The organism is Anabaena sp. FACHB-1391, assembly GCF_014696755.1.
Lineage (GTDB): Bacteria > Cyanobacteriota > Cyanobacteriia > Cyanobacteriales > Nostocaceae > Dolichospermum > Dolichospermum planctonicum.
In genome coordinates this window covers 1-49,137 of the sequence record NZ_JACJQS010000037.1, presented here as the reverse complement: position 1 = coordinate 49,137, position 49,137 = coordinate 1, and the positions used below count along the sequence as shown (strand labels likewise).

At 36.7% G+C, this 49,137-nt stretch carries 37 protein-coding genes and 3 pseudogenes; 13 read left to right on the top strand and 27 right to left on the bottom strand.

Going from position 1 to position 49,137, the window contains the following annotated elements:
• Nucleotides 1-526: 526 nt before the first annotated feature.
• Together H6F62_RS16325 and H6F62_RS16320 are read right to left on the bottom strand one after the other, a co-directional pair.
• A complete protein-coding gene (locus H6F62_RS16325) occupies nucleotides 527-4,315 on the bottom strand; it encodes a TaqI-like C-terminal specificity domain-containing protein (RefSeq protein ID WP_190372492.1) in 3,789 nt (1,262 codons plus the stop codon).
• Between the two features lie 173 nt (nucleotides 4,316-4,488).
• The gene (locus tag H6F62_RS16320; RefSeq protein WP_190372495.1) at nucleotides 4,489-4,725 is read right to left on the bottom strand and encodes a hypothetical protein; all 237 of its coding nucleotides are present in this window, start codon (nucleotides 4,723-4,725) and stop codon (nucleotides 4,489-4,491) included.
• A 711-nt stretch (nucleotides 4,726-5,436) separates the two neighbouring features.
• On the opposite strand from H6F62_RS16320, the gene H6F62_RS16315 reads away from it, so the two are divergent.
• Nucleotides 5,437-5,736, top strand: coding sequence for a 30S ribosomal protein PSRP-3 (locus H6F62_RS16315; protein WP_015079494.1), 300 nt, complete (start codon nucleotides 5,437-5,439; stop codon nucleotides 5,734-5,736).
• Nucleotides 5,737-5,787: 51 nt separating this feature from the next.
• Here H6F62_RS16315 and H6F62_RS16310 read toward each other — a convergent pair whose 3' ends face one another.
• Entirely contained in the window at nucleotides 5,788-7,506 is a 1,719-nt protein-coding gene (locus H6F62_RS16310; RefSeq protein WP_347238721.1) for a serine/threonine-protein kinase, read from the bottom strand.
• Nucleotides 7,507-7,847: 341 nt separating this feature from the next.
• A complete protein-coding gene (locus H6F62_RS16305) occupies nucleotides 7,848-10,538 on the bottom strand; it encodes a DUF3536 domain-containing protein (protein ID WP_137907301.1) in 2,691 nt (896 codons plus the stop codon).
• Nucleotides 10,539-10,692: 154 nt separating this feature from the next.
• Between H6F62_RS16305 and H6F62_RS21260 the strand changes: the two genes are divergently transcribed.
• The 3 genes from H6F62_RS21260 (at nucleotide 10,693) to H6F62_RS16295 (ending at nucleotide 12,977) form a co-directional block, all read left to right on the top strand.
• Nucleotides 10,693-10,818: a hypothetical protein gene (locus H6F62_RS21260; protein ID WP_277878603.1), complete on the top strand. Its 126-nt coding sequence runs from the start codon at nucleotides 10,693-10,695 to the stop codon at nucleotides 10,816-10,818.
• Nucleotides 10,819-10,866: 48 nt separating this feature from the next.
• Nucleotides 10,867-11,970 (top strand): calcium/proton exchanger, encoded by a 1,104-nt coding sequence (gene cax, locus H6F62_RS16300; RefSeq protein ID WP_190372491.1) that lies wholly within the window; start codon nucleotides 10,867-10,869, stop codon nucleotides 11,968-11,970.
• Between the two features lie 434 nt (nucleotides 11,971-12,404).
• Entirely contained in the window at nucleotides 12,405-12,977 is a 573-nt protein-coding gene (locus H6F62_RS16295) for a peptidoglycan-binding protein (protein ID WP_228036594.1), read from the top strand.
• 76 nt (nucleotides 12,978-13,053) lie between these two features.
• Here H6F62_RS16295 and map read toward each other — a convergent pair whose 3' ends face one another.
• The 5 genes from map to H6F62_RS16270 form a co-directional block, all read right to left on the bottom strand.
• Nucleotides 13,054-13,881 (bottom strand): type I methionyl aminopeptidase, encoded by an 828-nt coding sequence (map, locus tag H6F62_RS16290; protein ID WP_137907365.1) that lies wholly within the window; start codon nucleotides 13,879-13,881, stop codon nucleotides 13,054-13,056.
• A gap of 115 nt (nucleotides 13,882-13,996) precedes the next feature.
• Nucleotides 13,997-14,446, bottom strand: a complete 450-nt coding sequence (locus H6F62_RS16285) for a plastocyanin/azurin family copper-binding protein (protein WP_190372490.1) — start codon at nucleotides 14,444-14,446, stop codon at nucleotides 13,997-13,999.
• 52 nt (nucleotides 14,447-14,498) lie between these two features.
• Nucleotides 14,499-17,324: a pitrilysin family protein gene (locus H6F62_RS16280; protein ID WP_190372489.1), complete on the bottom strand. Its 2,826-nt coding sequence runs from the start codon at nucleotides 17,322-17,324 to the stop codon at nucleotides 14,499-14,501.
• A 143-nt stretch (nucleotides 17,325-17,467) separates the two neighbouring features.
• Nucleotides 17,468-17,902 (bottom strand): VOC family protein, encoded by a 435-nt coding sequence (locus H6F62_RS16275; protein WP_137907305.1) that lies wholly within the window; start codon nucleotides 17,900-17,902, stop codon nucleotides 17,468-17,470.
• A gap of 153 nt (nucleotides 17,903-18,055) precedes the next feature.
• The gene (locus tag H6F62_RS16270) at nucleotides 18,056-18,571 is read right to left on the bottom strand and encodes a TIGR02652 family protein (protein WP_137907306.1); all 516 of its coding nucleotides are present in this window, start codon (nucleotides 18,569-18,571) and stop codon (nucleotides 18,056-18,058) included.
• Between the two features lie 239 nt (nucleotides 18,572-18,810).
• Between H6F62_RS16270 and H6F62_RS16265 the strand changes: the two genes are divergently transcribed.
• The 3 genes from H6F62_RS16265 (at nucleotide 18,811) to H6F62_RS16255 (ending at nucleotide 21,204) form a co-directional block, all read left to right on the top strand.
• Nucleotides 18,811-19,317 carry a gamma carbonic anhydrase family protein gene (locus tag H6F62_RS16265; protein WP_137907307.1) on the top strand — a complete coding sequence of 169 codons (507 nt, stop codon included), beginning with the start codon at nucleotides 18,811-18,813 and terminating at the stop codon, nucleotides 19,315-19,317.
• Nucleotides 19,318-19,683: 366 nt separating this feature from the next.
• Nucleotides 19,684-19,809, top strand: coding sequence for a photosystem II protein Y (locus H6F62_RS16260; protein ID WP_028082918.1), 126 nt, complete (start codon nucleotides 19,684-19,686; stop codon nucleotides 19,807-19,809).
• Nucleotides 19,810-19,944: 135 nt separating this feature from the next.
• Nucleotides 19,945-21,204, top strand: a complete 1,260-nt coding sequence (locus H6F62_RS16255) for a folylpolyglutamate synthase/dihydrofolate synthase family protein (RefSeq protein ID WP_190372488.1) — start codon at nucleotides 19,945-19,947, stop codon at nucleotides 21,202-21,204.
• Nucleotides 21,205-21,248: 44 nt separating this feature from the next.
• Here H6F62_RS16255 and H6F62_RS16250 read toward each other — a convergent pair whose 3' ends face one another.
• The 4 genes from H6F62_RS16250 to H6F62_RS16235 all read right to left on the bottom strand — a co-directional run bounded on the left by H6F62_RS16250 (nucleotide 21,249) and on the right by H6F62_RS16235 (nucleotide 24,647).
• Nucleotides 21,249-22,547, bottom strand: coding sequence for a sugar ABC transporter substrate-binding protein (locus H6F62_RS16250; RefSeq protein ID WP_137907309.1), 1,299 nt, complete (start codon nucleotides 22,545-22,547; stop codon nucleotides 21,249-21,251).
• A 13-nt stretch (nucleotides 22,548-22,560) separates the two neighbouring features.
• Nucleotides 22,561-23,097: a bifunctional pyr operon transcriptional regulator/uracil phosphoribosyltransferase PyrR gene (gene pyrR / locus H6F62_RS16245; RefSeq protein ID WP_137907310.1), complete on the bottom strand. Its 537-nt coding sequence runs from the start codon at nucleotides 23,095-23,097 to the stop codon at nucleotides 22,561-22,563.
• A gap of 97 nt (nucleotides 23,098-23,194) precedes the next feature.
• On the bottom strand, nucleotides 23,195-24,157 hold the full coding sequence (cbiB, locus tag H6F62_RS16240) for an adenosylcobinamide-phosphate synthase CbiB (RefSeq protein WP_190372487.1): 963 nt from the start codon (nucleotides 24,155-24,157) through the stop codon (nucleotides 23,195-23,197).
• Nucleotides 24,158-24,203: 46 nt separating this feature from the next.
• Nucleotides 24,204-24,647 (bottom strand): RrF2 family transcriptional regulator, encoded by a 444-nt coding sequence (locus H6F62_RS16235; protein WP_137907312.1) that lies wholly within the window; start codon nucleotides 24,645-24,647, stop codon nucleotides 24,204-24,206.
• A 364-nt stretch (nucleotides 24,648-25,011) separates the two neighbouring features.
• Between H6F62_RS16235 and H6F62_RS16230 the strand changes: the two genes are divergently transcribed.
• A complete protein-coding gene (locus H6F62_RS16230) occupies nucleotides 25,012-25,422 on the top strand; it encodes an AbrB family transcriptional regulator (protein ID WP_137907313.1) in 411 nt (136 codons plus the stop codon).
• Nucleotides 25,423-25,502: 80 nt separating this feature from the next.
• On the opposite strand, the gene H6F62_RS16225 is transcribed toward H6F62_RS16230, so the two are convergent.
• Nucleotides 25,503-27,401, bottom strand: coding sequence for a chloride channel protein (locus H6F62_RS16225; protein WP_168359403.1), 1,899 nt, complete (start codon nucleotides 27,399-27,401; stop codon nucleotides 25,503-25,505).
• Between the two features lie 325 nt (nucleotides 27,402-27,726).
• Between H6F62_RS16225 and H6F62_RS16220 the strand changes: the two genes are divergently transcribed.
• Nucleotides 27,727-28,104 (top strand): hypothetical protein, encoded by a 378-nt coding sequence (locus H6F62_RS16220; RefSeq protein ID WP_190372486.1) that lies wholly within the window; start codon nucleotides 27,727-27,729, stop codon nucleotides 28,102-28,104.
• Nucleotides 28,105-28,351: 247 nt separating this feature from the next.
• Here the strand turns inward: H6F62_RS16220 and H6F62_RS16215 are convergent.
• A pseudogene (locus tag H6F62_RS16215) lies at nucleotides 28,352-29,704 on the bottom strand (glycosyltransferase family 39 protein); the annotation flags it as partial.
• Nucleotides 29,705-29,957: 253 nt separating this feature from the next.
• On the opposite strand from H6F62_RS16215, the gene H6F62_RS16210 reads away from it, so the two are divergent.
• A complete protein-coding gene (locus H6F62_RS16210) occupies nucleotides 29,958-31,562 on the top strand; it encodes a hypothetical protein (RefSeq protein ID WP_190372485.1) in 1,605 nt (534 codons plus the stop codon).
• 51 nt (nucleotides 31,563-31,613) lie between these two features.
• Here H6F62_RS16210 and H6F62_RS16205 read toward each other — a convergent pair whose 3' ends face one another.
• The 7 genes and pseudogenes from H6F62_RS16205 to leuB all read right to left on the bottom strand — a co-directional run bounded on the left by H6F62_RS16205 (nucleotide 31,614) and on the right by leuB (nucleotide 38,065).
• The gene (locus H6F62_RS16205) at nucleotides 31,614-32,933 is read right to left on the bottom strand and encodes a recombinase family protein (protein WP_190372493.1); all 1,320 of its coding nucleotides are present in this window, start codon (nucleotides 32,931-32,933) and stop codon (nucleotides 31,614-31,616) included.
• A gap of 184 nt (nucleotides 32,934-33,117) precedes the next feature.
• Nucleotides 33,118-34,203 (bottom strand): RNA-guided endonuclease TnpB family protein, encoded by a 1,086-nt coding sequence (locus tag H6F62_RS16200; RefSeq protein WP_137907317.1) that lies wholly within the window; start codon nucleotides 34,201-34,203, stop codon nucleotides 33,118-33,120.
• Nucleotides 34,204-34,259: 56 nt separating this feature from the next.
• A complete protein-coding gene (locus tag H6F62_RS16195) occupies nucleotides 34,260-34,391 on the bottom strand; it encodes a helix-turn-helix domain-containing protein (protein ID WP_236097082.1) in 132 nt (43 codons plus the stop codon).
• 184 nt (nucleotides 34,392-34,575) lie between these two features.
• Nucleotides 34,576-35,529: an acetyl-CoA carboxylase, carboxyltransferase subunit beta gene (accD, locus tag H6F62_RS16190; RefSeq protein ID WP_137907318.1), complete on the bottom strand. Its 954-nt coding sequence runs from the start codon at nucleotides 35,527-35,529 to the stop codon at nucleotides 34,576-34,578.
• A 607-nt stretch (nucleotides 35,530-36,136) separates the two neighbouring features.
• Nucleotides 36,137-36,421: pseudogene (locus H6F62_RS16185) on the bottom strand (A24 family peptidase); the annotation flags it as partial.
• A 191-nt stretch (nucleotides 36,422-36,612) separates the two neighbouring features.
• Nucleotides 36,613-36,870, bottom strand: a complete 258-nt coding sequence (locus H6F62_RS16180; protein ID WP_137907319.1) for a hypothetical protein — start codon at nucleotides 36,868-36,870, stop codon at nucleotides 36,613-36,615.
• A 100-nt stretch (nucleotides 36,871-36,970) separates the two neighbouring features.
• Entirely contained in the window at nucleotides 36,971-38,065 is a 1,095-nt protein-coding gene (leuB, locus tag H6F62_RS16175) for a 3-isopropylmalate dehydrogenase (RefSeq protein ID WP_137907320.1), read from the bottom strand.
• Nucleotides 38,066-38,761: 696 nt separating this feature from the next.
• Between leuB and H6F62_RS16170 the strand changes: the two genes are divergently transcribed.
• Both H6F62_RS16170 and H6F62_RS16165 read left to right on the top strand, forming a co-directional pair.
• Nucleotides 38,762-42,193 carry a helicase-related protein gene (locus H6F62_RS16170; protein WP_190372484.1) on the top strand — a complete coding sequence of 1,144 codons (3,432 nt, stop codon included), beginning with the start codon at nucleotides 38,762-38,764 and terminating at the stop codon, nucleotides 42,191-42,193.
• A gap of 4 nt (nucleotides 42,194-42,197) precedes the next feature.
• Nucleotides 42,198-45,953: a TaqI-like C-terminal specificity domain-containing protein gene (locus H6F62_RS16165; RefSeq protein WP_190372483.1), complete on the top strand. Its 3,756-nt coding sequence runs from the start codon at nucleotides 42,198-42,200 to the stop codon at nucleotides 45,951-45,953.
• A 105-nt stretch (nucleotides 45,954-46,058) separates the two neighbouring features.
• Here the strand turns inward: H6F62_RS16165 and H6F62_RS16160 are convergent, their stop codons facing one another.
• From H6F62_RS16160 to H6F62_RS16140, 5 genes are all read right to left on the bottom strand, one after another.
• Entirely contained in the window at nucleotides 46,059-46,460 is a 402-nt protein-coding gene (locus H6F62_RS16160; protein ID WP_137907323.1) for a hypothetical protein, read from the bottom strand.
• A gap of 9 nt (nucleotides 46,461-46,469) precedes the next feature.
• Nucleotides 46,470-46,613, bottom strand: coding sequence for a hypothetical protein (locus tag H6F62_RS16155; protein WP_168359252.1), 144 nt, complete (start codon nucleotides 46,611-46,613; stop codon nucleotides 46,470-46,472).
• Between the two features lie 6 nt (nucleotides 46,614-46,619).
• The gene (locus H6F62_RS16150; protein ID WP_137907324.1) at nucleotides 46,620-46,844 is read right to left on the bottom strand and encodes a DUF167 domain-containing protein; all 225 of its coding nucleotides are present in this window, start codon (nucleotides 46,842-46,844) and stop codon (nucleotides 46,620-46,622) included.
• 223 nt (nucleotides 46,845-47,067) lie between these two features.
• Nucleotides 47,068-47,382 (bottom strand): chromosome segregation ATPase, encoded by a 315-nt coding sequence (locus H6F62_RS16145; protein WP_137907325.1) that lies wholly within the window; start codon nucleotides 47,380-47,382, stop codon nucleotides 47,068-47,070.
• 94 nt (nucleotides 47,383-47,476) lie between these two features.
• Entirely contained in the window at nucleotides 47,477-48,667 is a 1,191-nt protein-coding gene (locus H6F62_RS16140; protein WP_137907326.1) for a M20 family metallopeptidase, read from the bottom strand.
• A gap of 57 nt (nucleotides 48,668-48,724) precedes the next feature.
• Between H6F62_RS16140 and H6F62_RS16135 the strand changes: the two are divergent.
• Nucleotides 48,725-49,030 (top strand): annotated as a pseudogene (locus H6F62_RS16135) (hypothetical protein); the annotation flags it as partial.
• Between the last annotated feature and the right edge of the window lie 107 nt (nucleotides 49,031-49,137).

The window sequence follows — 49,137 nt, the reverse complement described above, 5'->3', positions numbered from 1 at the left end:
TGTCAGAATCAGGATATCCAGGATTTAAGGATTTACAGGATGTAAACTAATACAAATAGTTTTGAGAAGGATAATATCCCGAATTTCTTTTTTATTCTGTCAATAAATTATAATTGTCTGAATCAGATATTGGGTGGGTTGACGTTAAGAAAACCAAGATTTTTAAGCATTTGTTGGGTTGCGCTGTCGCTTAACCCAACCTAGGAAAACTATTATGGATGATCTTGTTGATTTAACCAAGTTATTAAATCAGTATCTGCAATTTTAGCAAGATTATTGTCAGAATCAGGATATCCAGGATTTAAGGATTTACAGGATGTAAACTAATACAAATAGTTTTGAGAAGGATAATATCCCGAATTTCTTTTTTATTCTGTCAATAAATTATAATTGTCTGAATCAGATATTGGGTGGGTTGACGTTAAGAAAACCAAGATTTTTAAGCATTTGTTGGGTTGCGCTGTCGCTTAACCCAACCTACGAAAACTAATTAATATCAGAAGTTGGGGACATGGATAAAGTGATATTATTGAGAACTTTCGATAATTTGAATTTCCTCTGCTGTTAAATTATATAGTTGATAAACCATTTGATCAATTTCTGTTTCTAATGCGGTTGTATCTGCATTGGGATCTGATTTTTTAGCGTTGAGAATTTTAGTAACGATGTTCATTAATATATGTCTTTGATGTAAATCAGTAACTATAATGGGCAACTTTCTAATATTGATTGGTTTAACTTCAGCAAAAGTTCTACTCTCTTCTTGAGTTAACTGCTTATAGATATAATTAATCAACTTTGAATTGAGAATAGCAAGAATATATTTGTAATCGAAATCTATTTGAAATTCTTTCTGTATTTTTAAAATAATTACATTATTCATAGCATAGTATGAATCATTATCAATAGTAGCAATTATGCGATCTGCGGTTTGTCTAATTATAATCTTATCTTCTTCAAATAATTCCTTGTATCGTGGCCAATGAAGACACCACCAAGGCAAAATCCCTTTCTTTGTTTCACGTTTAGTTTCTAGTTTCTCTCTATATTTTTCTAAATACAATAAAATATTAGGATAGTCATTAATATTAATTGATTTTGTAGTATATATGACCTTAAATTCACTTCTATAAACTATATATTTATTAAAATCTCCTCCTACTAATACATTTTTTAATATAGATTCTTCTAGTTTAAGTTCATTTGCTTCAGAAGAATGAATCCTAAAAATCTTATCTCCTGTAGGTTGAATACCATTTGCAACTTCAAGAGAAATATCATTAATTAATTTTATATTAATCGAATTTCTAGCATTAATAAATGCTAGTAGTTTACTAACTCCAAATACTGAAGATGGTGTATTTAATATATCCATCTTTGAATATTTAGAAAATTTAGTTGTATGAAACAAAAAGTGTGATTTATCCAATGACCTTAAATCTGCATATTCAACAAAATAATTAGCATTGACTTCTTTTTTAAACAACAAAATAGCAGTAGGCACTTCTGCATCATCAAAAACATTATCACCTAAATTTATTGTTAAATCAATTGATGATATTTCTAATAATTTTCTTCGAGATTTTTCATACTCATTCTGGAATAAAAAATTATTTGGTATAATTAAACAATTATATGACTTATCTTTTGCAATTAGTAAATTCTTACCTATAAAATAATTAAAGGTATCAGTCCATCTGGTGTGGTAATCTGAATATTCAGCCTTCATAAATTCTTTATCTACATCAGAAAGAGTTGCACCATAAGGAGGATTACCAATAACCACATCAAAACCAAGAAAAATACCGTCATCATTTAATACTTCAGGAAACTCAAAACGCCATTCCAAAGCATTTTCATAGATTTTACCATTTTCTATATCCTCAATCTCAACCCGTAACTTATCAATCTCATTATTTAACTTAGCAATTTTTTTCTCCCGCTTAGTTTTCTCAGCTTTAGTTTCTGGAATCAGAAAAATTTGATCCTCCAAATTCTCAACCTCACCCTCTAACTTTCTTAACTTAGTTTTATTAGGATCAATTCCCTGTAAAGTAGTCTTAAAATTACCCTTAATTTCCTGAATTAATCTCTCCATTTTCCGCTTTTGCTCCTTATTTTCAGCATTGCGGTAAGTTTTGACAGCATTTTTATAATCTTCTATAGTGTATTTCTGCTTACTTAAAGCAACTTGCAAATTACCATCTAAGGAAAACCGACTAATTAAAGAATTACCACATTTGATATTAATATCAATATTGGGTAAAGTTTCCAATTCTCTCATATTCCCCTCTCCTCCCAGGAGAGGGGTTAGGGGAGAGGTCTTATAATAAGCATTTTTCAAAAGTTCAATCCATAAACGCAACCGACAGATTTTTACAGAATTGGGGTTAATATCCACACCAAATAAACAATTTTCAATAATCGTTTGTTTCTCATGAAATAGAGTTTCTTGTACTCGTTGACTTTCCTGATTTTTCGGGTTATACTCAAATAATAAACCATCCTCGTCAATCACAATTAACTCATCATTAGCAACCTCAAAACTATATTCCTTTAATCTCTTACCTTGTCTATCCAGTAAAATTTTTAACTCACTTTTAATCGCAATAATTTCATTTAAAGCAGAAACTAAAAAATGTCCTGAACCCACAGCAGGATCACATATTTTCAAACTGTTAATAAGATCATTAGCTGCTTTTTTATCCTCGATTTGATCATATAAATCATCAATAGTTTTACAATTCCAACCTTTAACATCATTAAACTTTTGGATAACCGCTCTTCTAATGGTTTCCCGACACATATACATAGTAATAAAACCGGGGGTAAAGAAAGAACCATCTTTATAACCATTAATTTTCTCAAAAATTAACCCCAATACAGAAGCATTAATTAACCTTTTATTTTCTTCCTGAATTTCTTCCCCAATGTCACTACTAAAATTGTAAGCATTGAGAAAAGCAAACAGATATTCTAAGGTATTAATTTCTCCAGTCAGTTTTTTACCATTATTGTCTTTTAAGATCGTACCAGGGAAAATGGGCAATTTTTCATTTCTCAAATTGCTAATACAAATAGTTTCCTGTTCAATGTCTGTCGGTTCAAACAAAGAACTATTCAAATAAGGAACATGAGCAAATCTTTCTTGTAATTTTTGTTGTAAATTCTGACTTCTTTCCTGTGGTTTACGCGCTAAAACACTAAAAAATAGACTATTGAGATCATCATAATTTGCAACTTTTTGTAAATTCAAAAATCCCCAAGACAGATCATTTTTATGATATCTAATTAATTGAGCTTCTAATAATTTTAAAAACAGGATTCTATTCATCCAAGTAATTGCTAATTCTAAACCTAGATTAAAAAGTTGTTGTTGATATGTTTCTCCAAATAGTTCGGGTTTTTCTAAACGAGAAATTTTATCTAAACTATCAATTTGAGAAATAGCATTTTCTATTAATGAACCGATATTTCTATCATGTTCTTTTTTGCGTTGAATCAGTTTTTTACCACCTTCCTTAGTTTCTACCAAACCGATAATATGTAATAATTCACTGTAAAAACCTTTATCAAGAGTATTACTATCATTGGTAAAAGGTAATTTTAATAAATGTTCTGGAGAAAATAGCTTAAATAGGGAAATTAACTTATGTTCATCTGGATGTTTACCAGGGTTTAAATATTCCTGATATTCTCGAATATCAAAATGGGTAAAGGTAATTTTATCGGTAATTTCAGTAATCGCAGGTTGAGCAATTTCTTTATAGAAAAATTCAGTTTTTTTGCTGGTTAATCTCCCTGCTTCAAAATCAGTAAATTGTTTAACTAGAGATTTATTACCAATAAATAAGTTTTCAAAGGTCTGAGCATCGAAAATAAACCATTCGTAAATATTAGTAGCGATTAAATATTTAATTTCTAAATTTTTCCCTGTTAAACGTTCTCGCAAGAAATACAAAACTAATTCCTGAAATGCTTTAGTATTGAGATGATCAACCTTCAACATTTCACTTTTATTATTTGGCTTTTTAAATTCTAAAATCACCCCTACACTAGTTTTAGCATCTTTACCATTATAAATAACTAGATCATTGCGTCCCTTAGTATTAATGAAATGATTTGCACGATAAAAAGTATTCTTGAAAAAATCCACAATCAGATTTTTATGAAATTCTTCAGATTCCGATTCATTAATTTTATCCAGTAGATTTTGCAGATGATTTTTAAAATTTTCAACATCATTTCTAAAGGGGTTAATTTTCAGAAATGCTTTATTTAATGCTGCTCTAGGTTGTAATTTTTGTAAGTTCATTTTTTCACACTTTGATATTTATTACGGTTGGTTAATTTCTATTATCTCATAAAACATTCTGTAAATCCCTAAGTCCTGTACTTCGACTAGCTCAGTACAAGTCGCTCAGTAACCGGACACCCTGGGCTTGTGTCATGCTACGCTATCAGATAAATTATTATATAATTATTATATTAAGTAGGTGAACGGAAAAAAACCGAAATATGTAACGAAAAGTAAAGTTGCCGAAAACCTCTTCCCTGTTCCCTGTTCCCTGTTCCCTGTTCCCTTGTCATAACGACAATTTTTAACGCCAACTGTAATAAATGAAATTGATCAGGCAAACCTTTCTCCTCTGGATCTTCACTTTTGAGATCATACATCGTTGGTAACACTTCTTGGGGTGAAGGAGGTGGATCTGTTTGATACATAGTAGTATTCCTGGAAAATATACTTTATTGTGTGTTCACAGTGTCTTAAAACCCACGCAGATGGATTTTCTCTGTGTGCAAGATGAGTCACTTATGCTAATAAATCATAACTTATCTTTTCCCAATCGCAGACCAGGACATTTTTGTAAAAAACTGGCCGCTTTTTGATCAATATCTGCATTATTAATTTGTAGCTGTGTATTATTATTTGTGTATTATTATTTATGATGTACAATTTAGAGGAGTATGAATAGTATGACCATAGATAACAATACTTTAGATTTAGTCACCGGAGGATTAGCAATCATGATTTTAGTAGGAGGAATGTTGATGATGTTTACTACCATTTTCACTACCAAGAAATAATTAATTACTTCACTGACAAAAACTGAGTGATAAATAGTATCAGCAAACCTAATTTTTTGAAGAGAATGGGGAATTTGGATGATAAGCTTTAAAAAACTCAGTTAAGCAAATTAATTATAAATTAAATCTAATAAAGTGTAAATACAATAATTAAAATACTTTTGAACACGCAACTATATATACATTTATAGTAGAGGTCAGAAACATCTGTTATGGAGGGAAAACAAGAAAATAACTAAAAAAATCAGATTTTACCAATATTTATTGGTCAATTAGTCAAAGATTGAGTTAGAATAAGGGGTCGCAAACCCAAGCAAAAAACCCGGATATTCCCCGGAGGTGTAATTGACCAAGTTCATTTTAAAAATTCTCTGGTTAGACGAAAACGTCGCCCTTGCAGTTGACCAAGTGGTTGGTAAAGGTTCTAGTCCCCTAACCAAATACTTTTTCTGGCCCAGAAATGATGCCTGGGAAGAACTAAAAAAAGAGTTAGAATCCAAACATTGGATTACAGATGTTGACCGCGTGGAGTTGCTCAATAAAGCCACAGAAGTAATTAACTACTGGCAAGAAGAAGGCAGAAAACGCCCAATGGCAGAAGCGCAATTAAAATTTCCAGAAGTTGCCTTCACTGGTAGCGCCTGATTATTTTCAACTGATAATTGATAATTGACGATAATTAATTATTGTCAATTATCATCTACGCCATAATTTGATTGTATTGTCTTTACTACCACTGACAATTAATTCTGTATCATCGCTAATAGCAAGGCTAGATACTGAGTCTGTATGACCTACAAGGCTGGTAATTTCTGATTTTGTGCTGATTTGCCAAATTTTCACTGTTTTATCCCAACTGCCACTAATTAGCTTTTCCCCATCTGTACTAAAGGCTACAGCTACTACTGACCAGGAATGACCGGAAAGTGTGTTAATTACTTCACCAGTGTTAACATCCCATAATTTAATTGTATTATCACCGCTACCAGTTGCCAATAAATTCTGATTGGTGGGACTAAATGCAACTGTCAAAACTGCCCAAGTATGACCTAAAAGAGTTGTTAATAAGTTATATTTTCCGTTTTGTAGTTGCCAAATACGAACTGTTTTGTCATGACTAGCACTAGCTAAAAGTTCCCTTTGAGGACTAAAAGCAACAGCATTTACTTGTAATTTATGTCCAGTTAAAGTGTGAAGTTCTAAACCTGTATTTATATCCCATATTTTAATGGTTTTATCCCAACTTCCACTGGCTAAAAGCCCATGGGGATGAAATGCTAGAGACTTGACAGCGTGGGAATGTCCACTTAAGGTCTGAATTGTTGTTAATGTTTTTATGTCCCATAATTTGATAGTTTTATCATCACTAGCAGTGGCTAAAATTGTCCCATTGGGATTAAATTTAACTGTTGTTATGGCTTGGGTATGTCCTTTGGAGTTAGCTATTAATTGTTGAGTTTTTAAATCCCATAATTTAATACTTTTATCATCCTCACCACTTGCTAAAATTTGACTATCAGGGTTTAATGCTATGGTATTAATAGGACTATGAATTTGATTTGTGATTGTATGATAAAGTTGCCAATCATCCTGGGAAATATGAGATGATAAACGTAAATAATTAGCTTTAATTCCCAAATTGTAAATAAGTTCATTTGCTGATTTCCAGCGTTCTTGTAAATTGTGTTTTACCAGTTTATCAAGGGTTTGCGCTAAATGTTCACTAATTTGATTAGTTAAATAATCCCGCCATATCCAGCTATGATGAGTTATATTAAATAATTCAAATGGTGGTATGTGAGTTAGTAAATAAATACAAGTTACACCTAAACTATATAAGTCACTTGCGAAAACGGCTTTACCTTGTATTTGTTCTGGAGAAATATATTCTGGACTCCCAACTATATCATCTTTTGATTGATTTCTATGGACAAATTTAACGACTGTAAAATCCGTTAAAAATAGATTTTCTAATAAATTTTGATTTTGGTTAACAGTCGGCCAAATAATATTGTCTGGGTTAATATTGCGGTGAATAATTTGATGAGTATGAATAAAACTGAGAACGGGTAATAAACTTTTTAAAACTTGCCAAATCTGATTTTCATCAAAAATACCTTGCTTTTCTAACACAGTAGCTAAATTATCACCTTCAATAAATTCCTGAATTAAATAATCATATTTATCTTCTGTAAAATGGGTGATTAATTTGGGAATTTGAGGATGTTTACTTAATTCTGTTAATTGCTGTACTTGATATTCAAAATCTTCAACTGTTTGCCCTGGAGACGACAATTTTTGAAGAATACAAGCAAGGGGAGGAAATTGATTTTCATCTACTGCAAGAAATGTTTGATAAAATTCCCCTTTAGCAATCTGTTTGAGCAAACGATAACGGTTTTTAATTAACATCATAAATCGCAGAATTATAGCAAAGCAAAAAGCAAGAGGCAACAGAAAGCACATTGGTAGGGAGCGTCAGATATCAACAATCTGTTTATTTGCAAGATTTATGCAGTAGTAAAGCACCCTAAAACTTACAAAATTTCTAGAAGGGTTCATCGTTCCCTGTTAAGAGTCCCCTGTCCCCTGTTAAGAGTCCCCTGTTAAGAGTCCCCTGTTCCCTGTTAAGAGTCCCCTGTTAAGAGTCCCCTGTCCCCTGTCCCCTGTTCCCTGTTAAGAGTCCCCTGTTAAGAGTCCCCTGTTCCCTCTTCCCTAAAACTAAAAAACTTTGTACCTTACGAGCATGGGAAATGCTATAATTTATCCAAAAATGGACTAACATCAACCGCTAGTTTTTGTCCTAATTTCAGCAATTGACGACATTGTATGGTTTCTGCTTCACTGTTAATATTCGCAATTCGTGGCAATATTTGGCTATGTAAACAACTCCAATATAGTTCTTGGGAATGGTTTAAATTAATGCCAATATGCAGCTTATAACCAATATCAATCAACCGTTCTAACCGTTGGATATCTGTATCCAAATTGCTATTGGCATCATACAATAATTGCCACAATAACTTAACTATTAATTGTTCTAGGATTTGATTGCCTTCGGGAATATTTAATTGACAACGAAGATGTTCCGCTTCATGAGAAATCGCCTCCAATTCTACCATGAGATTCCAGCTTAATTGTGCTTCATTAATATCTTGTTCTAGCGATAGCTGCGCTTGCTGTAGCGATAGCTGCGCTTGCTGTAGCGATCGCAATGTTATCAAACAACGATGTCCTAAAGCAATTTCCGCTGCTACTTGTAATTCCCGTGGTACTTCTAATCCATCTCGATGAAAAGCCATGATGACACCGTAATTATCACGATAAGCCTGAGTATATAATTGGTCTAATCGCGCCAATGTTTCCTGACTTAACAACCGCATAATCCGATGACGTTCTTCAGCAAATAGAGTCTGTAAACTAAAAGCTTCACCCCCAAATACTTGAGTCATTACCAAAATAACATGAGCTACACTAGCTTGCTGTAAGGCTGTAAGCAGCTTTTCTTTAATTTCACCATAGTTACGTCTGCCAGTAAACTGTTGAATGCAGCAGTGAAAATCCCAACCCCCCAAATGCAGTACAGCAAATATTAAATTTTCACTTTCCCAAGTAATATCTGACACTAGCTGCAAATGTCCTACTACCATAGTTAACGGACCAATACGCTGCTTATAGTAATCTAACTCATGGGCAGTATAGCAATAGACTCGCTGATAATTACCATGGGATTGTTTATCTGTGTCCTGTCCAGAAACAGTATTTTTGCGATGATTAAATAAGGAAGTAATAGCATAATGGGCGGCGACTTGTTTAAATCCAATTTGAGCAGTTAATACCAATTTATGATATATATCTGCTCCATGTTTAAACTCTTCCACATTACTAGGAGCTAACATCAGGCGTTTGAGAAAACCCTTTTCCAATTGTACACCTGATACATCTCCTGCTAATTCTAAAGCACGGGCGGCATAACGCAAAATCTGTGTTCCCTCTGGGCGGGAAATTTCTTCAAAAAACCAGCCGCAACTAGTGAACATTAGTAAAGAATGACGCTGCATTTCTAACAAGCGTAAAGCCTCTACCTGTTCACCAGCGTCTAGTTTATGAGTTTGATGACGAGATAAAAAATGGCTAACATTAGTATGAGAACGATCAGACATGACGTGAATATATTCGTCCCTTGCTTGCCAAGGATTACGGAATAACATACCACCATGTTTTTCATAAACATCAGTTAACTGATCCCGTAACCAATTTAACGCATTTCGTAGTGGCCGCCGCCATTTTTGATGCCACACACCCCCTTCCCCACCACAACCACAATCATCTTGCCATCTATCCACACCATGAGCGCAACTCCAGGCTGTAACGGGCTTTAATTGCACTTCCCAACTAGGAGGATTTAAACTCAAATAATGGGCGTAGTTGGTGACAGTCCAACCATGATCAGGAAACTCACCAATAAAGGCATAGGCCAGAGTCTTCTCCGTGCCTTTTTTGTGGTGTCCAAAAGTTTCCCCGTCCGTGGCTACAGAAATTAACTGGGACCGACGATGATCCCCACGAATAGCCGCCCCCACCCGGCCAGCAAAATGATGGGAATTATAGACAACATCACTAAAACCCATATCCCGGGAAATCGGACCATCATAGAAAAAGATATCAATATAGGCCTGTGATTTTTTTCCAGTTTCCCGACTATCCAAATAACAACGATAGGGACGAGTGGGATCAATCTGATTACCCCCTACCTCATGCCATTGACTATGGGGATCATCCTCTGTCGGGAAAGGACGACAACGCTGGGCTTGAGAAGGTGCTAAAATGATAAATTTAATCTTTTCCGCTACCAATGCCTGTAGGGTGGCATAATCTACGGCTGTTTCTGCTAACCACATCCCTTCGGGATCACGGCCAAAGCGCGAACGGAAATCTTCTTTACCCCAGCGAATTTGTGTGTATTTATCTCTTTCGTTGGCTAAGGGTAGGATAATATGATTATATACTTGAGCGATCGCATTGCCATGACCATTTAACCGTTGGCAACTTTTAGCATCAGCCTCCAAAATCCGCTGATAAACCTCCACATCATAGCGTTCTAACCAAGACATCAGCGTTGGACCAATATTAAAGCTCATGTACTCATAATTATTCACAATCCCCACAACTTCTCCACGGTCATTTAATACCCTTGCAAAGGCATTAGGACGATAGCATTCCCAATGAATGCGCTCATTCCAGTCATGAAAAGGCGTAGCGCTGGGTTGACGTTCAATCGCATCCAGATAAGGATTTTCTCTAGGGGGTTGATAAAAATGACCATGAACCGTAACATAAACACCTTGAGCAATTTTCAGGGGATCATGTTCAGGACTGTATTTAGCCCGTTTATCTAATGGTAAGATCGAGACAGAACTACTTGGTATTTCCGCTGCTGAAGTCATATATTGTTACCCAAATAAATGTGCAATTTTGAAGAAGATTCTTGCTATGTCTACCTTTCTACAATTGTTGTCTCACAAAATCAGTTATAAATAAAACATAAGAAACAAAACTAAATCTTATCACAATCTTTTCTAAACAAGAATACAACTATAGATGAAGCCAATTACCCATTACCAATTACCCATTACCAATTACCAATTACCAATTACCAATTACCAATTACCAATTACCAATTACCAATTACCAGTTCTGGCAGATATGATAGGTGTGCAAATGTAGATGATATTTCAGGGGATCTGGCACAGATACCCTGAAATTAAGGTAAAAATGTCAATCAAGAACATTATTTTCACCGTACTGCTGCTGTTTATACCCGTATCTCTAGCAGCCCACTTTTTAGAATGGGGAGACTTAATAATCTTCATCACTGCTGCATTAGCTATACTACCACTAGCCGCTTGGATGGGTACAGCGACCGAAGAAATAGCTGTGGTAGTCGGTCCAATTCTGGGCGGATTTTTAAACGCGACTTTTGGTAATGCTACAGAATTAATTATTGCCTTGGTGGCTCTGAATGCAGGACTAATTGATGTTGTCAAGGCCAGTATTACTGGATCAATTATCGGTAATTTACTCCTCGTCATGGGTTTATCCATGTTATTAGGCGGTATTCGTTACAAAGAACAAACATTTGAGTCAGTTGTAGCGCGGGTAAATGCTTCCTCCATGAACTTGGCGGTAATTGCCATTTTACTACCAACAGCAATGAACTATACCTCCGCAGGTATTAGCGAAAAAACGGTACAGAATCTCTCTCTAGCGGTGGCTATAGTCTTAATTCTAGTTTACGGCTTAACACTACTATTTTCTATGAAAACTCATGCGTATTTGTATGAAGTTGGTGTAGTGGACGTAGAAGGAATAGAAGGAGAAGAAGAGGTTGCCCATGAAAAACCAAATATTTGGTTGTGGACTGGTGTACTTTTAGCCTGTACCTTGTTAGTTGCCTTTGAGTCAGAATTATTAGTGAGTTCCCTAGAAGTTGCTACATCTAAACTAGGTTTAAGCGCACTATTTACTGGGGTGATTTTAGTCCCCATTATCGGTAACGCTGCTGAACACGCTACCGCTGTCACCGTAGCCATGAAAAATAAAATGGATCTTTCTATGTCTGTCGCTGTGGGTTCAAGTATGCAAATTGCCCTATTTGTGGCCCCAGTTTTAGTCATTGCTGGTTGGATAATTGGTCAACCCATGGATTTAGATTTTAACCCATTTGAATTAGTAGCCGTTGCTGTCTCAGTGTTAATTGCTAATAGTATTAGTTCTGATGGTAAATCTAATTGGTTAGAAGGGACTTTACTTCTAGCAGCTTATACTGTATTAGGTTTTGCCTTTTACTTTCATCCAGTTGCCAATAGTATTGGTTAAACTATTACCCTAGTCAAATCTTGACAATCTGAGATTCCCAATCTAATCTAAATAGATTGGGAATTTTTTTATACTCAAACACATTGCAATCTGCCATAAATATTTTTTTAATAATTTGAACTCCCTTAAGATAGATGACTAAAATTAATAATTCTTATAGTCTTCTTATAGTCTCAAATCAGATCGTCCTTTTGATATCAACTTCTTGAGGATATTTACTTGTAATTTAAATCTTCATGCTTGTGATACATCAATTCTCCTCAATGGCTAGAAAAACTCCATACACAACATTATTTTTGACTATTTCATAGTAGTAATTTTCTTTAACTTTAAATTACGTATAAATATTAGTAGTTTTATATTAGTAATTTTATACAGTAATTATATTTTGTTTTTCCCTTTTCCCTGGCGAGTAAGTATATCTATAAAATACAATGACTGAAATCGGACTGCTGATGATGGGTGTATTTAATCCAAGAGAACTAAATATTCCCCATTTTCCATTCAACCAAACCCTGTTTCACTTAGAAAATGGTGTGCCATTAACAAATAGTCAATCAACCCAGTTAATTTCCCCGACTCAAATTATACCACCAGAATTTATACAAATAAGTGAACCTTCCCCAACTCATCCCTTAGCCATCTCTTTTCGACGGAACAAAATCTTTGAGCAAATTACACAAAAACAAATGTCTGTCAATTCTTTTGAAGCACAACTTCTTTTGGCTGATGCTGGTGACATAGACATTATAGCAACAACAGATATTAAATTACCAACACGATATCCCACAACCCAGAATAATCCTATGCCCGTGATTAGTTTTGGTAACTCAGGTATATCTGTGAGAGTTTTACAAAAACTTTTAGTTTCTAATGGTTATGGAATACCTGTTGATGGCGTTTTTGGACCAATCACCGAAGCCGCTGTTAAAGCCTTTCAAAATCGTCGAACTTTATCAGCAGATGGTATGGTTGGTCAAAAAACTTGGTGGGAATTAACAATGTAATTAAGTAGGTTGTCTTTTATCCGTTGTCCATTAATCATCTACATCACCAAAATCACCAAAATCACCAAAATCACCTTTAAAGTTGTTCTCTATCAGTGAGAATTTCATAACCAGTATCTGTCACTAACACCGTATGCTCAAACTGAGCCGATAAAGCATTATCAACCGTTACCGCTGTCCATCTATCAGCTAAAATTCTGGTATTTTTAGAACCAGCATTTAAAATTGGTTCAATTGCTAAGGTCATCCCTGAGCGTAATTTCACATTCGGTATTTCATGAGTCCGATAGTTGAAAACCGCTGGCTCTTCGTGCAAATTTCTACCTACACCATGACCAGTAAATTGTTCTACTACTGTAAAACCATGACCTTTCGCATGATCTTCAATCGCACCCGCAATCTCCGTGAGATGTACACCAGCTTTTACCTGTTCAATTCCCTTGTATAAGGATTCTTCAGCTATTTTAATCAGTTTCGCAGCTTCATTTGTGACATTCCCGACAGCGATAGTAATACAGGAATCACCGTGAAAACCTTGATAATAAGCTCCTGTATCAACTTTTAAAACATCTCCAGACCGAATTACCTTTTTAGGGCTAGGAATCCCATGGACAACCTCATTATTAATACTGGAACAGATGGAAGCAGGAAAGCCATGGTATCCTTTAAAACTAGGAGTTGCATCCATTTCCCGGATACGTTTTTCAGCATAAGCATCTAAATCAGCAGTTGTCATTCCCGGCTGCACTAGCTCAGAAATTTCTTTGAGGACGGTTGCTACAATCTTAGCTGATTGCCGCATAATTTCGATTTCACGGGGTGATTTAATTTCAATCCCTCGACGTTGTTGTTTTTCGGGTTTTGGCTCGACTGGTTGCGAAAGCAGGCTGGTGAAAATGTTCATCATTAAATTGAGAAATTACTGGTGCTTTACTAATTGAGTGTGAAGTTGTTGAGATTTATTGCCAAAAATATCTATATTGACGTTAACTTATTTTCGCGCCTCTAGAAAGAGATGATCACTTAATCACAATTTCTCCTTTCATTCCCGCTTCTGTGTGTCCAGCTATAGTACATCGTAAAGCATATTTTCCTGATTTTATGGGGACAAACATCCATTCTGCTTCTGCACCAGGTTTAAGTTCTAGTTCGTGAATATTACCTTTAATTTCTACCTTACCCGCTTCGACTTTTTGTGTCCAAATTCCATCAGCAAAGTCTTTAGCAGTAAAATAATGTTTTTGGGAGCTAGGATTATTTAATTTCAGGTTGTAACGTTTACCAGGGGTAAATTCTAAGTAATTTGGTTCAAATTTTAATTCATTAGCAGTATTACCCAAGCTGACCGTAATTTCTAACTGAGGTTGTTTTAAGAGATTATTCCATAGATTCTCTGCTGTTGCTGGAGATGTACCCATGATTACTATACTCATGAGCAGGGAGAAAATAACAGTCAAAAATTTACTCATAGCTAAATAGATAGTTGTAGATTACACCTTTGACAATGACTCATAACTATACTCAATTGATGTTTTTATGGGCAAGAATTGGCGGACCTGCTGTCACAACAACAATTTTATCAGAGTGAAGTAACTCACGAGCAGCTTGATTGACTTGACTCAATTTAACCTGCTCTATTTTACTAATAAATGAGCGCAATTCTACCTGATTTAAGCCATAAACCTGATTCATGACCATTCTTTCACTGAGTTGTTCTGGACTGGCTAAGGAAATATTATAATTACTGATTAAATTAGCTTTGGCTGTTTCTACTTCCTCTAGGGTAACACCTTGTTGGTGAACTTGTTTGAGCAGGTCACGGGTACTGGAAATCGCTTTGTGTGCGTCTTCTGGACTGGTTTGCATTTCAATTAAAAATGTGCCGACATTCTTACCTGTGATGAAATTACTATAAATTCCGTAGGTTAAGCCTTGACGATCGCGCACTTCTGCCCCTAGTCTACTTGATAATGTATCACCTCCGAGAATTTGATTCAAGACCATCGCCGCATAAAATCGTTTATCTTGACGATTAATCCCTGTATAACCCATATAAGTAATCGCTTGGGGTTTACCAGGAACAACGGGATTAACATTAATTACATTTTTCGGCATCTCCACCTTGGGGTATTTTACCACTGGTGGTTGGCCTTTTACTTGCCAATTTCCTAATTGTGCTTGAATGAGCGATCGCACTTTGTTAATATCAAAATCGCCTACAATTGCTAACACTGTAGTATCTGGACGATAATGTTGGGCTTTAAAAGCTATCGCGTCTTGACGTTTAATGCTCTGAATAGTCTCCGCTGTCGGAAAACTATGTAATGGGTGTTTTTTTGGATAAATAGATTGAATAAAGATACGAGTTGCAATCTTTTCAGGATCATCTAAATCTGAATCTAGGGAGGTTAAAGCCTGTTGACGCGAGAGTTTAAACTCTTTTTCTGGAAATGTGCTATTTTTAATTACGTCTGTCAATGTTAAGAGTAAAATCGGTAAATCTGCTGCTAAACTGCTACCTTTGATCCTCACACCTTCACGATAGGCTTGAAAGTCCAAATTTGCGCCTTTTGCTGCTAATTCTTGAGCAATAGTCCGCATATCTTTATTTTTCGTCCCATTCATCAGATTTGCTGCTACTAAGGAGGCTAGTCCTCCCTTATTACTTCCATCAAATTCTGTTCCTGCTTTAATATGTCCGCTTAAAGTGACTGTAGGTGTAGTTTTATCTGGTAATAGTAGTATGCGTAACCCATTAGCAAATTTTAACTCCTGGGGTATTTCTTTTGTTCCTGTTTTCGGTAAGATATCTACAGGTGGTAAATATTTCTTTACTTCTGCTGGAACTACCGTAAAATCAACGGCAAAATTATCTTTTGTTATCCCGGAATCAGATTTGATCTGATTTGTACCTGTTTGTTGAGTAGGTTCAAAAAATCCCACTGTCCGCGCTTCTGGTTGTAGATATTTATTGATGACATTAATTACATCCCTAGGTTTAACTTCCCGAATATCTACTAAATGATTTTCTGTATATTGGTAATTATCTGTTGTGATTTGATCATTACCCAATTGCATGGCTTGACTGGTTATATCACGATTATTTAAAATAACTGAAGCTGTTAATTGGGTTTTTGCTCGTTCTACTTGTTCTGTTGTGATACCTATGTTAACAAGGTTTTCCAACGCTTTTGTTACCGCTATATCAATTTTATGCAAATCCTGATTTCTCGCAGCAGTTACTAATATTTCATACCAGCCACCAGCCCGTAAACTAGCGACATTTGCTTTCAAATCACTAGCTAAACCCGATTCTACCAACTCTTGATATAGGTAAGAATTTTTACCGGCAGTTAAGATATAATCCATTACCTCTAAAGCGGGTACATCTGGTTGATTAATTTGAGGAAGCGGATAAACTATCTGTAGTAATGGATTTCCTCCCGGTTCTTGTAGTTGAATTGCCGGTGATGGGGAATAGGATGGAGTTATAAGATTATCGGGTGAATATTGGCCTTTAGGGATTTTACCAAAAATAGCTTGGACATTTTTTAACGTTGGTGCGGTGTCAAAATCTCCTACAATTACCAAAACAGCATTGTCAGGACTGTAGAATTTTTGGTAATATTCTCTTACTTGTTCAACCGTGAATTTCTCTACATCAGCCTTAGTACCACCAATGGGTAAACCGTAGGGATGATTGGGAAAAACCGACTTCATCACAGCGCGTTTTAGACGGTATTCCGGGCTATTTTCGTAACCAAGTAATTCAGAAATCACCACTTGTTTCTCACTAGCTAACTGTTGAGGATCTATAAGTGAGTTTTTCATTCTATCTGCTTCTAACGTCAACAGAGAGGTGAGTTTATGCCCTTGAGCAGTGTTGTAATATGCAGTTTGGTCATAACTGGTAAAAGCATTAGAATCACTACCTAAAGCACTAAATAACTGGCCAAATTGAATCCGGCGATCGCTAGTACCTTTAAACATGATATGTTCTAATTGGTGAGCAATGCCATTTACCCCAATTGCTTCTTGACCAGAACCAAATTTATACCATACTTGTACTGTCACCACCGGAGCATTATGAACCTCCTTCGTGAGAACAGTTAAGCCATTGTCGAGGACTGTTTTGCGAACGTTTGCTGTAATGGCGAAATTGGCTGTTTCTTTAGTAACTAGTGTTTGATGGGATTTTTCCGGGTTGGACTTGTAGAGTGTTGTTGATAAACCCCCTTCTTTGAGATTAAAAGCAGCATCATGATTTAATGAAAATGCGGCTATTACCCAAAGACTCAAAATAACTAAAGAAAAGCGATGTCGTTGTGCTAGAGAAAAAAAAGGCATATCTTTGGCGAATAGATATATGTAACTTAGATTACATATATTGATGGACTAGAAAAATTGAGCAAATGTTTCCTTAGCACCCCATGGAAAATAAAAATGTACCTGAAAGGGAAAAATATTTTATCACCCAAAAGGCATGAATACTAATTTTCGGGCGATTTATGGAGAAACCGTATAAACTCCAGAGGTAAGCCGTCAAAATCAGCGATAAACGTGACTTCTAGGATGTTATCGCCAATTTGCTGCTGTGTAGGCTGCAAAAGAATCTTTAGAGGTGGTAAACTTTCTATTGCAGCTAACCGTGTTTTTAAACTTTCTAACCAAGTGGGTAAATCTGGTGTAATGTGTGTTAAATCAAAAGCCAGATGATAGTAACCCACATAATGTTCATCCTCAAAAGCATCTGGGGCTGGTTTGGGTTGGGGAATTTGGATGAGTTCAATTCTCCCTCCCAAACCTTCCATCCAGCAAGCTAGAGTATAACCGGTGGTGAAGCGATCGCCCACCGTAAACCCTAGTGTTTCATAAAAAGCGATCGCTAGATGGATATTTGCCGTTCTAATCGAAGTATGGTGCATAGAATTTCAGATTTTGGATTTTAGATTTTGGATTAATCTACAACCTAAAACCCAAAAAAGAGAACAGGTAGGAATACAAGAAGATATTTACAATCACCCATTACCCATTACCTATTACCCATTACCCATTAACTATTACCCATTACCCATTACCTATTCAAACAAGCGGAAATATGGGTAACGGACTGGTACACCAGGTTCTTTATCCAAATCAAAATTAATCACTTCCCAACAAGGTTCTGCGGCAGAATCAGGGCTAAAATCTACAGGTAAGCCATATAACCGCGCTCCTGTAGTAGTTTCCCCTTGTCCAGAACGCCAAGGTGTACTACGTTCTAAATAGCCACTCATTAACTCCTGATAACGGTTAGCAACAATTATTCTCGTAGCCCGATAACCTTGAGTATAAAGCTTATCTAAAGCTTCGTGAATTTCAAAACGAATCCCATCAGGATGAGTATGTTGACGATACCATTCGCCATCCCATCTGCGCCAGTGACGACCGGACTGTAAATGAACCAATTCCCCAGTTTTGGGTTCAGCTTCAAATGCGCCATGACGGGGACACAAATAAGTATCCGTCAATGTCAACGCTGAAATATTTTGGCGACAGTGGGGACACTGTATTTCAGGGCCAAATATCGGGTACTGAAAGCCTGGATTTATCATGAAGTGCGTATAAACATAGTATTGTTTTTCTGCCAGCACCAGTAGGTTTAACTTTACACTCCTGCTCCACTACTTTAGATAACTTGCTTACTCCTGCATAAAAGTGAGGATAGTGCCTGAGAACAAGTTTCACAACCGTCTGACCATAGAAGGCCAAAGCCGTGATATTCTGGTTTGACAACCAGCCCTAAAGGTTGGAGTTTCTCCAGTGTTCCTGGGTACAATATCCATATTCTATCGTGTCTATCTCTTCTGACTCAAAATCTCCTGAATTTTCTCAAGCCGCCTTTGTGGCAGCCAACGCTATAATCATTGGTTCTGTAAGCATAGCAGCCAGAGCCAGTGTTTGGTATGGATCTGTGGTTAGAGGTGATGTAGAACGGATTGAAATTGGCAAATATACAAATATTCAAGATGGTGCAATTCTCCATGGTGATCCAGGTGTACCAACAATTTTAGAAGATTATGTCACTGTTGGCCATCGGGCTGTGGTCCATTCTGCTCACATTGAACGTGGTAGTTTAATTGGTATTGGTGCTATCGTCTTAAACGGCGTGAGAGTCGGTGCAGGTAGTATTATCGGCGCTGGTGCAGTAGTTACCAAAAATGTCCCCCCCGGTTCTCTAGTCCTCGGCCTCCCCGGTAAGGTAGTTCGTCAACTCACAGACACCGAAATCACCGAACTCATTGCACACGCCGAAAAATACTATCAATTAGCCCTCCTTCATGCTGCTAATGACAACTGACTAGGGAATAGGTAATTGGTAATGGGTAATGGGTAATGGGTGATTCACGTTTTACAACTGACCACTAACTTTTAATGAAACTTTACATAGAACATTGAAAAAATTCCCCACTTGAGATCACAATAAAAACTGAGAACTGTTGACCGAAAAAAATCGGATACAAGCCCCATCTTTCTAGGACGGCTTTATAGTAAACTAGGTATAGTCGCCACAGGGCATTGGGAGACTATAAACGGACACTCAAGACCGGATCACACTACTTTTCGGTAGCACCAGTCAGTGAAGTGTCAAGGAATCCTCGCTCATGAAAGGACGAGGGGGTATGTCAAAAACTTAAAATTTTTAATTTACAGAGGGTTTCTAAATATGGACATTGATACTCGTGTAGTAATTGTTTTAGCACCTTTAGCGATCGCTGCTAGTTGGGCTGCTTTCAATATAGGCGCTGCTGCTATTAGACAAATACAAAACTTTTTGAGCAAAGAAGCGTAATTTGGGGAATAGGGAATAGGGAACTCTTAACTCTTAACTGGGAACTCTTAACTCTTAACTGGGAACTCTTAACAGGGAACAGGCAAAAGTTTCACCAATTACCAAATTACCCAAATTACCAATTACACAATTCCCATGAGCATAGATTCCCTACTCCAACCCTTTCAGCATTTTGGTGTCAATTTGGGATTATCTCGAATTGTCAATTTATTGGCAACTTTGGGAAATCCCCATCACCGAGTGCCAATTATTCATGTCGCTGGTACTAATGGCAAAGGTTCTGTTTGTGCTTATCTGTCTGCGGTACTTACTGAAGCTGGTTATAAGACCGGACGCTACACCTCCCCCCATTTGGTTGATTGGACAGAACGTATCTGTGTTAATGAACAAGCAATTAATAGTAATGAATTGTGTGAATCAATACTTCAAGTTCAAGCAGCAATTAATCCAGATGAAGAATCTCCTACCCAATTTGAAGTAATTACCGCAGCAGCTTGGTTATATTTTGCCCAGCAACAAGTTGATATTGCGGTAATTGAAGTGGGACTAGGAGGACGTTTAGATGCCACTAATGTCTGTGATCATCCTTTAGTGACAATAATTAGTTCCATAAGTCGAGAACATTGGCAACAACTAGGACCGACTATAACCCATATTGCCAGAGAAAAAGCGGGAATTATCAAACCCGGATGTCCGGTGGTGGTGGGTTTATTGCCAGAAGATGCTCAAAAAGTCGTGCGATCGCGTATATTAGAACTAAAATGCCCGATTTTTACCCCTAAACCATCTCGGAAAATCAATCAAAACTGGGTAGAATATCAAAAAATAGCAAGTCCAGAAACAATAAAATACCCCTTAGCATTACAGGGACAAATTCAATTACATAATTCAGCCTTAGCAATAGCTGCTTTAGAAATCCTGCAAAAACAGAATTGGCAAATTTCTGAGGAAGCTATTATTCAAGGAATGGCTAAAACCAAGTGGCCAGGAAGAATGCAATGGATTACTTGGAGAAGTCAACAAATCCTCATTGACGGCGCACACAACCCAGCCTCAGCTAATGTTTTACGTCATTATGTAGATACACTCAACAGCGAAAACATCACTTGGGTAATGGGAATGCTGGCCACTAAAGATCATGGTGAGATTTTCCAGGAACTTCTCAAACCAGGAGATAAATTGTATTTAGTGCCAGTACCCGATAGCAATTCAGCGAATTTAGGAGAATTAGCTAATTTAGCAGCGTCAATCTGTCCAGACTTGAATTTTTGTAACACTTATACAGATGTATTTTCAGCCTTAGACGCTGCCTATCCCTCTACAGATAATCAAGTTGTATTATGTGGTTCTCTGTATTTAATTGGTTATTTTTTGTCAGTAGTCAGGGGTCACTAGTCAGGTGTCAGGAAACACTTTTATTACCCATTACCCATTACCCATTAGCGATTATCCCACAGTTGAGCAGCATCTTCTACAGCTTTATCAACTGTTTTTTGTCCTAACATTGCTGCTTGTAAATTTTCGTAAATTGATTTTTGCAAAAGTTTAAAATCTTTGAGTTTAGGGGTTAATACCTGAGCTTGTTGTAACTGTGACGCACTAATTACCCGTCCATTTTCTGCGGTAGTAGCATTAGCAGGAACTTCCTTAAAGTAAGTATTAGACAATGCCTTAATTGTAGAAGGTAGGACATTAGCGGCTTTGGCAAAAGCTAATTGATTTTCGTCATTAGTCACAAATAAGGCAAATTTAACAGCCTCATCAGGGTATTTACTATCACGAGGAATGACAATATTCATCACAGCAACATTTTTCTTACCTGTATTACCCGTAATTTGCGGGGCAATAGCGGAGGCTAAGGCAACCTTGGGGGCATTATTAGCAATGGTTTTGAGAAACTCAGGACCGGAAGCTAAAAAAGCAGTTTCTCCAGATTGGTATAAATCTATAGCATGACGATGCCCTTGGGTTAAAGATTCCTTTGGTAACAAACCTTTTTTATACAAATCTACCCAATATTGAAAAGCAGCTTTTCCTTGAGGTGTATTAAAACCGGCTTTACCGTCATTATTAACTAGAGTGACACCCATTTGTACCAGTGATTCCAGAACCTCACCGGAGTCTTGAGGGACAAAAGTAGCAAAAAAAGCGTACTTACCAGTTTTGTCTTTGATTTGTTGTGCCATTTGTCCCAACTCAGCATAAGTGGCAGGTGGTTTAGTGATACCAGCCTGTTTTAATAAATCGGTGTTATAAATAGTTAGTCGCGTGGTAAGATACCAAGGAATGCCAAAACTCTTGCCATTAAGGGTACTTGCTTGCCAAATATTTGGTAAATAGGAGGAACGAACTTGATTAGAAACTTTATTGTCTAAATCTAACCAAGCATTTTTTCCCGCTAATTGGGAAGCAAAGTCTGGGTTAAGGTTAACAACATCTGGAGGTGTTTTTGCGGATACTGCGGTTAAAACCTTGTTCTCCATAGCGGACCAAGGTACATCTACCCATTTAACTTTGATACTTGGGTTCTGTGATTCAAATGTCGTAATTAGACCCTGAAAATAGTTGGTAAATTGAGGTTGAAGCTGCATTGTCCAGAACTCAATAGTGGCAATTCCTTTAACAGGAAGTTTCGGGTTATTATTGGAATTGCTAGAACCGCAACTAACAATAAAACTAGTAAATAAACCTAATAATGCCCAACAAACCAGTTGTTTAAATTTTGGTGATCGAATCATCTTAATAACAGTTTCAATTACTAATTAACTCTACAGCATCTCGTCCATCAATATCTTGTAAATAAACTTTAACAATTTCTTCTTTTGCTGTCGGTAATTTTTTACCAACGAAATCTGGATGAATTGGTAACTCTCGATGACCTCTATCTACTAATACAGCTAAACGAATCACTTCTGGTCTACCATATTCATTGACTGCATTTAAAGCAGCACGAATAGTTCTCCCTTTAAAAATGACATCATCTACAAGTACCACGGTTTTAGCAGTCAAATCAAAAGGAATATCGGTTTTTTCTGGAGTTCTCAAGCCAATTTGATCAAGATCATCACGATAAAATGTAATATCTAAAGCACCTACAGCAACACTAATATTTTCCAGAATTTCTATTTGTCGTGCTAATGAATAAGCTAAAGGAACTCCTCTAGTGTGAATACCCAGAAGTAACAACTGAGATAAATCTCGCGTTCTTTCCACAATCTGAGAAGCCATACGAGTTAATGTCCGACGCAGTTCCTCTGATGAAAGGATTTCAACTATTTTAGTAGACATAGGATTGGTAATTGGTGGTTGGTAATTGGTAATTGGTAATTTTTCATTATCTCGTTTCCATACTCTCCATAAGCACGAGATACTGGGAAGCAGATAACTAAGGTATTAAAAATATTGCTAATATTGCTAATCCTAACCACAATAAAAACGCATATCGGGTTAATTTTAAAGCTTTATCAATAGAATCTGGTGTAATGGGATAAATAGGATCTCCTAAAAGTGGTTTATGTTTAGCCACCCCACCATACCAATTTACACCTCCCATTTGTACACCTAAAACCGCAGCATAAGCGCATTCACTCCAACCAGAATTAGGACTAGGGTCTTTAATTGCGTCGCGGCGGCAAATTCGCCAAACATTTACAGGTTTGGTGGATAATAATGATAAAGTTATCACTGTTAGGCGACAGGGCAACCAAGTAAAACCGTCTTCCCACCGCGCACTAAACCAACCAATGTAAGTATAAGGTGCTTCCTTATAACCGATCATTGAATCTAAAGTGCTACTAGCTTTATATGCTAAAGCCAAAGGAACAGGACCGATAACAGGGATAAATGTACCAATAATAGTATAAAAAAGAGGAGCCATTACCCCATCCGTAGCATTTTCTGTAACAGTTTCCAAAACTGCTCGGAGAATTTCCGCTGCGGAAAGATTAGCTGTATCTCTCCCCACATAATTGCTTAAAATTTGTCGTGCTTGAGCTAATTCTCCATTACTTAAAGGTTGTAGAACTTCCATAGCTGCATTTCCTAAACTTTTGAGAGCGAAACAACTAGCTAGAAGAATGCTTTCCACAGTAATTCCTAAAAATGGATGTACCCCCTGGGCGATTTTAACTATTATCCACCCTAGCAACCCACTGGCAATAATGACAGTAATACCCAATATAATGCCCGCGAGACGCTGAGAAAAAGGATTTTGACAATATTTGAGAGAGAAATTACTCAAACGGTAAATTACCCAGCCCATGACCCGGACTGGATGCGGCCAACCCCAAGGATCACCTATTAAGTAATCTAACAATGCAGCCAAAATCAAAACGAAAGCAGATATCATTTATTATTCCTTGTTTCCTGATCCCGACCCCTGTTAAAACTAACGACTAAACCACAAAATTGGCCTCTTCACCAAGAGAAGCTTGCCAACTGCGAGCATCATAATAAAGATCAGCCAGGGTAATATTGTACAAAGCTTCTTTGAGCTTTTGGTTGAGCCTGTTCCAGAGAGAGGATGTTACCCAATCGGCTGTTTGAGAAGGTATAGGATGATTGAGAGGTAAATTAGTGATATTTTCACCAACAGCCTCCAAGATTTGTCCAATAGATATTTGTGCAGGTTTTCTGGCCAACTTGTACCCACCAACGCTACCACGAATTGATGTTACTAAACCAGCGCGACGCATTTCTATGAGCAGCTTTTCCAGATAGGGAGCGGGAATATCTTGACGTTTAGCGATCGCTTTAACTGATTCAGGACCATATTTTGGCTGTAAACTCAAATCTAGCAGAGCCTTCACACTGTAGTGTCCTCTAGTCGTTAGTTTCATCTATAGTATTCCTATTTAATTTTGAAAATGATTGATGAAAAAGCAGAAAAGGGGAAAGGAAAATCCCGGGAAACAACCATCCAGTTAACAATATATTTTTAGGACTGAGGCAAAATATCCCTCAAAGCCTTTTTTATTCGTGTTCTTCGCTCCTTCGTGGTTCATTATTCATTGACCTGTGTGTAAGTCCCGATCTTATAGAATTTCTGGAAAATATTGATGATAGTACAACAATTTTGTCCATGAGTGTAATATACTTGGCTAGAGTGATTGAAAAATTAAAGGAATCCTTTCCTATTAGTTCAATGTCAGCTAAAATAAAATTCACTTAACAACTTCAAAAATTCGTTTTCGACCCAAGTTAATGCCTAAACAGAAAAAAATTGAACCCCTAGTTGGCGAAGAACTGATCACAAAAGTCAGAGAGCTAGAAACCCTCAGCAAAGACGAGAAAGCTAAAGAGTGTGGCTACTATACTGTTACAAAAAATGGTGTAGAGCGTGTCAATATGATGAAATTCTTGAATGCCCTAATTGATGCAGAGGGTATTCAATTAGATAGTTCCCCTGGTGTTAATGGGCGTGGTGGTCGCAGTGCCAGCTATAGAATTAGTGTGCAATCAAATGGCAACTTGCTCATCGGTTCAGCCTACACAAAACAGATGAATCTTAAACCTGGAGATGAGTTTATCATCACCTTAGGCAAAAAACATATTCGACTCCGGCAAGTAGATTCAGAATCTTTAGAAGATGCAGAAGTAGAAGCTACAGTTTAGTTCAAGTTCAGTTCTGAGTTGTCAGTTGTCAGTGGTTAAGTTTTACCCCTGACGGCTGCACACTGATCTTCAATGTCCCTCTATACCTCTATATCGCTAACAGGTAGAACTGGTAAATAGCTATTGAGTGCTTTAGTAATTGCTGTTATATTACAAGTCAATTCCAGTTCCCTAAATTCTAGTAAACCCAGGATAAAATCGGGATTTTCCCTAGCTACCACTGGTAACTGATGTAAACCACGTAATGCCATGCGGTTTAAAGCTTCAGATAAAGGTTCATCAACCCAAGCATAAAGAATATCAGTAGTACAAATATCTATCAGTTTTTGGGTAGATAAAGTTCCGTGAATTTCCGGAGGCAAATTGGCGATATTTTGCCATAGAGAAAGAGTTCGCTTAATATCTTCCAGGGAAAGAATTCCCACCAATCTTCCTCCATCATCAATTATTAAAGCGCTGCGTGTACGTTCTTGGGTCATTGCCACCGCTGCCTCTATCACTCCCAGGGTAGCTGATAATTTTTGGGGACGAGTGTGCATGGCATCTGCGACTAACATTTGCTGCCACATTTCCACCTTTTCATCTTTCAACTCTGGCAAACCAATCTGTTGCAGATTAGAATTGGCATCTATTGTTGGTTTAATTCCTTCTACCAACCAAACACTTAGACCCACAGCCGCCATCAAAGGTAGTACAATGCGGTAATCGCGGGTTAATTCAAATAACATGATAATTGCCGTTAATGGCGCTCTGACGCTACCTGCTAAAACCGCTGCCATACCCACCATGGCATAAGCTGGAGGAGCAGCCATATATTTCCCCAGTTCTGGTGCTATCAAAACCAGAAATTTAGCATAAGTAGACCCAAAGGACGCACCTAAAAACATAGCTGGTGCAAATAGTCCACCGACAAAACCACTACCGGAACTTACTGCCGTCATCAGGAGTTTTAATCCTAGTAATATTAGTAATAGATTCAGGGAAAAATCCTCATCCTGTAGCATTGCTTGTACAGTTCCATAGCCAATACCCAAAATTTGCGGGTAGCGCCAACCTACTGCACCAATAATTACACCACCAATGATAGGCTGAATTGACTGAGGAATTTTCCCTAATAGCTTTAACCCTGGTAAATTCCCAGCAAAGCCGGCTTTAGCTAAACGAATTGATTCAGTATAAGCCAGAGAAATTAAACTCGCACCCAAACCCAAACCAAGATAAAGAGGTAATTCTAAGTAACTACGAACTTGATAAGCAGGTAAAGCAAAAGCCGGTTGTGAACCCAAGCCAATTTGACCAATTAAAGCGGCCACCACGGCGGCAAGTAAGACCACACTTACAGCCGAGGTAGCAAAATACGTAGTTCCCATGACTACTTCTAAGGCAAAAAATACTCCTGCAATGGGGGCATTAAAACCAGCGGCTAAACCAGCCGCCGCCCCAGCGCCCAAAAGTAACCGCTGGCGTTCCTGAGAGACTTGTAATATATCAGACAATAAAACCCCGAAATTCGTACCAATTTCTACACTTGGACCTTCGGGACCTAAGGACGCACCACTACCGAGAGAAACAGCCGCAGCGATCATTTTTGTCACTGGTCGTAGTGGTTTCTTGGCTTCCTTGCCTTGAGAAACAGCGATCAGAGATGAGAGTCCCGGTCCAAAATCCTGAGTGCGCCAACGCATCAAACCAACAATGATCCCACCTAGAGTAGGGACAGCGGCTAAAGTCCAAGCACCCCAGCCCCCAATCTGTCCCAGAAAATTTTCCAGCATCAAGTAGTTAATTAGCTGGATTAAATAGTGAAAGGTGACTATACCCATACCCGTACCACCGCCAATTAATACGGCTAAAAACAGCACTACTGTTTCTTGGGAGGGTTGAAAACGATTAATTAACTGGGTAAACTGAATGGAAGGTGTGGGAAAAGCAGGGGATTCCCTGACCTTCCTCTGGGAAGCAGGAGGCAAGAGAGTCATAGTCATTAACAACGGGGGTAAATTTCAGAAAAAATAAATCTATTTTTTATTTGTTATCTCTTATTGTGGTTCATTATGGGGGCAACTAGCCGATCAATAATTGATTAACTAAAATTACAAAATATGTGGGAAAAAAGAATTACGCCTGGTGGTGCTGACAACTTGAGTTAAGATTGAAAGGAGTATGTCACCTGGACTTCCATTCTCAATCTGATGCTATTCTTCAAATAATTACAAGTAATTATGGTAGAGGTAGTAAATTTTAAGTAAAATTCAATACTGCTATTGTTATATAGAAAATCAAGGGATTAGGCGGACGAGGTAGATGAGTACAAATACTTTTGATAATCATTATGTTACTTGCCCAATTTGTCGAAGAAATAACAGAACAACGCCAATTAGGTCTTACATTGGTTTGTTTACCTGTCCTTATTGTCAAGAAAAGTTAGTTGTTTGCCAAAGTGGACATTATGTACGTGATCCGTTTATTTGGAGACAGATGATGATCTCTTCGGATCTCCGTCGTCAAAGCCGACCTTTAGCCAGGATGATCAGAGATTTTATCTCTATTAAACGTCCTCTTTTGTCTTTGGTGCTGGGAAGTGTGGTTTTTTTGGCTATTATGACTATAACCCAAAACAATACGAGTCAAGATAGCCAAGAAATTACCCGAATCGAAAGCATCAACAAGGTTGAAAAATAGATTTTTGTAGAAGCATGAACTGAATTTTGGATTTTAAATTTTGGATTGAAAACTCAAGATTTGCAAAGCTTTTAAGCCTTCAAATGTAAACACAAGAATAAATCTAAAATCCAAAATCTAAAATCTAAAATTGTTTAACTGCTAGATTCATATGATAGCCAGCCTGGCCTGGCCATCTGAATGTACAGATATATCAGTAGGATACTCACCTCATTATGCCTCATTTACTTGCAATATTGTGTAATTACCACATCCAATAATTAGATCTCATGAATAGAAATAGAGATATATAAGTTCCCCAAATGAGAATTTTTAGAAATTGCTTATCGCCTCGTTCTAGCAAAATTGCAGCTAAAGTCATAGTTAAAGCTACAGCCGCAAAAATGATCTGCAACTCAACTTTGTCTACAGTTCTCCAGCTAAAATAAATACTACCGGCAGAAGCAACCACCGCCAATATTGCTAAACTCGTTACCCAAGCACGGGGATAGCTTGAGAATAAAGGTACATTAGACATTTCTGTTAACCCAAACCCTAGGGCTAAAGCCAAACTAGGATAAATGGGGAGTATGTACCAGGGAAGTTTGACGCTAATGAGGGAAATAATGAATAAATAAACGCCAAACCAGACAATAATCAGTTTTGCCCAACTTAAGTTATTATTCTCCCAGGTGATACGGATAATTTGGGGTAGAAATATCAACCAAGGCCATGTCCACTTACAGATTTCGAGGAGATAATACCAAGGTGGTTCTGAATTGCCATTAGTACCATTAGTACCATTAGTACCATTAGTACCATTAGTAATAGTTTTGATATCGGACGAAAACATATTGATATCAAGTCTCAACGGATAACCATAGTGGAATAGCTCAAACCCATACCAACAAAGTACGGGTAGACAACCAATAAAAATACCCATCCAGAAATAATAACAAGTTAGCAGTCTGGGTGTATCCCAATAGAGAAATACTAAGACAATTGCACCCAAATAAATGCCCGTTATGCCTTGAATTAGACAAATTAAGCCAAAACTAATGCCTATACCTAAACAGTAGCGTAAATCTCGACGCGATCGCAAGACAAACCACATCATCAATATCAAAAAACTGACAACTGGGCCATTTAATATGGCCAACCTGCCATAACAGACAACAGGCAGCATTGTCAGATAAATTAAAGAACTATAAATAGCTACCCAACGTTGGCGAAATATTTCTCTACCAATACAATATAACAAAGGTACAGAAATTGCCGTCAAAATCGCACCGGGTAGCCTGGTTGTCCAATGGTTAACACCACCCAGGGAATAAGCTCCAGCAATTAGCCAGTGTATAAGGGGCGATGTATGATGATAGGGTTCACCATCTAAAGTGGGGTAAAGCCAGCGCATTGAATCTGCTGGGGCTTGCCAAATTTCCCGTGCTACCTGTGCCACAATTGTCTCATCGCCATTTTGTAAAGGCAACCCCCCCAGATTAATGGTAAACAATATTACTGCTGCCAATAGCAATACTAGCAACCAGAGCCAATCAATCTTCTTTTCAACCACACGGTGTTGTTTTTCCAGATGAGTCCAAACAAAACTTCCTTCTTGCATATTTTATTGGTAATATTATGACTGCTGGGGTTCATTACATAGAGATCAGAGGCAATCTCCAGTTTTACCATCCAGAACCTATATTTTAAACAATGGCTATATCCCAAATTAACTCAGTTTCTCAGGAACAGAGATAATTTTTTGGCGAAGATTTTCTTATTAATTTTTTAAAAAAGTTTACAAGCATTTTCCCTATTAAATGATATAAATACTACTATCAGAAGTTAGTCAATTATCCCTAAGGAGAATGTCAATGAACCTACCTTTCATTTTAGATGTGGCACTAGGCCTAATTTTTATTTACTTAATTTTAAGTCTACTGGCTTCAGAAATTCAAGAACTAATAACAACATTGCTGCAATGGCGTGCTGAACACTTGAGAAGATCCGTGGAAATTTTCTTAGCTGGTGATGCTCAAAATTCAGAAAAGCCGGAAGTAATTCAACTAGTTAATAGAATTTATGGCAATCCTTTAATTCAAAGCATTAATCAAGAAGCCAAAGGTTTATTAGCAACTTTACCGCGCCGGGCGACTTGGGTATTTGCTTCATTCTTTAGTCTCTTGAGAAAGTCTAACTCTAGATTTAAGAAAGAAACTGTTTTTGGTGATCAAAAACGTAGTGCGCCTTCCTATATTGGTGGAGACAATTTTGCCAATACTTTTATGGATACCCTACAATTGCCAACTCTGGTAAAAAAGATAACCCAAATCAGGCTAGAGAAATTCAAGAAAGAAAATTTAGATGAGATTATACAAGTTTTAATTACCTTGGAAAGTAGCATTAATAATCAAGAATTATCGAGTGATTTTGCTAAAAGTATTGCTAAAGATTATAAGCAGTTGGAATTTGAGTATAATCGCATTGTTAATGAATTTCAAAACGAAAAATATGATATATACATGAGTATAAATCTGATGAGAGATAGCCTGGACAAATATATATATTGTTTCGAGTCCAATATGGAAAATCATGAAGATATTCTCGATAAACCTTTACGGGAACTAAAATTCCTGAGAAAAGATATTTTTGAAGATCCAGAAAAAGCCATAGTTCTGGGAGGGCTAAAACCTAATATCAATGAAATTGTCAAATCTATTAAAAAAGGTAGTGATATTCATGATGAAGTTATAGCCAACCTCCAAGACAAAGATAGTGAAACTTATAAAAAAGTTAAAGAACTAATTGATATTTTACCAGATTCTGTAGTCAATGGTATTGAAACTATGGCCAAACGGGTGCAAATGAGAGCTAAAAGCACGGAAGAAGGAATTACTCTCTTGCGGAAAGAAATTGAAAATAGTTTTGATAGTTCTATGGAAAGAGCCGGTGGTGTTTATAAACGAAATGCAAAAGGAGTTGCCATTTTAATTGGTATAACTTTAGCTATTGCTACTAATACAGATACTTTTCATGTTATTAACCGTCTATCTAAGGATTCCTTATTGCGGGAAATAATTATTAAAAAGGCTGTAGAAGTAAAATCATCTAATGATTTAGGTATGAATCAACCAGATCCTAATGAGCTTTTAAAGGATGTTGAGTTACCAATTGGCTGGACAATCCCTAACTTAACACAGCAAATTTGTGGAGATGATGTTTCTGCGGAAAATGCAATTTTTTGTGTAAGAGTAAAAAATGGTCAATCAAATGTTTCTGTAACGGAAATTGACTGGAAAAAGTTCAAAGTTAGTAATTCACCTATTTTCAGAGTTTTGATTATGATTGGTGGTTGGTTTATTAGCGGTATTGCTATTGCTATGGGTGCGCCCTTTTGGTTTGATTTATTGAGTAAAGTTATGAATGTGCGCAACGCGGGTAAAAAAGGCAAACAATCATCTAAAAATCAAGATGAATAATCTGAATAACGTAGATACCTGACTTCTTAAATAAGTCGGGTATTTAGTAATTTAGAAAATAAAAATTATCTGTAAATCCCATTCTTGATTTTGGCGAATAATTTGAATTTGTTGGATAAATTCGCGGAAGTAAAATCGTCGTTCTACTTCTGATAAATCCAACCAAAATTGGGGAATGGAAACAGCTTGAGCCACAGAACGCAAATTAACAGGAGGAAGAATGGCTAACTGAGCTTGAAGTTGAGAAATTTCTGTGCGGAGTTTGTAAGCTCTTAATTTTGCGGTTTCTGGATCTAAAATTCCAGTTTCTATAAAAGTGGGTAATTTCTCAAGAATTTCTTGTTGATGAGATATACTATCCCCTAAACTATTTTTAATAGCATCTAATTGGGGAAAATTCATTCCTGCTACAGCTAAAGGTAAATCTCGACAAACACTATCAATGGTTTTTTCTAAAACTACTTGGTAAGGAATAGCACGACATTTTGGTTGTTGAGGACAGTTGATTGCGCGTAAATATAAATACTCTTTATCCTGATGATTTTGGGTAACACGAGTCACAATCATCTGTGACTGACATTGATCACAAATAACTAAACCAGCTAAAGAACGGGGCGCACTAGCAGTGCGTGGTGGTAAAAGGCTGTTGCGTCGCAATAGTCTATCAACTTGCGCGGCTTCGGCTCTGGAAATGATAGCTGCGTGGGTATTAGAGATAATTTCACTATTTTGATAGGCGGTATCACCTCGATAAACTGGATTAGTTAACCACCGTCTCCCCGTAGTTACGGATATATTTTTGCCGTATTTTTTACTTAAAAACCGAACAGAATCGCGTAAAGAACCATAGAGTAAAAAGTGTTCAAAAAAATCTTTGACCACAGGTGAAGTAGTTCGATCAATAATATATTTACCATATTTACCCTGTCCTCTGCGGTAGCCATAGGGTGATTTTCCGGGTGGTGGTGAAGCTTCAAGACGATTACGAGCGTGTCCTTGACGAATGCGGCGACTACGGTGTTGATTTTGAATTTCTTGTAATAATTCTAGTAGTTCAGACCGGATTTGACTAGAATTGGATGTGTATGGTTGTTGTGTCGCAATTACTACGACTCCCATTGTTTCCACTTGCTTGAGGCGATCGCTTACTTCTGTTAAAGTATCACCTAATTCTTCTAAGCGCCGAACTAGTAGATAATGGACGGTTTCTGTTTGAGTTTGACAGTCAGTTAATAAGTCAGTTAATAATTGTTGTAGTTGGGTACGCTTTCCCAAATCCTGATAAATTCTATCTACCTCCCAACCCCAGTCACTGTGAGTGGGAAGAACATCTAATAGTGGATCAGTATAAGTATAAACAATTATTTTCACCATAGTCACGCAATTTTAGATTTGAGATTCCCCACGATTTACCCTTTGGGAACGTTTTGCGTACACCGCTATATAAAACCTACTCAAATCTACCTATCTACTGATAGGCTGATCCTTGAGTGTCGTTTACTTCCTGCTTCACTCTAAAAGTGTCGGCACTACTCAGTTCACAGGCTAAGACTGTCTAGCTGACAGCTTTTGAGAGATTAATAGCTGCGTTTAAATCCCTGTCGCATTTCCATCCACAGCTATGACACTCAAACACTCTTTCACTCAATGACAGAGTTTCTTTTTTGACTCCACAATCAGCACAGGTTTTAGAACTAGGAAACCATCTATCAACTATGACTAATTTTGAGCCGTACAGTTGACATTTGTACTCTAATTGTCTCCTAAATTCATAAAACCCCATATCAGAAATTGCCTTGGCTAGTTTATGGTTAGCTAACATTCCTGACACATTTAAATCCTCTATCACTATCACACCGTGGTTTTTGGCTACTAGCGTAGTTAACTTATGTAATGTATCTTTTCTGATATTCGCTATCTTTCCATGTAACTTAGCTATTTTCAGTTGGGCTTTTTTCCAATTGTTTGAACCAATGACTTTATGTCTGTTTAACCATTGTAATCTCCTGAATTTATCTTCATACTTTTTATAAGATTTAGCACCTGTAATTACTTCACCTGTAGATAATGTCGCTAGGTTTTTTACTCCCAAATCTACACCGACAATATTGGTTAAATTAGATGCTTGTGGTTTTACTTCTATTTTGAAACTAATAAACCATCTATCAGCTTGACGACTGATGGTGACAGACTTAGGTATAACTTGTGGTAATCTTTCATAAGTCTTTAATATTCCTAGTTTGGGAACTTGAATTTTATTATTACCCAAGATTTTTACTGTTCCTTCTAAGGTAAAACTGTCATGTTTTCCTTTCTTTTTAAATCTGGGGACTCCTGAGATTTTTTGAAAACATCTATCCCAAGATTTTCTTAAATTCCTTAATGCTTCCTGTGGGGCTGATTTAGAACATTCATAATACCATTGATTTTCAGGTTTAACTAAAGCTACTAACCATTTATGTAAATCTATTGCTGTAGGAAATTTGATTTTTTCTTGAGGATTATTTTGGTTATGGTGTAATATTTGTTTAGTTAATGATAATCCCCAATTCCAAGCATGACGGGCTACTCCACAGTGTTTTACTATGTTTACCCGTTGATTTTGGTTGAACTTTAACTCAGTTTTAAAGCCTAGTAGCAATATCTTTTAACTCCTCTATAATTTTCTGGTTTTTATGACTTCTCGACCCATAAAGTCTAGCAGAAAATACTGTTATGTCCATTTGGGGTTCTTTCTGGTATTATTTTACCATCTAGTTCCCATCTTCTGAGAGTGGAAATACTCACACCTTTTAATTTTGCTGCCTCTGATATAGTTAATTTAGTCATATCTCAAGTATACAAGTATAGCATACTCATTGATGAGATATGAGTAGATTTAGATATACATTTTGATTCAGTTACTAGCCCCCGATTGTTTATAAACTTGTTCTGGGGTTAGGTATTTCATCTTGCGGTTAAATCCGATTAACCCCAGTATACTACGTTATTTTGAGATTAAATGACCAGACTCCTAATCAACAGCGGTGGAACTCAATTTCACTGCTTCCCATAAAACCATGTTTGGTGAGGTGGTGGGGAGAGGTTGATGGAGAGCAATCAGTTGTGTTAAAGTAGCCTTTAACTGTGTACGGGGGACGATATCATCAACAAACCCATGTTTAAGTAAGTCCTCCGCAGTCTGAAAATCTTCAGGGAGTTTTTCCCGCAAAGTTTGTTCAATTACCCGTCTTCCAGCAAAACCAATTGTTGCTTTCGGTTCAGCGATGATAATATCACCTAACATGGCAAAACTGGCGGTAACACCTCCCGTGGTAGGGTTGGTTAAAACGGGAATATATAATAGTTTAGAATCTCGGTGACGTTGTAGGGCGGCGGATATTTTTGCCATTTGCATTAAAGATAGCATTCCTTCCTGCATTCTCGCACCACCAGATGTGCAAATAATGACTACAGGATAACGCCTTTGGGTAGCTTGTTCAATCATGCGGGTGAGTTTTTCCCCGACGACAGAACCCATACTTCCACCCATAAATCGGAAGTCCATGACCCCTAATGCTATTGGAAGGGTATTAATTTGCCCTAACCCAGTTTTAACTGCATCTATCAGTCCTAGTTTTTCTTGGGTTTCTTTTAAACGATCAATATAGGGTTTGCGATCGCGGAATTGTAAGGGATCGGTTGGGCATAAATCTTCATCTAATGGTTTCCATGTATTAACATCAATTAATTGACGAATACGCTCATCACTATCAACCCGATGATGATAACCACATTCACTGCAAACCATTTGATTGGCTTTCAAATCTTTTGTATATGTTAAAACACCACACTTAGGGCATTTATGCCATAAACCATCAGCAATTTCCCGTTCTTGACGTTCTAAGTTGCTACTTCCCGATTTACGGCGATTTGCGAACCAATCCAATAGAGATTTTAAACCGCGTGATTCTTCGTTATTTGCCATTTTTATCTGAATCTAATTAGGTATGAGGTCAAAAATGATCAATATATTGTGATTGACATTAAGCGACCCGGAGGTGGAGATTGAGAGTTGTAGATTTTGGATTTGAGAAGGTTAGAATTATGACTTTTGTAACTGCTTTGACCTGGATGATTGCTTAGATATTACCAAAATCTAATATCTTCATGGGGTGATCACAACTACAGTCAGAAAGGATAAAGATTTGGATTGATAAAATCATCAGCATGAGATAAAAAAGATTTAAAAGTTTGATGTTAATATCCGGGTAACAATAATCTCATATATTGACACTCTCTGGTCTAAAGACACACAGATTCTTTAAGACTTGCTTAAAAGGAATAGTCAATTATTCCGCTACACGCTCAAAACAACTACCAGTACGACAGGTATTGCAATTGCGCTTACTTTTACGTTTTTTTGCTTTCCGAGTCCATCAAATTTTGGCGGTATTACACTCCATATTTTACCTTTACTTGTTTACCTAGGCTACAGTCAAATGCTGAAACGAGATAAATCAGGGGTTTCTCCTTATTAAAATACTTCTTCGTGTAGATGGTTGTTCTTACTTGCGGTTTAATTATATTATATCTTATGCTCGGCGAATAAATTCGCTGTTGGCACTTTCTCCACTGTCTAAAGCCAAGTGGCTTCCGTGCCTTTCGGCAATTTTCTGGTGAGACAAAATAGTGTCACTGCTAAAGACAGTAATTACCGCACTTAAAGCTAGAAATGGTCCAAAGGGCATTTTTTGACCCATTTGCTGACGGGAGAGGATAATTGCTCCACTTCCTATTAATACACCCAAAATGCAGGAAATAAAACTCGCTAGTAGTAAATAACGCCATCCTCACCATGCTCCCATCATAGGGGACAGGGGACAGGGAACAGGGGACAGGGGACAGGGGACAGGGGACAGGGGACAGGGGACAAGGAGGACAGGGGGACAAGGAGGACAAGGAGGACAAGGAGGACAGGGGGACAAGGAGGACAAGGAGGACAGACAAGAGATACAGAGATTAGATTTCTATTGTTTTCCCAAATGTACAATTAATTTTGCCCAGGTAATTAATATATATAGGATTCGATTTGATTCAACGGGATAAAACATTCCTGTGGTAACAGCACTGGGTACTGAGTAAAAATAACTTTCCCCCGATGAGTGACTCGACTGATGGCGACTCCTGTAGCTTTTCCTACTATTTCCGGGTGTACTTCACAGTAGGTATAGTAAATTTGACTAGCGGCTTTAATTATATTAGGGTCAATCAAAGACGGTTGATTTTTTTGTGGAAAGTTTGCTTGTTCTTGTTTTAAAGCGTACACAATTTGCTTTTATATAAGTTATAGATTTGCTGCCGTTTGACAAACTTAGTTTATCTGAAATTTTTAACATTATAGATGTTAAAACTTCCAGATTTATACTTTAACGTGATTTTAACTCAAGAATTTGTATCAGTGCTGCGCCCATAGCCCGACAACCGACAAGCTGCATTCCTGGTGACATAATATCTCCTGTGCGATAGCCTTGTTCTAAAACTTCTAAAACACTATTTTCAATTAAGTCTGCTGCTTCTGGCTGGTTTAAAGCATAACGCAACATCATGGCGGTACTTAAAACCTGTGCTAAGGGGTTAGCTTTGTCAAGTCCTGCAATATCCGGGGCTGAACCGTGAACTGGTTCATAAACACCAGGACCATCAGCACCCAAACTAGCAGAAGGTAACATTCCTATACTACCGGTTAACATAGCGGCTGCATCTGAGAGAATATCACCAAATAGGTTTCCTGTGACAATCGTATCAAATTGTTTGGGAGCGCGAACTAATTGCATGGCCGCATTATCTACATATAAGTGAGATAATTCAACATCAGTATATTCTGCGGAAAGTTGTATCATGCGATCGCGCCAAAGTTGAGATACTTCTAATACATTGGCTTTATCCACAGAACAGAGTTTTCCGCCGCGTTTTCGTGCCGTTTCAAAGGCTACGCGCCCAATACGTTCAATTTCTGACTCGCTGTAAACCATGGTATTTACACCGCGTTTTTCTCCGGTTTCCGTTGCAAATATGCCCTTAGGCTTACCGAAATAAATGCCGCCAGTGAGTTCACGCACGACCATGATATCTACACCTTCGACAATTTCCCGTTTGAGACTAGAAGCGTCAATTAACTGGGGGAGAATTTTCGCAGGGCGTAAATTAGCAAATAGCCCTAAACCAGCCCGCAGCCCTAATAAACCTGCTTCTGGGCGTAAATTGGCACTAAGAGAGTCCCATTTGTAACCACCGATAGCCGCGAGTAAGACGGAATCACTATGCCGACACTTATCCAATGTGACAGCAGGGAGGGGTTCACCGGTTTCGTCAATAGCAGCGCCACCAATTAAAGCCGTGGAAAATTCAAAGTTAATATCAAAGGTTTGACTGACGCATTTTAGCACGTCCACCGCGACAGCCATAATTTCTGGACCAATGCCGTCGCCAGGTAGTAGGGTAATGTAGTATTTTTGGGTCATGGTTGGGTTTTGCTGGGTGAATGTTTACAGATATAAGTAGGTTGGCGTGAAAAATTGTCGTTATGACAAGGGAACTCTTAACTCTTAACTGGGAACAGGGAACTTTACTTTTCGTTACTTATGTCGGTTTTTTTCCGTTTATCTACTTATGTTGAGTTTTTGGACTAGTTGAGTTTTTGTGGCACACCCACAGTGATCAGGTTTAACAGAGTTTCGTCTTCTGTTGATTAACCTTCTGAGTTAAAAATACTCTTAAACGAGCGCCCATATCTCAATCACTTTACTAGATGTTTTCTTCGTATTTACTTATCTTTACAGATTTTGGTTGTTTCACCCCAACTTACTTGTCAGTAAATCAAAAACAATGTAGGATAAAGGAGAACACGGTCAGTGTGATTATTAATCAAATTTTGGCAATTCCTTATGCACTTAAATAAATCTAGTCAGCGGATTTTATGGCAATCCCAACCGATGACAATGATACCTGAGAAGGGGGAGATGGAACTACCTAAATCCTGGAGATGGCGTGAATGCGATAGCGCAAGCGCTGACTTGTCAGTTCGCTGGTGGCACAGATAGTGATAAGTTGGATCTAATCAAGGTATAAAATCAAATAAAAGTATAATTAATTTTGCTTTATTACTTACTTCTAATAACGCACTTACGAGACTTACCCCCTTTACAAAGCAACGCTAAATGATATTAGACAACGAAAAATATCGGAAAGTTCATGAGTGGATGACAAAATATACAGAGGAAGGTACTGTAGACATTGTTACAGGTTATTTTACTGTTGGGGCTTTAGCTTATCTTTCTCAGCAAATTAATCATAAAATTGCTAAATTTCGACTAGTGCTTGGGGATATTGTTAACCTAGATCAAGTCGAGAATCGTCCGTTAGATTTACTAAACGAGAATATTACGATTGAAGCGGCTCTGAATCTTAGTCTTTTGGCACAGGAAGCCGTTATTTTTTTAAGACAGGACAAGGTTAAAGTAAAAACTTTAGAGCCAAATTTTTGTCATGCTAAGTGTTACTTATTTGAGCCATTGAAGGACGATGATCGCAATAAGTATTTTATTTCGGGTAGTTCAAACTTAACTGAGGCAGGAATTGGCCTAAAGCATACAAATAATTTAGAATTGAATATTGCTGAGACGGGGAATAATCATCAATATAAAGAATTGGTAAAATGGTTTTATTCACTTTGGATAAAACCTCAAGCTCATCAAGAAAAAACTCTCTTATTGAAAGATGGAACAACTGAAAAAGTAGATTTTAAGCAATATCTAATTCATGAAATTGAAAAAATATTTATTAAATATACTCCCAGAGATATTTACTATAAGATATTATTTGAGTTGTTTGGTAATCAAGTTTTGGAAATTGAGAATGATCCAGACTTTAATCGTCAAGTTGGTAGATTAGAAAATACTGCTATTTTTACTGCACTTTATGACTTTCAAAAAAAGGGTGTTCTGAGTCTGATTCGGATGCTACAGAAATATAATGGAGCTATTTTAGCAGATGCGGTGGGTTTAGGAAAAACTTGGAGTGCTTTGGCTGTGATGAAGTTTTTTCAAATGCAAGGACGGGAAGTTATATTACTTTGTCCTAAAAAATTAGAAAGTAATTGGAGACGCTATAAGGAAGATCAAGCATCAAAATTTGAAACCGATAAGCTTAAATTTTTCATTCGTTTTCATACTGATATGAACAGCGATCGCCTAAATTCCTATCATGATCGCGCTGATAAGTTTTTTTGTGATGACAAACCCAAATTAATTGTCATTGATGAAAGTCATAATCTCAGAAATGACAAATCTAATCGTTATAAATTTTTAGTTGATCAAATTTTAAAAAAGAATCAAGATATCAAAGTTTTACTGATATCAGCAACTCCCATTAATAATTCCTTAAATGATGTCAGAAATCAATTTAAGTTAATGGTTCAAGGTGATGTACATGACTATGATAGCAAATTAGGTGTAAAAAATATTGATTATTCCTTTAAACAAGCACAGACTATATTTAACGAGTGGCGCAGAGATACAAAACCTCAAATCGGCAATTTTATTAAAAAGCTCTCAGACAATGATTTTTTTAGGTTAACAGATTCTCTATTAGTTGCGAGAACTAGAAAAATGGTGGAAGGTCAACAGACAAATTTAGTATTTCCTACTAAGATAAAGCCTAAAAATTTATTTATAACACCACATCAGCTTGGTAATTTTGAAACCTTTGAGGAATTGTTTGATCATTTTCCACCGATGTTATCAGGATATCAGCCAGCTTTTTATTTAGATGATGAATCAAATCAGCAAAAAGACGCTAAGAAAGATATATTACGCGATGAAAAATCACGCGATCGCTTTCTAGTTAAGATGATTTATATCTTGATGGTGAAGCGATTGGAGTCTTCTTGGTTTTCCTTTTACTCAACAGTTGAGAAAATCAAAAACCATCATCAAAATGCTTTAGATAGGATTAAAGCATATCAAGCAAGCAAGGTGAAAACAGCATTATTAGAAAATGATGTTTATGATTTAGAAAATGATGAAAATGATGAAAATGATGATGATTTTACTGAAGCAGTTGAACAATATACCTTAGGTAAAAAACGCCCGATTAGGATCGCAGAAATTGATCAAGCTGGTAATTTGGATAAATTTAAGGAGGATCTAAAAAAAGATTTAGATGCTCTCGATAAGCTTTCTGTCAATTTGCAAAAGTTTCATATCAAAATTGATAAAGAAATTAAGAAGCCTAATCAGTTTAAATCCTGTGATGACAAGTTGGAGAGACTGATTACAGAAATTATCGAAAAGCGGAAATCAGGGGCAAATAACCATAATCAAAAAGTGGTAATTTTTACAGTCTATCGTGATACAGCGATGTATTTATTTAATCAGCTTCGAGCTAGAGGTTTTGACAAGATGGCGATTGCATCGGGGACAGGCTCATGCTCAGATGATAGCGATCGCCAACAGTCTATGGAAGCAATTCTCGAAAGATTTGCACCATATACCAAGCTATTTTGTGAAAAGGAATGGTCTTTTAGCTCTGAGAAACAAGGGTTAGAAGCTTTTGCACAATGGCAAGAATGGGTTAAAGATAATCACCCCCAGACGTATCAAAAGCTGAATAATCCTCTTGATATCTTGATTGCTACGGATGCTCTCAGTGAGGGACAAAATTTGCAAGATGCTGATATGGTGATTAATTACGATATTCATTGGAATCCTGTGCGAATTATTCAACGCATGGGACGGATTGATCGCTTGGGTAGTCCTAATCAACAAATTTTTGGGATTAACTTCTGGCCATCAGATAATATTAATTCCTATCTCAATTTGCAAGGACGGATTGAGCAACGAATGGCAACGATGAAGTTGGCGGGAGCAGAGGTGGATCATCAATTTTCTGATAGTTTTGCTAAGATGGTTCATGATGAAGAGTTTGATCAAAAGATGAATGATTTGATGATGCAGCAAATGCAAGTCACTTGGGATGATATTGAAGTAAGCGATCAAGGGTTAGGCTTTGATAGTTTGTCTTTGGAGCGATATCGTCAGGATTTATTAGCAGAATTTAATCGTGACAAGGATAAATATCGCCAAATGCCCAAGGGTGTCTATACGGGATTTGTAGCAGAGCAGAAATCTGGTGTTAGTGATGATTTGAGTGATGGTATCATTGCTTTGTTGGGGTATCCTGCCAAACCAGCTAAGAAATTAGATCATCAATATCAGGTGTTTGATTTAATTTACATTGATAAATCAGGTAAATTAATTTTAAAAAATCAAAAAGAAGTTTTAGATTTGCTAACCTTGTATAAAGATAATGAGCGTTTTGTACCAGATGCAATTGATCGTGGTGAAGCAGTGGTAATTGCAGAGTTGGTGAACGCGCTTAAAACTTGGTTAAGCAGTCAAGCAGTGCAAACTGAGGAAATGGAAGATGGTTCTATCAAAGAAACAATGGGTAATGAAACGCTGGGAATTTTGCAAGGCTTAAAAAAAGGTAACAAGGCTTCTATAGATAGGATCAAGCAAAATGTTACAGTTGATGGTAAATATCAGCTTAATAATTTCGACTTAATCAGTTGGGTTTTATTAACGGTATAAAATTATGCAACTAACAAGATTTAATGAAATAGATTTTTTACCTGCTTTAAAGGAGTTGTTTGGTAAGTCAAATCTAAATATACCGATTAATTATGTAGATGATAAGCCGGTTTCGGCAAAAAAAATATTACAGAATACTTATAAAGATAATGAGGTTTTTAGGTTAATTAATGATGTTTATTTTGTTGGGTTAGTAGATGATGCAGCTTTTAGAGGTAATCAAAGTTTAGCGATTGATCAGATTAAGTCAGATTATGATGGAATTTTGATTTTTGGGGTGACTTTAAATAATCGTGATCATGGACAATTACCAAAGCGATCGCATTTAGCAGAAATATCACGGGCGTTTAATCGGGAATTTTACTATACACCTGTGGTGGTGGTGTTTAAGTACACTGATGCAAATAGCGAATATCTAGCGTTTGCAAATACCGAGAGATTGAAATACAAGGACAATCAAGAAGGTGAGAAACCGGGGAAGGTGACACTGTTACGGGATATTGATATTCGACAACCGCATTCTGGGCATCAACGTATTTTAGCAGAGTTAGCAATTCCAACAACAGGTAAGGATCGAGTTAATTCTTTTGCCAATTTATATGCTTATTGGCAGAAGGTACTTGATGTTAGTTTGCTGAATAAGAATTTTTACAGAGAACTTTCTAACTGGTATTTTTGGGCAGTTGGGCGCGTAACTTTTCCCTCAGAACCAAATTTGCTTAAAGCTCAGGCTAAGAAGGTTAGTCTTGAAGATTTGAAACAAGAACACAAATCTAAAAATGTGATTCGTTTGCTGACGCGATTGCTTTTTGTGTGGTTTATTAAAGAAAAAGGACTAATCCCTCCAGAGCTTTTTAATCTTGATGATTTACAAAGGGATATTCTCAAGAATATCTCTCCCTATACTGATTTAGGACTCTTTAAGCAGGTAAATCAAGAAAGTATCTATTACAAAGCTATCTTACAAAACCTCTTTTTTGCAACGCTAAACTGTCCAATTAAACCAATGGAAAGCCACGATAATCGCGTCAGAGGCTTTCGGAAAATGGATAACTATGGACAGCACCGAGACGCTAACTTTTTGATGCGCTACAGGGAACACTTCCAGAATCCAGAGAGACTTGTGGAAATGGTGAATGGTGTTGTCCCTTTCCTCAACGGTGGGTTATTTGAATGTTTGGACGATAAGTTAAACAAGGTATTTATTGACGGATTTTCAGACAATCTACCTAAAACAGAGCAATTGATTGTTCCTGATTATTTGTTTTTTGGAGCAGAAGAGAAAGTTGATTTAAGTGCAGAATATGGTGCAACTAATAAGGGGACAAAAGAGGCGGCGGTCAAGGGTTTAATCAATATTCTCAAAGCTTACAAATTTACGATTACAGAAAATACCCCAATTGAAGAAGATGTCGCACTCGATCCTGAGTTGTTGGGTAAAGTATTTGAGAATCTTTTGGCTAGTTATAATCCTGAGACAAAGACGACAGCCAGAAAGCAAACAGGCTCTTTTTATACGGGCCGTGAAATTGTTAATTACATGGTGGATGAGAGTCTCATTGCTTACTTAAAAAATGAGTTACTTGCTCAAGAATCTGGATATAAAGAGGAAGATTTAGATCGGCAATTGCGTCAACTGGTTTCTTTTGATGCTGTTAATCCATTTGAAGGAAATGCTGAGGTTCAGAAACGGATTATTAAGGCTTTGGATAAATGTACTATTCTTGATCCTGCCTGTGGTTCGGGTGCTTTCCCGATGGGGATTTTGCAAAAGATGGTACATATTCTATTTAAAGTTGACCCGAAAAATACGGAATGGAAACACCGTCAAATTGCCAGAGTTGAAGCGGCTATTAGTCAGTTAGAGGAGTTAGATGATGCTCAATATCGGGAGCAAAGTATTCAAGATTTGAATGCTCAAATTAAGGATATTGAGGAGGCTTTTGCTAATAATGAGTTAGATTATGGACGTAAGTTATATCTGATTGAGAATTGTATTTATGGGGTAGATATACAGTCCATTGCTACCCAAATTTCTAAGCTACGGTTCTTTATTTCGTTGGTGGTTGATCAAAAGGTTGATCTAAATAAGGATAATTTTGGGATTCGTCCTTTGCCTAACCTCGAAACTAAGTTTGTAGCGGCTAATACTTTGATTGGGATTGAGAAACCAAAGGTGCAGTTAAGTTTGTTTGATACGCCAGAAATCAAGAAATTAGAGGCGGATTTGAAGAAGGTCAGGCATCGTTTATTTAGTTCTAAGTCTCCTAGTCATAAGCGCAAGTTGAGAGATCAAGATAAGGCTTTGAGAGAAAAAATTGCTGTAGTTTTACAAAAAAATGGCTGGGAAACTGATACTGCAAATAAATTAGCAAACTGGGACCCATACAACCAAAATGTTTCTTCTCCTTTCTTTGATTCAGAATGGATGTTTGATATTTCAGATGGTTTTGATATCGTGATTGGTAATCCGCCTTATGGAAACATTTTTAAAGACAAAAAAATGTTCGATCAAATTTTGAAATTATATTTGACAGCAGAATATAAGATCGAGGCGTATTCTGTTTTTGTTGAAAAAGGAACAAATTTATTGTCAAATGATGGAATATTAAATTTTATTACACCTTACACATTTTTGTCAGGAACATACTTTTCAAAGTTTAGACAATTTATTAAGAATAATTGTCTAAAAAAATTAACAGTTTTAGGAAAAAAAGTATTTGAAGCAGCAGAAGTAGATACTTGTATTATATTTCTTCAAAAAAATACAAGTCATAGGTTTTGTTCATTACTCGATTTAAGAAAAAATAATTATCTAGAATCGCTAAATAATATACCTCCAACAAACATTCCTCTAGATGTATTGTTAAGTTCATTTCAAGAAGTTATATGTGTTGGTAGTAAAGATGAAATTGAAATTTTCCAAAAATTAAATCGTCAAATCTTAAAGCTTGATGATTTAATAGAATTTTATCATGGAATACAAACTAGGGGCAACAATGATTCCATTTTTGAGGATCAAATTGATGGAACTTACCCTATCATTAAAGGACGTGATTTTAATAAATTTTATTTGGGTAGAATTGAACAGTATTTTATACTTAAATCAGGAAATATTAAATCGGGAGGTGATCTTAGTTACCACTATACCAATCCAAAACTTATAATAAGAACAACGGCAGATGGCATAATTGCAACAATTGATAGGAATAAAAATCTTGTTCTTAATAGTGTAAATATTGGTATTCTAAAATCAAAAAATAGCTATAGTTTAGAGGCTATTCTTGGAATAATTAATTCCAAGCTAATAGATTTTTGGTATAGTATGGCTGTTCAAGAGTTAGATAAAACATTTGCCGAAGTTAAGATTGTTTATTTGAAGAGAATACCAATTCCAAACTATACGGAAACAAATAATAAATTGATTGCTACTATAGTTGAAGTTATTATTTTTTCTAATTTTCAAAAAAGAGGATTTTACAAGCAACTTGATGATATTTTAGATTCTTTGGTTTTCAACGTGTATTTTCCTGAACATATGAAAAATTGTGGCATAAATGTGTTAGATTTTATCGAAAGAGATATTACAGAAGTTATGCAAGGTAAGGAATTTAAAAATTTATTAGATGAAGAAAAACAAAAAGTAATTGAACAACTTTATGACAAATGGACAGATCCAGATAATGAAATTCCTAACCGCATCAAACTATTTGCTGTCAGAAGTCCTGATATTTTAAAACCCATCTTGGAAAGTAAATAATGAAGCGAATCAAAGAAATTAAAATCAAAAACTTATCTTTTCTTTTGCTTAACTAACTACCCAATTTTTTTTGCCTTTTTCCACTTTTTCAGCAAGCCTTAATTATTATTCCATAAATAAACTCGGTTCTACATGAAAAAAATCTCCTAAATTCCGTGCTTGTTCTGCATTTATCTTTTCTTGTCCATTAAAAATATTATTAACTATATCTTCATTTCCTAAAACTGCTACTAAATCATCTCGACTTCTTTCAGATTCTTCCAATAAAAATAATAACATAGATAGAGGATGATTTTGCTGATTAGGTTGATAATTTTCTTTTTCAAACTTTTCTATTAAAGTAATTAACAACTGATATAATTCATCTTCTTCCGGTGTACGTTTCCGGTGCATTAAATCTTCCACGATTCCTAAAGCTTGCTCATTTTCCGCTTCAGTTTTTATCAACTTGGGAAGATAAGCTGTTAATAATTCCTTGTATTTTTCCCGATTAAAAGTAAGGGTCATTAATTTTTATTATCTATTCGGGTCTGTCAACAAACACCGTAACGCCATTAATACCCGTCTAGGACTTTTGCGTTGCATAGCCATTCTCAACCAATAAGCAGCTTCCTCCTTACCCATAGCCAGGCTTGGCATATTCTGGGGGTGCTGTACCATTGATGTCTAATTTTTATCAATTATAATGAGTTTGTTTCTAGATGTTACACCAGATTTAATTGTAATAGATGATTTAGGAACATCAAATTTTTTGGCTAATAGTTTAATTAGTTCTTCGTTGGCTTTACCGTCTACTGGTGGTGATTTTAAATGTACATTTAAACTACCATCTGCTAATTCTTCAATCTTTTGCTGCTGGGAATTTGGTTTAACTTTTACTATTTTTTGCATTATCTAAGTAGGTTGGCGTTAAAAATTGTCGTTATGACAAGGGAACAGGGAACTCTTAACTGGGAACAGGGAACAAGGAACTCTTAACTGGGAACTCTTAACTGGGAACAGGGAACGAGGAATTTTTTGGCGCTGCTGAATTGAGGTGTGAAAATCAAAAACTCCATTTCTCAAACTCTCACTCTTTATCTACTTTCCCTGTCTCTATTTTTTTCTGGAGGTTTTAAGTAATCCCTAACATTCTATTTACTTGTTGTAATGCTAGGGGTTTGCGTTCGATATTTTGGAAACATTCAATATTTTTTAGTTGTATGTAAGCAGTTTTGAAATTACTCGTTTTTAATAAAACAATGTCTTGATAAACTGCTTCTTGGGGAATTTTTATTTCTATTACCAAGTCTTGTAGTTGATTTTGGCTGATAGCTATATTCAAATATTTCAAAAATACTTCTCTTTTCTTGGAACGAACAGTTACCAAGTACCAGTTATCAATGCTTTTTTCTGATGGGTTTGAATCTATGGTTTCGATTTGTGACATGATTGCAGGTTTGACTTTTTTGAATTTATTTCAAGAGGAATTTCAAAACCTGATTTGTTTGATTAATTGATCATGGAAATCCTAATCAGCCAAATCACAGTTCTGACTTATTTAACCAATATTTGTAAGCTGCATAAGCTAGGGTGACTACTCCTGTCATAATAGCAGATTCATCAACTTCAAATTGTGGATGATGCAGGGGATGATTAATTATTCTCTCTTCATAGCCTACACCCAAGCGAAACATTGCACCAGGGGCGTGTTCTAAATAAACAGAAAAATCTTCTGCACCTAAGGATGGTTCTGGTAAAATCTGTACACGCTCATTAGTCCATGCTTCTTCGGCTGCTGATTGTAATAGCTGCGTTAGCGTATTATCATTTTGGACACTGGGTACACCTTGACGATAATTAACTTGATATTTCGCATTATAAGAATTACAAACGTTAGCTACTATCTTTTCAATCCAATCTGGTAAATTATTACGAGTTTCTGGATGTAGCGATCGCACTGTCCCCAATAATTGTACTCTATCAGCAATTACATTTGGCGCTCTCCCACCATTTATTTTACCAATACTCAATACTACGGGACGCAAAGGATTTTGGGTACGACTAATGGCCTGTTGTAATGATGTAATTACTTGTGATGCAATCCAAATCGCATCTATGGCTTCATGGGGACGCGCACCGTGTCCAGATTCACCAATAATAATAATCTCTAAATCGTCTGCTGCGGCTGTTAATGCACCATAACGAATACCAATCGAACCTGCGGGAATGGAAGGAAAAACGTGCAACCCTAAAATGGCCGCAACATTATTCATAACTCCATCTTTTACCATCCAATTTGCACCTTGAGCTATTTCTTCCGCTGGTTGAAATATAAACCTCACTTTTCCCCCCAATTCTGAGGCAATTTGGGAAAGTATCATCGCTGTTCCCAAACCTACTGTAGTATGAATATCATGTCCACAAGCGTGCATGACTCCGGGAATGCGAGAAGCATATTCTAAACTTGTACGTTCTTGAATGGGTAAAGCATCCATATCAGTACGAATTGCCAGTATATTATCACTATATTGTGTCCCTTTTAATTCACCAATCACACCTGTTCTGCCTATTCCCTCTTCTACGTGCAGTCCATTGGCGGATAATACACCAGCAATAAAAGCAGCGGTTTGATATTCTTCTCCGCTCAATTCTGGATGTGCATGAATATGTCGGCGGATTTCGACTAATCGAGATAATATACTTATTGATAATTCTTTGATTCTGTTGAGCATGGAAATAATTCTAAATTAATTGGGACTGAATTACCACAATTATTAGTATAGCATTTTATGAACAAAAATGAAATCACGGCGAATTACGATGAATCCTGGAAAGAAGCATTAAACGAATATTTTGATAGTTTTTTATCCTTCTTCTTTCCTGTAGCTTATAAAGCAATTGATTGGACAAAACCACCGGAATCACTAGATAAAGAACTGCAAGAAATTACGGCTTCATCAGCAACTGAAAAACGCATAGCCGATAAACTTTATAAAGTTTGGTTATTGGATAAAACACAAGTATGGATTTTAATTCATATTGAAATTCAAAGCCAATATGATGTTGACTTCCAAGAACGGATGTACACTTACAGCACTTCCCGGTGTTATGAGGTACAGTAACAACAATTAGTGAACCAATTTTTTAAATGTTGAGGATTCATCAAATCGAGAGCAACAGAAATAACTTTATCAACTATTTC

What these genes read in the sequence shown, in the direction of transcription:
- H6F62_RS16325 (WP_190372492.1), bottom strand. Translation starts at nt 4,315, where the DNA reads ATGAACTTACAAAAATTACAACCTAGAGCAGCATTAAATAAAGCATTT.
- H6F62_RS16320 (WP_190372495.1), bottom strand. Translation starts at nt 4,725, where the DNA reads ATGTATCAAACAGATCCACCTCCTTCACCCCAAGAAGTGTTACCAACG.
- H6F62_RS16310 (WP_347238721.1), bottom strand. Translation starts at nt 7,506, where the DNA reads ATGATGTTAATTAAAAACCGTTATCGTTTGCTCAAACAGATTGCTAAA.
- H6F62_RS16305 (WP_137907301.1), bottom strand. Translation starts at nt 10,538, where the DNA reads ATGACTTCAGCAGCGGAAATACCAAGTAGTTCTGTCTCGATCTTACCA.
- H6F62_RS21260 (WP_277878603.1), top strand. Translation starts at nt 10,693, where the DNA reads ATGAAGCCAATTACCCATTACCAATTACCCATTACCAATTACCAATTA.
- cax (WP_190372491.1), top strand. Translation starts at nt 10,867, where the DNA reads ATGTCAATCAAGAACATTATTTTCACCGTACTGCTGCTGTTTATACCC.
- H6F62_RS16295 (WP_228036594.1), top strand. Translation starts at nt 12,405, where the DNA reads ATGACTGAAATCGGACTGCTGATGATGGGTGTATTTAATCCAAGAGAA.
- map (WP_137907365.1), bottom strand. Translation starts at nt 13,881, where the DNA reads ATGAACATTTTCACCAGCCTGCTTTCGCAACCAGTCGAGCCAAAACCC.
- H6F62_RS16285 (WP_190372490.1), bottom strand. Translation starts at nt 14,446, where the DNA reads ATGAGTAAATTTTTGACTGTTATTTTCTCCCTGCTCATGAGTATAGTA.
- H6F62_RS16280 (WP_190372489.1), bottom strand. Translation starts at nt 17,324, where the DNA reads ATGCCTTTTTTTTCTCTAGCACAACGACATCGCTTTTCTTTAGTTATT.
- H6F62_RS16275 (WP_137907305.1), bottom strand. Translation starts at nt 17,902, where the DNA reads ATGCACCATACTTCGATTAGAACGGCAAATATCCATCTAGCGATCGCT.
- H6F62_RS16270 (WP_137907306.1), bottom strand. Translation starts at nt 18,571, where the DNA reads ATGATAAATCCAGGCTTTCAGTACCCGATATTTGGCCCTGAAATACAG.
- H6F62_RS16260 (WP_028082918.1), top strand. Translation starts at nt 19,684, where the DNA reads ATGGACATTGATACTCGTGTAGTAATTGTTTTAGCACCTTTAGCGATC.
- H6F62_RS16255 (WP_190372488.1), top strand. Translation starts at nt 19,945, where the DNA reads ATGAGCATAGATTCCCTACTCCAACCCTTTCAGCATTTTGGTGTCAAT.
- H6F62_RS16250 (WP_137907309.1), bottom strand. Translation starts at nt 22,547, where the DNA reads ATGATTCGATCACCAAAATTTAAACAACTGGTTTGTTGGGCATTATTA.
- pyrR (WP_137907310.1), bottom strand. Translation starts at nt 23,097, where the DNA reads ATGTCTACTAAAATAGTTGAAATCCTTTCATCAGAGGAACTGCGTCGG.
- cbiB (WP_190372487.1), bottom strand. Translation starts at nt 24,157, where the DNA reads ATGATATCTGCTTTCGTTTTGATTTTGGCTGCATTGTTAGATTACTTA.
- H6F62_RS16235 (WP_137907312.1), bottom strand. Translation starts at nt 24,647, where the DNA reads ATGAAACTAACGACTAGAGGACACTACAGTGTGAAGGCTCTGCTAGAT.
- H6F62_RS16230 (WP_137907313.1), top strand. Translation starts at nt 25,012, where the DNA reads ATGCCTAAACAGAAAAAAATTGAACCCCTAGTTGGCGAAGAACTGATC.
- H6F62_RS16225 (WP_168359403.1), bottom strand. Translation starts at nt 27,401, where the DNA reads ATGACTCTCTTGCCTCCTGCTTCCCAGAGGAAGGTCAGGGAATCCCCT.
- H6F62_RS16220 (WP_190372486.1), top strand. Translation starts at nt 27,727, where the DNA reads ATGAGTACAAATACTTTTGATAATCATTATGTTACTTGCCCAATTTGT.
- H6F62_RS16210 (WP_190372485.1), top strand. Translation starts at nt 29,958, where the DNA reads ATGAACCTACCTTTCATTTTAGATGTGGCACTAGGCCTAATTTTTATT.
- H6F62_RS16195 (WP_236097082.1), bottom strand. Translation starts at nt 34,391, where the DNA reads ATGACTAAATTAACTATATCAGAGGCAGCAAAATTAAAAGGTGTGAGT.
- accD (WP_137907318.1), bottom strand. Translation starts at nt 35,529, where the DNA reads ATGGCAAATAACGAAGAATCACGCGGTTTAAAATCTCTATTGGATTGG.
- leuB (WP_137907320.1), bottom strand. Translation starts at nt 38,065, where the DNA reads ATGACCCAAAAATACTACATTACCCTACTACCTGGCGACGGCATTGGT.
- H6F62_RS16170 (WP_190372484.1), top strand. Translation starts at nt 38,762, where the DNA reads ATGATATTAGACAACGAAAAATATCGGAAAGTTCATGAGTGGATGACA.
- H6F62_RS16165 (WP_190372483.1), top strand. Translation starts at nt 42,198, where the DNA reads ATGCAACTAACAAGATTTAATGAAATAGATTTTTTACCTGCTTTAAAG.
- H6F62_RS16160 (WP_137907323.1), bottom strand. Translation starts at nt 46,460, where the DNA reads ATGACCCTTACTTTTAATCGGGAAAAATACAAGGAATTATTAACAGCT.
- H6F62_RS16155 (WP_168359252.1), bottom strand. Translation starts at nt 46,613, where the DNA reads ATGGTACAGCACCCCCAGAATATGCCAAGCCTGGCTATGGGTAAGGAG.
- H6F62_RS16150 (WP_137907324.1), bottom strand. Translation starts at nt 46,844, where the DNA reads ATGCAAAAAATAGTAAAAGTTAAACCAAATTCCCAGCAGCAAAAGATT.
- H6F62_RS16145 (WP_137907325.1), bottom strand. Translation starts at nt 47,382, where the DNA reads ATGTCACAAATCGAAACCATAGATTCAAACCCATCAGAAAAAAGCATT.
- H6F62_RS16140 (WP_137907326.1), bottom strand. Translation starts at nt 48,667, where the DNA reads ATGCTCAACAGAATCAAAGAATTATCAATAAGTATATTATCTCGATTA.